Source organism: Peribacillus sp. NPDC096379 (genome assembly GCF_044762875.1).
In the GTDB taxonomy this organism is placed as follows: domain Bacteria; phylum Bacillota; class Bacilli; order Bacillales; family DSM-1321; genus Peribacillus.
The window spans coordinates 922,602-980,272 of the sequence record NZ_JBIWFD010000002.1; the positions used below are offsets into that span (position 1 = coordinate 922,602).

At 35.1% G+C, this 57,671-nt stretch carries 52 protein-coding genes, 3 pseudogenes and 1 other annotated feature (2 of these 56 cut by a window edge); of the genes and pseudogenes, 44 read left to right on the plus strand and 11 right to left on the minus strand.

Annotated features, from left to right (window positions below; genetic code table 11):
* The 18 genes from ACIQZI_RS13580 to ACIQZI_RS13670 all read left to right on the plus strand — a co-directional run.
* Positions 1 to 243 carry the 3' portion of a YesL family protein gene (locus tag ACIQZI_RS13580; protein WP_403073784.1) on the plus strand. Its footprint begins 423 nt before the window's first position, so the window shows 243 of its 666 coding nt (coding positions 424-666); the start codon falls outside the window, past its left edge; its stop codon occupies positions 241 to 243.
* Positions 244 to 280: 37 nt separating this feature from the next.
* Positions 281 to 1,234, plus strand: a complete 954-nt coding sequence (locus ACIQZI_RS13585) for a carbohydrate ABC transporter permease (RefSeq protein ID WP_403073787.1) — start codon at positions 281 to 283, stop codon at positions 1,232 to 1,234.
* Positions 1,235 to 1,299: 65 nt separating this feature from the next.
* Entirely contained in the window at positions 1,300 to 2,133 is an 834-nt protein-coding gene (locus ACIQZI_RS13590) for a carbohydrate ABC transporter permease (protein ID WP_062180249.1), read from the plus strand.
* Between the two features lie 56 nt (positions 2,134 to 2,189).
* Entirely contained in the window at positions 2,190 to 3,533 is a 1,344-nt protein-coding gene (locus ACIQZI_RS13595; RefSeq protein ID WP_403073789.1) for an ABC transporter substrate-binding protein, read from the plus strand.
* 575 nt (positions 3,534 to 4,108) lie between these two features.
* On the plus strand, positions 4,109 to 5,914 hold the full coding sequence (locus tag ACIQZI_RS13600) for a sensor histidine kinase (protein WP_403073791.1): 1,806 nt from the start codon (positions 4,109 to 4,111) through the stop codon (positions 5,912 to 5,914).
* 5 nt (positions 5,915 to 5,919) lie between these two features.
* Positions 5,920 to 7,527: a response regulator transcription factor gene (locus ACIQZI_RS13605; protein ID WP_403073793.1), complete on the plus strand. Its 1,608-nt coding sequence runs from the start codon at positions 5,920 to 5,922 to the stop codon at positions 7,525 to 7,527.
* Between the two features lie 976 nt (positions 7,528 to 8,503).
* Positions 8,504 to 9,064, plus strand: a complete 561-nt coding sequence (locus ACIQZI_RS13615; protein WP_403073797.1) for a biotin transporter BioY — start codon at positions 8,504 to 8,506, stop codon at positions 9,062 to 9,064.
* On the plus strand, positions 9,065 to 10,510 hold the full coding sequence (locus tag ACIQZI_RS13620) for an AMP-binding protein (RefSeq protein ID WP_403073799.1): 1,446 nt from the start codon (positions 9,065 to 9,067) through the stop codon (positions 10,508 to 10,510).
* Positions 10,510 to 11,604 (plus strand): acetyl-CoA C-acyltransferase, encoded by a 1,095-nt coding sequence (locus tag ACIQZI_RS13625; RefSeq protein WP_403074040.1) that lies wholly within the window; start codon positions 10,510 to 10,512, stop codon positions 11,602 to 11,604. Before ACIQZI_RS13620 ends, ACIQZI_RS13625 begins: the two co-directional genes overlap by 1 nt.
* Positions 11,605 to 11,908: 304 nt before the next feature.
* Positions 11,909 to 12,280, plus strand: a complete 372-nt coding sequence (locus ACIQZI_RS13630; RefSeq protein ID WP_403074042.1) for a MaoC family dehydratase — start codon at positions 11,909 to 11,911, stop codon at positions 12,278 to 12,280.
* A gap of 529 nt (positions 12,281 to 12,809) precedes the next feature.
* The gene (locus ACIQZI_RS13635) at positions 12,810 to 13,073 is read left to right on the plus strand and encodes a metal-sensitive transcriptional regulator (RefSeq protein ID WP_157279493.1); all 264 of its coding nucleotides are present in this window, start codon (positions 12,810 to 12,812) and stop codon (positions 13,071 to 13,073) included.
* A gap of 172 nt (positions 13,074 to 13,245) precedes the next feature.
* Entirely contained in the window at positions 13,246 to 13,593 is a 348-nt protein-coding gene (locus tag ACIQZI_RS13640; RefSeq protein ID WP_403073802.1) for a rhodanese-like domain-containing protein, read from the plus strand.
* An 11-nt stretch (positions 13,594 to 13,604) separates the two neighbouring features.
* Positions 13,605 to 13,901, plus strand: coding sequence for a rhodanese-like domain-containing protein (locus ACIQZI_RS13645; protein ID WP_403073804.1), 297 nt, complete (start codon positions 13,605 to 13,607; stop codon positions 13,899 to 13,901).
* Positions 13,902 to 14,031: 130 nt separating this feature from the next.
* Complete coding sequence (locus tag ACIQZI_RS13650) at positions 14,032 to 14,595, plus strand: sulfurtransferase TusA family protein (protein ID WP_403073806.1); 564 nt, start codon at positions 14,032 to 14,034, stop codon at positions 14,593 to 14,595.
* Between the two features lie 17 nt (positions 14,596 to 14,612).
* Positions 14,613 to 15,008, plus strand: a complete 396-nt coding sequence (locus ACIQZI_RS13655) for a DsrE/DsrF/DrsH-like family protein (protein WP_403073808.1) — start codon at positions 14,613 to 14,615, stop codon at positions 15,006 to 15,008.
* Between the two features lie 114 nt (positions 15,009 to 15,122).
* Positions 15,123 to 16,250, plus strand: a complete 1,128-nt coding sequence (locus ACIQZI_RS13660) for an MBL fold metallo-hydrolase (RefSeq protein WP_403073810.1) — start codon at positions 15,123 to 15,125, stop codon at positions 16,248 to 16,250.
* Positions 16,251 to 16,346: 96 nt separating this feature from the next.
* Positions 16,347 to 16,574, plus strand: a complete 228-nt coding sequence (locus tag ACIQZI_RS13665) for a sulfurtransferase TusA family protein (RefSeq protein ID WP_403073812.1) — start codon at positions 16,347 to 16,349, stop codon at positions 16,572 to 16,574.
* A gap of 62 nt (positions 16,575 to 16,636) precedes the next feature.
* Positions 16,637 to 17,413 (plus strand): sulfite exporter TauE/SafE family protein, encoded by a 777-nt coding sequence (locus tag ACIQZI_RS13670; protein WP_403073814.1) that lies wholly within the window; start codon positions 16,637 to 16,639, stop codon positions 17,411 to 17,413.
* 1,160 nt (positions 17,414 to 18,573) lie between these two features.
* Here ACIQZI_RS13670 and ACIQZI_RS13675 read toward each other — a convergent pair.
* A complete protein-coding gene (locus ACIQZI_RS13675; RefSeq protein ID WP_403073816.1) occupies positions 18,574 to 19,749 on the minus strand; it encodes an ROK family transcriptional regulator in 1,176 nt (391 codons plus the stop codon).
* 350 nt (positions 19,750 to 20,099) lie between these two features.
* Between ACIQZI_RS13675 and ACIQZI_RS13680 the strand changes: the two genes are divergently transcribed.
* From ACIQZI_RS13680 to tkt, 7 genes and pseudogenes are all read left to right on the plus strand, one after another.
* On the plus strand, positions 20,100 to 21,368 hold the full coding sequence (locus tag ACIQZI_RS13680) for a nickel pincer cofactor-dependent isomerase, group 22 (protein ID WP_403073819.1): 1,269 nt from the start codon (positions 20,100 to 20,102) through the stop codon (positions 21,366 to 21,368).
* Between the two features lie 19 nt (positions 21,369 to 21,387).
* Positions 21,388 to 22,158, plus strand: coding sequence for an SDR family oxidoreductase (locus ACIQZI_RS13685; RefSeq protein ID WP_062180189.1), 771 nt, complete (start codon positions 21,388 to 21,390; stop codon positions 22,156 to 22,158).
* 95 nt (positions 22,159 to 22,253) lie between these two features.
* The gene (gene larE, locus ACIQZI_RS13690; RefSeq protein ID WP_062180186.1) at positions 22,254 to 23,057 is read left to right on the plus strand and encodes an ATP-dependent sacrificial sulfur transferase LarE; all 804 of its coding nucleotides are present in this window, start codon (positions 22,254 to 22,256) and stop codon (positions 23,055 to 23,057) included.
* Between the two features lie 141 nt (positions 23,058 to 23,198).
* On the plus strand, positions 23,199 to 24,671 hold the full coding sequence (locus tag ACIQZI_RS13695; RefSeq protein WP_403073822.1) for a gluconokinase: 1,473 nt from the start codon (positions 23,199 to 23,201) through the stop codon (positions 24,669 to 24,671).
* A gap of 44 nt (positions 24,672 to 24,715) precedes the next feature.
* A complete protein-coding gene (gene larB / locus ACIQZI_RS13700; protein ID WP_403073824.1) occupies positions 24,716 to 25,489 on the plus strand; it encodes a nickel pincer cofactor biosynthesis protein LarB in 774 nt (257 codons plus the stop codon).
* A gap of 25 nt (positions 25,490 to 25,514) precedes the next feature.
* Positions 25,515 to 26,918: pseudogene (gene larC / locus ACIQZI_RS13705) on the plus strand (nickel pincer cofactor biosynthesis protein LarC).
* A gap of 148 nt (positions 26,919 to 27,066) precedes the next feature.
* A complete protein-coding gene (gene tkt / locus ACIQZI_RS13710; protein ID WP_403073826.1) occupies positions 27,067 to 29,088 on the plus strand; it encodes a transketolase in 2,022 nt (673 codons plus the stop codon).
* A 469-nt stretch (positions 29,089 to 29,557) separates the two neighbouring features.
* Here the strand turns inward: tkt and ACIQZI_RS13715 are convergent, their stop codons facing one another.
* Positions 29,558 to 30,088, minus strand: coding sequence for a cysteine hydrolase family protein (locus tag ACIQZI_RS13715; protein WP_403073828.1), 531 nt, complete (start codon positions 30,086 to 30,088; stop codon positions 29,558 to 29,560).
* A gap of 527 nt (positions 30,089 to 30,615) precedes the next feature.
* On the opposite strand from ACIQZI_RS13715, the gene ACIQZI_RS13720 reads away from it, so the two are divergent.
* The 7 genes and pseudogenes from ACIQZI_RS13720 to ACIQZI_RS13750 all read left to right on the plus strand — a co-directional run bounded on the left by ACIQZI_RS13720 (position 30,616) and on the right by ACIQZI_RS13750 (position 37,896).
* Positions 30,616 to 31,176 (plus strand): maltose acetyltransferase domain-containing protein, encoded by a 561-nt coding sequence (locus ACIQZI_RS13720; protein ID WP_062180167.1) that lies wholly within the window; start codon positions 30,616 to 30,618, stop codon positions 31,174 to 31,176.
* A gap of 75 nt (positions 31,177 to 31,251) precedes the next feature.
* Entirely contained in the window at positions 31,252 to 32,304 is a 1,053-nt protein-coding gene (locus ACIQZI_RS13725) for an ROK family transcriptional regulator (protein WP_403074044.1), read from the plus strand.
* A gap of 60 nt (positions 32,305 to 32,364) precedes the next feature.
* Positions 32,365 to 33,585, plus strand: a complete 1,221-nt coding sequence (locus ACIQZI_RS13730) for an MFS transporter (RefSeq protein ID WP_403073830.1) — start codon at positions 32,365 to 32,367, stop codon at positions 33,583 to 33,585.
* Between the two features lie 161 nt (positions 33,586 to 33,746).
* Positions 33,747 to 34,127, plus strand: coding sequence for a VOC family protein (locus ACIQZI_RS13735; protein WP_403073832.1), 381 nt, complete (start codon positions 33,747 to 33,749; stop codon positions 34,125 to 34,127).
* A 483-nt stretch (positions 34,128 to 34,610) separates the two neighbouring features.
* A complete protein-coding gene (locus tag ACIQZI_RS13740) occupies positions 34,611 to 35,000 on the plus strand; it encodes an iron chaperone (protein WP_062180155.1) in 390 nt (129 codons plus the stop codon).
* Positions 35,001 to 36,319: 1,319 nt separating this feature from the next.
* Entirely contained in the window at positions 36,320 to 37,033 is a 714-nt protein-coding gene (locus ACIQZI_RS13745; RefSeq protein ID WP_403073835.1) for a hypothetical protein, read from the plus strand.
* Between the two features lie 471 nt (positions 37,034 to 37,504).
* Positions 37,505 to 37,896, plus strand: a pseudogene (locus tag ACIQZI_RS13750) (DUF5412 family protein).
* 398 nt (positions 37,897 to 38,294) lie between these two features.
* Here the strand turns inward: ACIQZI_RS13750 and ACIQZI_RS13755 are convergent.
* Complete coding sequence (locus ACIQZI_RS13755) at positions 38,295 to 38,822, minus strand: GNAT family N-acetyltransferase (protein WP_403073837.1); 528 nt, start codon at positions 38,820 to 38,822, stop codon at positions 38,295 to 38,297.
* A 367-nt stretch (positions 38,823 to 39,189) separates the two neighbouring features.
* Positions 39,190 to 39,424: a binding site (T-box leader), on the plus strand.
* Between the two features lie 57 nt (positions 39,425 to 39,481).
* Between ACIQZI_RS13755 and ACIQZI_RS13760 the strand changes: the two genes are divergently transcribed.
* Positions 39,482 to 40,840, plus strand: coding sequence for an amino acid permease (locus ACIQZI_RS13760; RefSeq protein WP_403073839.1), 1,359 nt, complete (start codon positions 39,482 to 39,484; stop codon positions 40,838 to 40,840).
* Between the two features lie 808 nt (positions 40,841 to 41,648).
* Here ACIQZI_RS13760 and ACIQZI_RS13765 read toward each other — a convergent pair.
* The 3 genes from ACIQZI_RS13765 to ACIQZI_RS13775 form a co-directional block, all read right to left on the minus strand.
* Complete coding sequence (locus tag ACIQZI_RS13765; RefSeq protein WP_403073841.1) at positions 41,649 to 41,852, minus strand: transposase; 204 nt, start codon at positions 41,850 to 41,852, stop codon at positions 41,649 to 41,651.
* Positions 41,853 to 42,368: 516 nt separating this feature from the next.
* Entirely contained in the window at positions 42,369 to 43,337 is a 969-nt protein-coding gene (locus ACIQZI_RS13770) for an arsenic resistance protein (protein ID WP_403073843.1), read from the minus strand.
* Between the two features lie 528 nt (positions 43,338 to 43,865).
* Complete coding sequence (locus tag ACIQZI_RS13775; protein WP_403073845.1) at positions 43,866 to 44,498, minus strand: LysE family translocator; 633 nt, start codon at positions 44,496 to 44,498, stop codon at positions 43,866 to 43,868.
* Between the two features lie 1,662 nt (positions 44,499 to 46,160).
* On the opposite strand from ACIQZI_RS13775, the gene ACIQZI_RS13780 reads away from it, so the two are divergent.
* A complete protein-coding gene (locus tag ACIQZI_RS13780; RefSeq protein ID WP_062183217.1) occupies positions 46,161 to 46,736 on the plus strand; it encodes a TetR/AcrR family transcriptional regulator in 576 nt (191 codons plus the stop codon).
* Positions 46,737 to 46,831: 95 nt separating this feature from the next.
* On the plus strand, positions 46,832 to 48,160 hold the full coding sequence (locus ACIQZI_RS13785; RefSeq protein WP_062180133.1) for an MATE family efflux transporter: 1,329 nt from the start codon (positions 46,832 to 46,834) through the stop codon (positions 48,158 to 48,160).
* Between the two features lie 152 nt (positions 48,161 to 48,312).
* On the opposite strand, the gene ACIQZI_RS13790 is transcribed toward ACIQZI_RS13785, so the two are convergent.
* Together ACIQZI_RS13790 and ACIQZI_RS13795 are read right to left on the minus strand one after the other, a co-directional pair.
* Positions 48,313 to 48,477 carry a site-specific integrase gene (locus ACIQZI_RS13790; protein WP_403073848.1) on the minus strand — a complete coding sequence of 55 codons (165 nt, stop codon included), beginning with the start codon at positions 48,475 to 48,477 and terminating at the stop codon, positions 48,313 to 48,315.
* A gap of 129 nt (positions 48,478 to 48,606) precedes the next feature.
* Complete coding sequence (locus ACIQZI_RS13795; protein WP_403073850.1) at positions 48,607 to 48,843, minus strand: site-specific integrase; 237 nt, start codon at positions 48,841 to 48,843, stop codon at positions 48,607 to 48,609.
* Between the two features lie 346 nt (positions 48,844 to 49,189).
* Between ACIQZI_RS13795 and ACIQZI_RS13800 the strand changes: the two genes are divergently transcribed.
* From ACIQZI_RS13800 to ACIQZI_RS13825, 6 genes are all read left to right on the plus strand, one after another.
* On the plus strand, positions 49,190 to 50,398 hold the full coding sequence (locus ACIQZI_RS13800) for an MFS transporter (protein ID WP_403073852.1): 1,209 nt from the start codon (positions 49,190 to 49,192) through the stop codon (positions 50,396 to 50,398).
* Positions 50,399 to 50,698: 300 nt separating this feature from the next.
* A complete protein-coding gene (locus tag ACIQZI_RS13805) occupies positions 50,699 to 51,124 on the plus strand; it encodes a DUF3997 domain-containing protein (RefSeq protein WP_403073854.1) in 426 nt (141 codons plus the stop codon).
* 154 nt (positions 51,125 to 51,278) lie between these two features.
* Complete coding sequence (locus tag ACIQZI_RS13810) at positions 51,279 to 51,746, plus strand: DUF5412 family protein (RefSeq protein ID WP_403073856.1); 468 nt, start codon at positions 51,279 to 51,281, stop codon at positions 51,744 to 51,746.
* A gap of 285 nt (positions 51,747 to 52,031) precedes the next feature.
* Positions 52,032 to 52,538, plus strand: coding sequence for a hypothetical protein (locus ACIQZI_RS13815; protein WP_403073858.1), 507 nt, complete (start codon positions 52,032 to 52,034; stop codon positions 52,536 to 52,538).
* Between the two features lie 257 nt (positions 52,539 to 52,795).
* Positions 52,796 to 53,146, plus strand: coding sequence for a hypothetical protein (locus ACIQZI_RS13820; RefSeq protein WP_403073860.1), 351 nt, complete (start codon positions 52,796 to 52,798; stop codon positions 53,144 to 53,146).
* Positions 53,147 to 53,497: 351 nt separating this feature from the next.
* Entirely contained in the window at positions 53,498 to 53,860 is a 363-nt protein-coding gene (locus tag ACIQZI_RS13825) for a DUF7668 domain-containing protein (protein WP_403073862.1), read from the plus strand.
* A 385-nt stretch (positions 53,861 to 54,245) separates the two neighbouring features.
* Here the strand turns inward: ACIQZI_RS13825 and ACIQZI_RS13830 are convergent, their stop codons facing one another.
* Entirely contained in the window at positions 54,246 to 55,163 is a 918-nt protein-coding gene (locus tag ACIQZI_RS13830; protein ID WP_403073864.1) for an RCC1 domain-containing protein, read from the minus strand.
* A 440-nt stretch (positions 55,164 to 55,603) separates the two neighbouring features.
* Between ACIQZI_RS13830 and ACIQZI_RS13835 the strand changes: the two genes are divergently transcribed.
* Positions 55,604 to 56,032: a hypothetical protein gene (locus ACIQZI_RS13835; RefSeq protein WP_403073866.1), complete on the plus strand. Its 429-nt coding sequence runs from the start codon at positions 55,604 to 55,606 to the stop codon at positions 56,030 to 56,032.
* 28 nt (positions 56,033 to 56,060) lie between these two features.
* On the opposite strand, the pseudogene ACIQZI_RS13840 reads toward ACIQZI_RS13835, so the two are convergent.
* Both ACIQZI_RS13840 and ACIQZI_RS13845 read right to left on the minus strand, forming a co-directional pair.
* Positions 56,061 to 56,186 (minus strand): annotated as a pseudogene (locus ACIQZI_RS13840) (IS1595 family transposase); the annotation flags it as partial.
* A gap of 52 nt (positions 56,187 to 56,238) precedes the next feature.
* A complete protein-coding gene (locus ACIQZI_RS13845; RefSeq protein WP_082675207.1) occupies positions 56,239 to 56,355 on the minus strand; it encodes a YjcZ family sporulation protein in 117 nt (38 codons plus the stop codon).
* Positions 56,356 to 56,916: 561 nt separating this feature from the next.
* Here ACIQZI_RS13845 and ACIQZI_RS13850 point away from each other — a divergent pair.
* A complete protein-coding gene (locus tag ACIQZI_RS13850; protein ID WP_062180111.1) occupies positions 56,917 to 57,228 on the plus strand; it encodes an ArsR/SmtB family transcription factor in 312 nt (103 codons plus the stop codon).
* Positions 57,229 to 57,339: 111 nt separating this feature from the next.
* Positions 57,340 to 57,671 carry the 5' portion of a nuclear transport factor 2 family protein gene (locus tag ACIQZI_RS13855; protein WP_403073869.1) on the plus strand. It continues 607 nt past the right edge of the window, so only the first 332 of its 939 coding nucleotides appear in the window; the start codon lies at positions 57,340 to 57,342; its stop codon lies beyond the right edge, outside the window.

Here is a 57,671-nt window from a genome sequence, read left to right on the forward strand (position 1 = left end):
ACTACTATTAAATTAGCTTTTCTAATAGGAATCATCTACCCTCATTATACTTTTATCATGATGTTATCGGTTGCCTCTTTAATGTTGATAAGCTTCTTACTACCAATGGCAGGCTTTCTCTTTTTTGCAAGCGGTTTAGGGTGCGTGCTCATGTTTTTCTCCATGCATCTAATTAGGAAAATAGGAGATCGAACAAAAAAAATACAAAAGCAAGGAAAATCTCAATTGGCCATCCATAACTAAAGTTTTAGCAAATGATACTCTCGGGAGGGAAGGTAATATGAGTGTTGAAGCGAAAAGTGTGATTGGAAATGTTGTAGAAAATGCTAAATCTGTAAAAATCAAAAAGAAAAGTGGAATTGAAAAAAAAGAAAATCTAACAGGTCTATTGTTTGTATCTCCGATGTTAATAGGGGTTGGAATTTTAACGCTTCTGCCAATTATTGCAACTTTTATACTAAGCTTTGCAGATTGGAACTTTATTATGGGGATTGCGCAAATAAAGTGGGTAGGCTTCGATAATTTCAAAGCATTGTTTGAAAATGAAGGGTTTCTTAAATCAGTATCCAATAATTTACTTTTCTTATTAACGGTTCCTTTAACGATGATTTTCTCTTTGTTTATAGCAATTGTCATTGATAAGCATGTGTATATGAAGAGTTATTTCAAAGTAGCTTTTTTTATGCCGTATATTTCGAGTATTGTTGCCATAGCCGTTGTTTGGCAAGTGTTATTTAATCCAACAGATGGACCGATTAATCAATTTTTATTCTCAATTGGTATCGAAAACCCACCTACATGGATAGCAGATCCCAGTTTCGCACTAATTTCGGTGATGTTGATTCAAATTTGGGCAGCCATTGGGTTTAATATGATCCTCTTTTTAGCTGGTTTACAGTCGATTCCTAAAGAACTTTATGAAGCAGCTGATATGGATGGGGCGACGGCCTGGGATAAATTTAAGAACATCATGCTTCCTGCTTTATCTCCAACAACGTTTTTCCTTTTGATTACAGGAATTATTGGTACATTTAAAGTGTTTGACTTAATTGCTGTATTAACCAAGGGTGGTCCTATTAATTCAACAACCATGCTTGTATGGCATTTGTATGAAAGCGCATTCGTAGATTTGAAAATTGGTTATGCTTCCGCAATTGCTGTTGTCCTATTCGTATTTGTTCTTATCATCACTTTATTACAGTGGGTAGGGCAGAAAAAATGGGTGAACTACTAATCTACTGAAACGTGTTCTCTTTAAATTAAATAATTGGTTGAAATATCGCTGAGGGAGGAAGACACATGGAGAAAAAATTCACTCTACGAAAGTTAATCATTACTATTATCACCTTTGTAGTCAGTATCGCCTTTTTACTACCTTTCATTTGGATGCTATCCACGTCCTTTAAGATTGAAGCAGATGTTTTTAAATTTCCGGTTGAGTGGATTCCTACTAGATGGAATGGATTAGAAAACTTTAAAGAAGTTTGGTTAGGGCAATATCCTTTTGCACTATATTATTGGAACTCAATAAAGGTTACTGTGATTACAACCGCGATTTCTGTAATCGTGTCTGCTATGGCAGCTTATGGATTTTCAAAAGTGAATTTTCCGGCGGGGAAGTTCCTTTTCTTAATCGTTTTGACCACATTTATGGTACCTCAACAATCAATCTTAGTTCCACAATTTATTCTATATCGTTATTTAGGTTTATTCGATAGTCATTTCGGTTTGATTCTTTTAGGAAGTTTTAGTGTGCTAGGTACATTTATGTTAAGGCAGTTCTTTATGGGGATCCATTCAGACTATATTGACGCAGCGAAAATAGACGGTGCTGGCCACTTTAGAATTTTTTGGTCGATTGCCTTGCCAATTGTAAGGCCAGCTATTGCGACATACGCGATTTTGCGTTTTATTTGGACATGGAATGATTATCAAAATCCACTCATTTTCTTACGAACAGATGGATTATATACGATTCAGTTAGCTATGCAGAAATTCACTTCATTAAATGGTGAATTCTATTCCTTGATTATGGCAGCTGCTGTTTCAGCAATACTTCCACTCGTAATTGTCTTTATCATTGGGCAAAAACAAGTTATTGAAGGAATTGCAATGGGTGGAGTAAAAGGATAATTGGTTTCACAGAAAGAAAAAAATAGAAATGAAACGAATTCAGGGGGGAAGGAATAATGAAAAGATTCTTATTACTTTTTTTAAGCTTCACTTTAGTTATTGGGATACTAGCTGCATGTAGCCAAAAAGAATCCACAAGTCCAAGTGGGAAAGAAGGAGAACCTGAAACAATTAAATTTTATACGCATGGAACTGAAGATGGGTACGCATGGAAGAGAACAATCAGTGCTTTCGAAGAAAAATATCCTGATATCAAAGTGGATGTTGTTCAATTAAGTGAAAAACAGGATGGAGCAGAATCACTGAAGAAAATTGATTTAGCTGCCGCTTCTGGAGAAGAGATGGATGTTATAATGTTCACGAATACACCTAACTATGCACAGCGCGTCAATTTAGGCATGCTAGAACCGATTGACAGTTATATTGAACAAGACGGCTATAAAATGGAAGAAGAATATAAAGTTGATACGAGTGTTGGCGGGAAATATTACGGACTTCCTGGGAAATTTGTTGCGTGGTATGTCTTATTAAATAAAGATCGTTTAGCTGCTGCTGGACTTGAAGTGCCGAAGAATTGGACTTGGGACGAGTTTATGGAATATGCTAAAAAGTTGTCTTCTAAAGGCCACTATGCTACTTATTTTCATGGTCCATGGGATGGGGCTTGGATAAACTATATGAGCTTAAGACTACAGTCTCAAGAAAAAGATGCTGGTTTCTTGAAAACGGATGGGACTTCAAATATGGACAACCCATTGTATAAAGAATCATTAGCAATGCGCCTAAAAATGGAGAAGGAAGATAAAACGGCTGTGCCTTATTCTTCAATGATTTCTCAAAAAATGAATTATCGTGATCAATTCTTTACACAAGCAGTAGATATGATCATAACGGGTACTTATATGACAGCGGAACTTGGCGGTTCAGAGCGCTTTCCTGCTGAGTTCAATATTGCGGTAGCACCATTTCCACAAAATGAATTAGAGGAAAAAGGTTCTTATTCGGTGGGAGATGGAGACATTCTGGGGATATCCGCTAACTCAAAACATAAAGAAGCTGCATACAAATTTATTAGATGGTATACAACTGAAGGTCAAGTGGCACAAGGTATTAATATCCCATCTTGGACTAAAGTGACAAATGAGCAAATCGTGGATCTAATTACCGATACCCTTGCAGAAGCAAACAATCCAGAAAAAGTAGATAAAGAATCATTAATTCACTCAATTCAAACGGTTATTACGGCTAAAGCAGGAAAGCCAGTACCATATCAAAATGAAATAGATCAAGCACTTTCTTCAGAATTTGAAAAATTAATTCTGGATAAACAAAATCTTGATGAAACAGTGGCGAATTCCAAAAAAATTGTACAAGATATTTTAGACAAAAATAAAAAATAAATACTCAATAATATTGTAACGATAAAGAGCTAATGCGTTAGAATCATTCTGTAATAGTTGAGAAGTCTACCGCCTTAACTACCTATTTTAATAGGGAGTTAAGGCGGTTTTATTTTAGAACGGATTAATGGAAGATGTCCCTGCTTCAACACAAGGATATGAGGGAGATCAACTTCAGTATAACCCCGATAGATTCATCTCACTTTCGGTAGGGGACGCCCCATCATTTCTGTAATATTCGCATTTTCGAAAAGGTGTTTCTTAGAAGAAATAAAAATGATAAAATAGTAATAGGAAAAAATAAACTACGAAATAAAAACGACTAAAATTCGCAATATTCAATTGAAATACAGTCTTTTGATGAGTTTGGTATCTGGCGCCAACGTCTAGCTAGCTATGAAAAAGATGATTTTCTCAAGGGTAAGAAAGCATATTCATGGTTCGCCCCAATTTTCTTTTACGGCTGATCAAAATGTTTACGTTTTTCCATTTATCTCTTGGACTAATTCGTTTAGGTTAGAACAACTAGCTTTTTGTAACCAAGTACCGGGAACGGTTTTTACTGGAGGTTGGAAATGAAGACGCGAATTCTACAAATAGTATCATTTCTTTCATTTCGTGATAAAGTACTGTTACTATCAATAACTTGCTTAATATTACCTGTAATAGGCACATTATCTATTTACAATTATTTAACGAAAGATGCGGTGGAAGAACAAGCCATTATTAGCGCTAAAAACGAATTGAAACTAACAGACGAGTATTTAAAGAAAATCTTCGAGGATATGTTATACACACTTAACTTTATTCAGCTAGACACAGAACTGAACCACATTTTTAAAAACCCTGTAATGAATTCGGTGGATCTAGATCATGATAGCCAGTATCTAGTCTTCTTAAATGATAAAAAAGTGAACAAAACATTGGAAACCCTTACATTGAAAAACCAAAGTGTCTATATCACGATTATACTTAATAACGGGAAAATATATACGAATTACTCATCTAATGAATATAACCCGAAAAATGTAAGTGGAGAAACGTGGTTTGAAAATCTACGTACTCTAAAAGGGTATCGCCCTATTTGGATGGCTCCACAGACAACTATGTTTGCATCTGAAAAAATAAAAAGTCCGGACTCATTATCTGTTGCAAGAGTATTGCAAGATAGTATTTCTGGGGTCTATGGATATGCGATCGTTACGACAACTGTAGATAGAATAAGTAATATATTGGAGAGTGAAAACAAGGACAATAGCATCTTACTAATGAATGAAGCCAATCTATTAATTGGGACGAATAAAGATTTTGATAGAAAGCTTTCGGAACAAGTGAACAAAAAAGAAAACTTCCAAACAGAACATATCATTCGTATCAAAGGTAAAGATTATTTGATAAATACACGTGAACTTTCCATTACTGATTGGAAATTAATATCCCTTATTCCCTATGAAAAAGCCATATTTAGAATTAATTTAATTTTCCGTAAAATATTCATAACTCAAACAATCGCATTCATTTTATTTTTGTTTTTACTTACTCTTATATTAAGCAAGATATTAAATCGGTTAGTAGTATTAAGGAATATCGCTAAAAAGGTACAAAGTGGTGATTTGACTGTACGTTCATCTTTAAAAGGAAATGATGAGATAGCCACTCTTTCAACGTCTTTCAACCTTATGTTAGATAAAGTAAGGGAAATGATAGAAGAAAATACACTTATTCAATCAAGAAAAAGGCAAGCAGAGCTAGAGATGTTACAAGCGCAAATAAATCCTCACTTCTTATTCAATGTCTTAAATTCTATCCGGATGAAAGTAATGATGAAGCGTGACAATGAAAGTGCGGAAATGATCAGTTCTTTGTCAAAGCTATTACGAATAACGATTGATAAACACAAAGGGATGATCACTTTTCTGGAAGAGCTTGAGATTAATCATGATTATGTTCGATTAATGAATATGCGCCAAAGACATGAGGTTGGCTTGAAAATGAATGTTTCAAGTGATACGCTTCACATCAAATTACCACGCCTAGTATTACAGCCAATCATTGAAAATGCTATTATTCATGGGTTGAACGAGCAAGTAGGCCTCATTGAGATAAGAGCAAAATATCGCAATCATACATTGATGATTGTAATTGAAGATACCGGATGCGGAATGGAAGATGAACAACTTACGAAGCTTAAAGAAAACCTAAATAAACCAGGTTTAGGTTCGACCCAAGAAAGTGAATCCAATGGTTTTTCAAGTATTGGTCTATCGAATGTTTATGAAAGAATGAAATTAACATTTGGTGAAAACTTTAGCATGCAAGTACAAAGTGAACTGAATAAGGGTACCAAAGTATCTATGGTAATTCCTATTCAGGAGGAGTGAATAGTATGTATAAAGTGATGTTAGTAGATGACGATTATCCAGTTTTAGAGTTTCTTTCAGAAATGATTGATTGGAGGGACCTTGGTTTAGCTTTACAAAGTATTCATGTTAATGGCATGAGTGCGTTAAAGGAAGCTGAGACAAGTATGCCAGATATTCTAATAACAGATATTGGAATGCCTAAATTGGATGGTATTGAACTCACAAAAAGATTAAAGGAAAAAAACTCTTCTTTATTAGTAGCTATTCTTTCATGTCATAATGAATTTGAGTTTGTGCAATCAGCTTTAAAATTAAAGGTTCAGGAATATATTTTAAAGGATAGGTTGGATCTTGAGCAAATTATTAAATTATTAAGTCAATTTAAGAATACATTGGATATTGAACTGAATCATCAGAGAAATCAATTACAAATGGCTCATACAATAGAAAGAAATAGAGCTATCATGTTAGAAAAGTTCATGAATAAAACCATCTACCAGCCATTACATTGTGAAAAAGATTGGTCTAATGAAGCTGAATTACTTGGCATTCAAGCAAACCAACAGTACATTATCATATTGTGTGTAGTAGAGGGTTACCAATCATTACTTAATCAGTTTCGTTCAACGGTTTTAGTGAACTTTCTCATTTATAATGTCATAACCGAAATCATGGGAAATGAAGCATTGAAGGGTGTGTACGGTCACTTCGAGCAAGAGGAGTCTTTTTTATTTGTTCCAATTAACCATGTATGTGAAGAAGAGAATCAAAAGATTAAAAAAGTCATTCAAAAAATACAATTCATATTTCAAAAAATGTTTGGCATATCCATATCATTTGTTCTAGGTAAGGCTTCTGCTACTCCTCTAGACATGAAGAAACAGATGATTGAACTAAGTGAGTCAACTGTTCAAAAATTTTATCTGAAACAAAAAAGCATAGAGAATTTTCAAGTATTAACGATTTCAAAAGAAAATATTTTTAGTTGGTATAATGAAGCATCTAGTGAATTTAAAGATCTTATATTACTAAATAGCATGGAAATGGAACAGAAATTGGCAATCATAAAAAAATGGATTCGTTTTATTATAGATCATCAATTTTCTCCAGCTTCCGTTAAAGATTGGATGTTGAAGATATTACTTGATATCAAGGTGAAAATTCAAGCTTTAACAAATTTCAAATTGTATGGATCAAATGAAAATCTTTATGAAATGATTTCGAAAATTAATGGAATTTATGAATTGGAAAATTGGCTAATCGAATATTTTTATAAAACTAATGAAATGGCTAGTTATGAATCAAATTCGAATATAGAAATTGCAAATGCTTGCAGGTATATTTCAGCAAATATTCACCGTAGAATAACGCTAGATGAGGTAGCGAGTTATCTACATCTAAATTCTAGTTACTTCAGCCGTTTGTTTAAAAAAGAAGTAGGGGAAAATTTCGTTAAGTATGTTGTAAATATAAAAATGAAACGTGCAAAAGAATTGTTAGACCAAACAAATTATTCAATAATCGAAATCAGCGAACAGTTAGGTTATGAAAATCAGAGTTATTTTAATAAAACATTTAAAGCATTTACAGGTATTGCCCCTATAGAGTATAGAAAGGGAAATACAAAGTAAGATAAGCGAACAAATTATTACGGCTTGAATCAGAGATATTTTCTATATAATTTTTGTCCTAACAACGATTCAGTTTAATAATGTAATAAAGAGGAAGTCTGATAAGATACTCTCAGCCCCTTACTAGACAACCCTTTTCAATTCAAATTATGTAACTACTGAAATAGTCATTCCAATTAACAAATTCCATTCTTGCTACAGAGTATAATCCACATGCTAAAACCTATGAAAATCGTAAATAATGATAGGAAAATGAAGAGGTAACTATTAACTTTTCTGCCTGAATGTTTGCCCATTTGCCGAGCGACTTTTACATAACTCTTTTTTTCTTAGCGATTGTTTCTTCGCCAAATTCCAAGACCTTTACTGAAGTAGGAAATGCTTGTAAAGTCAGTAAAGAAACATCCGAATATAAGGCTCCAAAACCCCCACATTATTCAGGGAACACTTGATCCAGAACTGTCTGAAATTGCAGTTTAGTTTGTACAAACATGCTTGTAATATTTTCATGTTGTCTTGTAAGGGTTCGTGGGTTTAAGAGTTGTATTCCTCGCTGTTTTTAAGGTACTATGTCCTCTTTATAATACAGCTTGCAGAGATGATGAGCGTCAATGACATCTGATTTTAGCTTGTGTAAATTAGAACTCTTAGCTCGATACGATATGTGTGGATTCATGATCATCAGTAAGTAGCCACTATCCTCGAAATACCGTACGATTGGTATATGATATCTAGTAGATTCCAAGACAATGGGAGTCCGTCCCCCTGACACGTCGTCTACTTCTCTAATAAATAACGTCATTCTTTTCGGGTATTTTATTGAAAGAATAACGTTTTTTTATTTTGGGGGAAATTCATGTCGTTAATTTGATGGTGATGAGGACAAGGAATTTTTTCTCATGCAATAATATTCTTTACAAATAAAAGTAATGCGTTTTATAATAATGTTAACTTAAAATGAAAGTAGGTTAACATTGTGAAGTTAAAAGATTTAATGTATGTTTCAATGTTTGTAGCAATTATGGGCGTACTTGGAGTTCTTCCTCCAATTTTGTTCGCCTTTACTCCTGTGCCTATTACTTTACAAACATTAGGAATCATGTTATCAGGTAGTGTGCTAGGAGCACGTTTAGGTCCTAAATACGCAGCTCTTAGTCAAATTTTATTTTTATTATTGGTTATGACAGGTTTACCGCTATTATCTGGTGGACGAGGTGGAATCGGTGTTTTTTTTAGTCCATCAGGAGGCTATCTTATCGGCTGGGTAGCAGGTGCCTATGTCATTGGACTATTATCTTATCGTATGAAAAATGTGTCTTTGGTAAAGATTCTTCTTATTAATATTATTGGTGGTATAGGTGTTGTCTATTTATTTGGAATTCCTATTCAAGCTTTGATGATGAATATTGGGATCGATAAAACGATGATCCTTAGCTTAGTGTATCTTCCTGGTGATTCAATAAAAGTGGTCGTTGCATCCCTGATTGCTATTAAGCTACGAAACTATATTCCACTCGCTAAGAGGGTTCAAGTTTAAGTGAAAATTACCAGTACCTATAGTACGTATGCTGAGTTGGATAGCAAGCGACCCGCTATCATAACAGACGAAGAATCCGTTTTATATGGTGAATGGCTTGATTTAGTGAAGCGAACCGCTACCTCTTTTTTTAGGGCAGCGCAAGAAACGAAAAGAGTGGCATTATTCTTACCAAATGGACGCTTGTTTTTACAGCTATTCGCTGGAGCGTGTGAAGCAGGCTGGGCAAGTATAGTTGGAGATATGAGATGGAAGAAGCAAGAGATTGAGGAACGAATTCAACAAACGTCTCCAGATTTGATTATTGCTGATGAAAGGCTAAAAGGTTTTTTTCAAAAGCAACGTGCGCCTATCATTTATTCAGATGAGGTAGAGAACTGGATCGGTGCTAGATGCGACAGTCCGCACAGTGACGCTAATGCTCCCTTTTATATTGGCTTTACCTCTGGTTCTACAGGAAAACCAAAAGCCTTCGTTCGCTCTCATGCTTCGTGGATAGAAAGCTTTCGGTGTAATAGAGTCGACCTCGGGATGACGGAAAAAGACCATGTCTTAATACCAGGTTCGTTTGTGAATTCCACTTTTTTATACGGTGCCTTGAGTACCTTATTTTTAGGTGGAACGATATATGTGTTGAAAAAATTTTCTCCTGCACGATTGACGAATGTCTTAGAGCATTATCCGATTTCTCATGTGTTTGTGGTACCTACGATGATCAACGCCTTATTAAAGGAAGAATATCAGGAAACCAAAGACATAACTTTTATTTCAACTGGTGCAAAGTGGCTTCCCCGAATGAAGGAGAAGATGCACCTACAGTTTCCAAACGCAGATTTTTATGAATTTTATGGATCATCCGAGCTTAGCTATATTTCGGTTTTAAAAAATAATGAACAGATTGAATATGCCGATTCAGTTGGAAGAGCCTTTCACAATGTTGAAGTGAGCATTCGTGATGAAAAAGGAAAGGAAGTATCAACTGGAGAAGAAGGCGTATTGTTTGTCAAAAGTAACATGCTTTTTGATGGATATATCGATCAAAAGGAGGAAACAAAAAAGGTCTTACAGGGAGATTGGGCGACGGTTTATGATGTCGCCAAAATGAATGAAGAAGGGTATATACATATTCTCGGTCGGAAAAACGATATGATTCTTTACGGTGGAATCAATGTGTACCCCCATGAAATCGAACAGGCATTAATAAAATGTGACGGTGTAGAAGAAGTAGTGGTTTTAGGAATCAACGATGAATATTGGGGCGAGAAAATAGCTGCTTGCATTAAAGGAAATGTATCTTTAGCCTCTTTGAAAAATTATTGTTTTCATACTCTATCTTCTTATAAAATTCCACGAGTGTGGCGAAAAATCGAACAGTTTCCATACACAACGGGAGGCAAGATTTCACGCCAGGAAGTTAGAAAGTGGTTGGAAAAGGATGCGTTATGATGAAAAGAGCAGTCATTGTTAAAGCAAAGAGAACGGTAATTGGAAAAAAAGGCGGCATTTTAAAAGAATATCGCCCTGAACAATTAGCTGCTGCTGTCATTCGAGACCTTGTTCAAGATTTGCCCGAACAAGTAGATGATATTATTTTAGGAAATGTAGTCGGTCCTGGAGGAAATATGGCGAGGCTGTCAAGCTTAGAGAGCAATCTACCTTTTTCTGTTCCTGGGGTGACAATTGATCGGCAATGTGGATCCGGATTAGAAGCGATCCGCCTTGCTTGCCATCTCATTCAAGGAGGAGCAGGGGATATCTATATTGCTGGTGGTGTCGAAAGTACGAGTCAATCACCATACGAAAAGAGAGCCCGTTTCACACCTAAGCGATATAGAGATCCTGAAATGGGGATGGCTGCAGAATATGTAGCTGAAAAATATGGAATCACACGACAGATGCAAGATGCATATGCGCTTCTTAGCTATCAACGGGCTATTTATTCCTTACAACACGATTATTTTTCAGAGGAACTTGTAAAGATCGATAATCTTTCCTTACAAGACGAAGGATTAAATGCCGAGCAGAATTATGACAGAATGCTGCGTCGCTTATCTCCTTGTTTTAAGGAAAATGGAACGATAACGCTTGGAAATTGCTGTGGAATTAATGATGGAGCAGCAGCGGTTCTTGTAATGTCAGAGGAAAAAGCAAAGAAATTAGGCTATAAACCGATAATCCGCTTTGTCGATAGTGTGGTGACTGGCGTGAATCCCAACTATCCAGGAACAGGTCCTATCCCCGCTGTTTCAGAAATTTTATCTAAACATTCGCTGTCGATTCAAGATATTGATTTGATTGAATTGAATGAAGCATTTGCTTCCAAAGCTGTCGCATGTGCTCAAGAGCTTTCTATTCCTTTTGAAAAATTAAATATAGAAGGTGGCGCAATTGCCTTAGGTCATCCTTATGGGGCATCGGGAGCCATTTTGGTCACCCGATTATTTTATGAAGTACAGCGTAACAAAGCAAATTATATCATTTCGACGATCGGAATCGGTGGCGGAATGGGTATCGCTGTTTTATGGGAGAGTATGGTATGAAAACCGAGATTACTTTAGTTACAATCACAGACGAAATGGTACAAAACTATGAAGCGATTTTTGGAAAACAAACTAGTTTGCCCCCAACCTTTCCCATGATTTTTTATCGTTATATGAAGATGCCAAGGAGCTTTAAGACAGCGCCAATTCATCGGAAACAGACCTGTTCGTGTCACAGGGAACTTTCCATCGGGGAAAGCTACCAGTGTGTGGTTACACTTGATCAAGAAAGTCAAAAAGGAAAATATACGTTTTACACCCAATCTCTCATAGGCTATAACTTGGAAGGAAGCGAGTGTTTTCAATGTGTGTCGGAATTAGTGGTTCGATTACCCTAACGAAAGAAAAAATCAAACAATATGCATTGCTTTCGGGAGATTTCAATCAGATTCATTTGAATCAAGAGGCAGCCGAACGCTTCGGATTTAAAGCACCGATCGCTCACGGAATGTTGACAATGGGGCTCGCATTAGAAATTGTCTCTTCTTTTATTGAGAAAGGGATGAGGATTTCTACATATGAGATGCAATTTCTTAAACCGATATTTCAGAATGACACGATTCATTTAGTTGGAGAGAAAATGCAGCCGGAAAATGACTCTCCTACATTTGTGATCGAAGGTAGAAATGGAAATCAAGTAGTAGTTAAGGGAGAATTCGTATTAACAAGAGAGTGATTGTGTCATAGCCCTCAAATGTGAATAACGATCTTTATTCAGATACTTACTGAATAAGGATCGTCATTTTTTTGTTTTTCTAAATCATGTACTTAACTTGTTGCACATATTGTTAAAAAAAGAGCGGTTTGAACAAATGGAATATTTAATAATGATGTCGATAGTGTATAAATTATTGTGTCATTTTTAAGGAGTATATAAGTTTAAACTATTATGTCACTTTAGTCTAAATTTTTGTGTCACTCTTCAAATATGGAATTTAGTTAATTAAGTGCAATGAATAGTATCGGAGAATACAAATGGAAAACGTCAATTATAGGGGATTTTTTAATTGTGTTATTATAGCCATTTATAGTCGAACTAAGCCTTGTTATCTAAGTTGAGCATAAGAGGGGATTGGTAGCTTTGGTAGTATCTTTTGCAGATATTAAAATAATAAAACCTATTATTTTTCTCGTTGACAATATACCTATACGGGTATATGATGTGAGTGTCAGCAAGAAAAAAACAAAGTAAAGGGGGGGCACACTTGAATTCATATGATGATAAATTGAAAAATCGTATTAAGCGAATGGAAGGTCAACTTCGCGGAGTATTGAAAATGATGGAAGAAGGAAAAGACTGTAAAGCAGTCATCACTCAACTTTCAGCTGTCCGTTCAGGCGTCGATCGTTCAATTGGTGTGATCGTTAGTCAAAACTTGCTCGAATGTATCAAAAATGCAAATGGCGATGAAGAAACATTGAATGATTCCATTCAAGAAGCAGTGAATTTATTTGTAAAAAGTCGCTAGTAACCGACTTTTTATTTTATATAAAATAAAAAGTCGCTAGTAACCGACTTTTTATTTTATATAAAATAATACCCATACAGGTATAATTGGTAGTGGTTGGCACTTAAGCAATTACAAGTTTCAGACTCGTGTAAGTACCAAACACTAGCTTTAAAACGAGAGGAGACTATCATTGGAAACTTGGATTATTATCGCTAGTGCTATTGTCTTTATCATTTGGCGTATGAAACCAGCAAAAGGCATAAAAGCTATTTCGACAGAACAATTGAAAGGAATACTTAAGGATCATGATAAAGTGTTCGTGGATGTTCGTACACCTAGTGAATATAGAGCACGTAACATTCGCATTTTTAAAAATATTCCTTTAGGATCAGATTTCTCGAAACTGCCAAAAGACAAAGAACTTGTAGTCATTTGTCAAAGCGGTATGAGAAGTGCACAAGCTTGCAAGCAATTAAAAAAATTAGGTTATGAAAATGTCACGAATGTTCGTGGTGGGATGAGTGCATGGAGAGGATAAGGTGAATCAAGATGAAAGAAATTAGTGCAAAAGAAGTAGAATCTCGTTTAGATAGTGGAGAACAACTAAACCTGATTGATGTACGCGAAGTAGAAGAAGTACAAGAGGTAAGTATTCCTGGAATCGTTAATATACCTCTAAGATTATTAGAATTCCGAATGCATGAATTGGATAAAAACAAACCATATATAATGGTTTGCCGTTCTAGCGCAAGAAGTAGCCGCGCTACACAATTATTGGAAGAACATGGATATGATGTAACAAATATGGTTGGCGGCATGCTAGTATGGGAAGGCAAAGTTGATTAACTCTATTTCTATATATTTTTTTGAGAAAAATAATACCCTATACGGTATATGAAACCTGGCACTCCAACTATTCTGAATCGTACAGTTCCAGGCACCTAATTACCAAATTCGAAAGAGGAGGCTGTGAATTATGGCTATTAAAGCAGATGTACAATTAGACGTTAAAGGGTTAACTTGCCCGATGCCAATTGTTAAAACGAAAAAAGCAATGAATGATTTAACCGATGGTCAGATTTTAGAAGTTCAAGCGACAGACAAAGGTTCAAAAGCAGATTTAGCAGCTTGGGCTGAGAGTATTGGGCATCTATATATTGGCATCATTGAAGAAGACGATGTATTACTACACTACATCCGTAAAAGTGGAGATAGCGAAGTAGTCGAAAAGAAATTTGAACAAACGATTAAGAACGAAGAAGTTATTGACCGGGCATCAAACGGTGGCTTTATTCTAGATGTTCGAGAAGAAGCAGAATTTACTTTTGGGCATATTGAAGGTGCGAAATCAATTCCACTGGGCGAATTAGAAGAACGATTGGAGGAACTAGATAAAGAACAAGAAATTTATGTGATTTGTCGCACAGGAAAACGCAGTGACTTAGCTGCGCAAAAACTTTCTCAAAAAGGGTTTACAAAAGTGTATAACGTCTTACCAGGTATGGGTTCATGGAATAGCGAATTATCAAAAGAATTATAAATTGGAGGAAATGAATTATGTCTAACAAAGTAGCTATTATCGCAAGTAACGGGGGTCTTTTTGACGCTTATAAAGTATTCAATATTGCAACTGCAGCAGCAGCAACAGAAAAAGAGGTTGCCATCTTCTTCACATTTGAAGGTCTTAATTTAATTCACAAACAAGCAAATCAAGCACTACCAATGCCAGAAGGAAAGGAACACTTTACGGAAGGTTTTGCAAAAGCTAACGTTCCAAGCATTCCTCAATTAGTCGAAATGGCGCAAGATCTAGGCGTGAAATTTATCGGTTGCCAAATGACTATGGATGTAATGGGCTTAACAAAAGAAGATTTCATTGATGGAATTGAAGCAGGTGGCGCTGTTACTTTCCTTGAATTTGCAAAAGATGCATCACCAACATTAACGTTCTAATTCCAAAGTAGGTATAGTATGAAATTCTAAGTTAATTGTATTAGGCCAACCTAGTGGAAGGAAACAACCCTTACACTTTAAAATCAAAAGTAATACCTACGGGGGTAGTTGGATATGGCAATATCAAAGATGACAGCAGCACAAGTTGCTCGCAAAGCAATTGAGAATCATGAATTATTTATCCTTGATGTACGTAACAAAGATGCTTTTGAAGATTGGAAAATAGAAGGTCACAAATTTGAGTACTTGAACATTCCCTATTTCGAACTATTAGATGGTGTTGAGGGAATTTTACCGAAACTACCTAAAGATAAAGCTGTTTTGGTTGTCTGTGCAAAAGAAGGATCATCAATAATGGTTGCGGAAATGATTTCAGAAGTAGGCTGTAATGTATATTACCTTGAAGGAGGAATGAAATCTTGGAGCATGTACCTAGAACCAATTAAAGTAGGTGACTTAACAGGTGGCGGAGAACTTTATCAATTTGTTCGTCTTGGTAAAGGATGTCTTTCATACATGGTCATTTCAGAAGGTGAAGCAACTATCATTGATGCGGTTCGTTTTACAGAAGTATTTACAAACTTCGCAAAAGAGAAAAATGTACAAATTAAACACGTATTTGATACGCACTTACATGCTGATCACATCTCTGGTGGACGTCATATTGCAGAAGAAACAGGTGCAACCTACTATTTACCACCAGAAGATGCAGAAGAAGTAGTATTTAATTACACACCACTTGAAGATGGTTTAACAGTTTCAAATGGTGCTTCAAAAATTGAAATTGGTGCACTTTACTCACCAGGACACACTATCGGTTCAACATCTTTCATTGTAGATAGGAAGTACTTATTAACTGGTGATATTTTATTCATCGACTCAATTGGTCGTCCTGACTTAGCTGGTCTTGCAGAAGACTGGGTAGGCGATCTTCGTGAAACTTTATATCGGCGTTATCGTGAACTAGCTGAGGATTTAATTGTGTTACCGGCTCACTTTATGACTATTGATGAGTTAAATGAAGATGGTACAGTTGCTAAAGGTCTAGGTGATTTATTTGCAGAAAACCATGGTCTCAATATTGAAAGTGAAGAAGAATTCTGTCATACCGTGACAGATAACTTACCACCTCACCCCAATGCATATCAACAAATTCGTCAAGTGAACATGGGTAAAGTTACACTAAACAACGATGAACAAACAGAAATGGAAATCGGTCCAAACCGTTGTGCTGTACGTTAAAAGGAAATGTAATGAATTTGCGAGAAGAAACGACTTTTATCCTTATTTCGGTAATAAAATGATCAATAAAATTTATTATAAAAGGAGAAATTTAAATTGGATTCAACAAAAGTATTAGATGCAAAAGGTTTATCATGTCCAATGCCAATCGTACGTATGAAAAAAGCAATGGATACATTAAACTCGTGCGATATTTTAGAGGTGCATGCAACAGATAAAGGTGCTTTAGCTGATATACCTGCTTGGGCAAATGCAGCAGGTCATTCAATTGTTGACCAAAAAGAAGACGCTGACGTTTTAACATTCTACATAAAAAAAGCTTAGTAGACAGTGGAAGGTTAGTTGCAAAACGACTCACGTTTCTTTGTTAAAGAGAGGGAAAACCAATGGATATGATATATATATGCACTCTTTTTGTTATCGGATTTATTGGTTCATTTCTATCTGGTATGCTTGGTATTGGTGGAGCTATCATAAAATACCCAATGCTACTCTATATCCCGCCATTATTTGGATTTACAGCTTTTACGGCACATGAGGTTTCAGGAATAAGTGCCCTCGATGTGTTATTTGTATCAATAGCAGGGGTACTAGCTTTTCGGAATGGTGGCTATTTAAATAAATCATTAATTACCGTAATGGGTATATCTGTTTTATTTGGAACGCTGATTGGTAGCTTTGCTTCCCATCAATTATCAGAGGAAACTGTAAATATTGTTTATGGTATTTTAGCTTTATTAGCTGCCATCATGATGTTTATACCTAAGAAACAAATAGATAATTTACCACTTGATCAAGTAACTTTTAATAAACCACTTGCAGTAGTTATAACATTCCTAGTAGGTATTGGATCAGGTGTAGTTGGTGCAGGGGGTGGCTTTTTACTTATTCCAATCATGTTATTAATTTTACGGATACCTACACGTATGACTATAGCTTCAAGTCTTGCGATTACATTTATTTCATCTATTGCTGGTTCATTCGGTAAGATTGCAACAGGGCAAGTCGATTATTATTCAGCTCTCATTGTCATTATTGCCGGTTTAATTGCAGCACCACTTGGAGCAAAAATTAGTAAAACAATGAATACAAAAGCTTTACAAGGTATTTTAGTTGTACTAATCTTTGGAACGGCTATTAAGATTTGGATTGATATCTTATAGAATTACATTTTGTGAATATTGTTACTTTTGAAAAAAACAAAACAGGAGGCTCAATCTTTGGATTTCCACTATACAGTCACAACTAGTAAAACTATAGATGAATAAAATCTAAAACTAAAAGAAAATAAAATGGGTGTTCTTTGGGAGCTTAACTTGACTAATAATTTACACAAAAAGGGAGTGGAGAGTTTTAATATGCCTTACCAAATTAAGGGGGGGTGTAAACCGGTAGAATCTGCACGTGTAGTTGGTTACTTCCTACCTACCATGTAAAATCACAGTTTACTGGGATAGTTTGTTGAAGAACTCAGCACAATAGAATCAATCTTTTTTATAAAAAATGTCCGCATTAAATACAATAAGAGCATGTTTTGATCAATCTTTTTTTCAAAACATGCTCTTTCTATTTGCTCTTGTATTAAGGTTTTTGGCATTAGTTTTATCAAACCTATTTCAAACCAGCAGTTGCGGTTTATTTGTTTGCCTTCCTTTCTAGAGGTATGTATTCATAGGTGCAGTGTAAATAAATTAAACTACCGTAAAAATGAAAGAAAAATGGTGAAAACATGTGAAAAAGTGTATTGCTGTAATTTTCATAGGAAATATTATCGTTTTCTTGATGGTTGTTTCCGTTTTCGTCCAGGTTGTGAAAAAAGTATGGTTATCTGATAATAAAGGGAATTAGTGGACAAAGAGGAAGTCTATTATGAAAAATTTCGGTGAATTACTCATTGTAGCTATTGTAAAATATGGTGTGTATAATGCTCATCATTGAGATCGATTTCTGGCCAAGTTCCGTAACTAAAATGGGAATTGTTCTTTTTTAGTAAAATCTATACGATCCTCACGATTCAAACAACCTCATGAAACGATCTACTCTAAGTATATATAAGCAATAGAACTAAGACTCTTCTATAAAATAACCGCTATAAAAAAACAATTGAATTAACATATCCCAACCAAATAATTCACGTAACGTCCACTACAAAAAAGAGGGTGGTCCAAAACGAAAGGGGAAGATCCCACAACTATTATATATCGTTTATAAGTGCGGAATAACACGATATATAATAGTTGTGAGGTCAGAGTATTTTGGACACCCTCATTTGTAAGTTCATTTGGTGTTTCATATTCTACGGCTTATCAACATAACGCTCTTGTTAAGAATTTTCCTCGTCATTCATATTTAAACTTATATCTGAAACGTCAAAAAAGTTCTTAATAACTAAAGCACAGGCACCCATGATGCATGCCTTTTTTCCGAATTCTGATATTAGCAGTTCACGGTAATGTCCAACAGTTGACTTTAGTTTGGACTTAATTTCAGTGATAGCATTTGGATATAAACGCAGTAATTCACAATTAATAACTAATATTTCTGGGTTATACAGATTTATAATATTATTTAGGCCAATTGAGATATACTTGATAAATTGATCCATTTGATGGCAAGTGACTGGTTCATGTTCTGTAATCCAATTTTGTATATCTTCATATTTAACATTAGTTTTGAGTTGGCTTTCAGATAAATGTTTAAAAAAGCTATATTCTGATGCATATTGTTCCCAGCAACCTGAATTTCCGCAACTGCATGGTCTTCCATCAGGCACTACAATCATATGACCAATCTCCCCAGCGTATCCATGATACCCTTTGAGAGATTCACCATTGATCATGATCCCGAGGCCGATTCCCGAATACAAACTTACACTTAACAGATTCTCGCTTTGATGATGCTTATATACTCTTTCGGCAAAAGAACACAAATTTGCATTATTTTCAATATATACGTCAATTCCTATTTCATTCTTTATGTCGTTTTTTAAATTTTTGTTATGCCATTGATGCTGAGGTACAAAATAAATCATCTCATCTTTATTAACAATCCCGTGAATCCCAATGACTACACCGACAAGTCCGTATTGGGTTTTCGTGCATCGATGTTTGTAATCGTTGATATTCTTTATTAAAAGACTAAGAATTACATCGTAATCAGATGTTTGCAATTCAACTGTATCGGTATGAACTGGAAAACCCAATAAATCTGAAAGGGTAAACGTAATCGTATTTTTATCAAGATCAATACCTAAAGCAAATCCTGCCTGCTGATTAATAGAAAGCATAATCGGCCGTCTACCTAGATTTTTGTGTTCTTGAAGTGTTTCGATAATTAGTCCTTCAGCTAATAAATCAGATACTTGCACTGAAATGGTTGCTTTGTTTAATCCTGTAATCTTGGCTAAGTCAGCCCTAGATATCATTACGTGCTCAATTATTTTGCTAATGATAATACATCTATTTATATTTTTGATATATGCGGCATCTCCAGTAAGCATATATTCCCTCCTCGTTTTTTAAGGATTAATAAGTAACTCTTAAGAGAAAGAGTATTGTTTTTACTTGAATCCCTATTGTTAAAAAAATAATTAATTATTCATAAATCTTTACTCAATAAATATTGACGAAAGAATACCTTAATGATATTATACAGTTAATTAATTTGTTTGGTAAACAAATTAATATAAAATTTTAATTTATTTTAGTTATATAATAGTGATATAATCGATATACTTCTAATTTTGAAAGGGATTACAACTAATCTCAGTCAAGTACCATTTTTATATGATCTATATTCATATTTTACAGAAATTTGAAGGAATATAAAGAAAAAGGAGTGTAGCTAATTATGGGTATTCTACAAGAATTATTAAAAGATATTCCAGTACCAAAAATGGCAAAAGTAAAAGTAAAGTTTGACGACAAGCAGATAGATGATCTTGAACAAGAATTGATGAAAAAATTACAACAAGAATCGATTGAAAAATTGATTCAGCCAGGAATGGAGATTGCGATTGCAGTAGGCAGTAGAGGATTAGATCGCCTCGTGGAAACGACTGCAACAACAGTGAAATTTTTAAAAGAATTAGGAGCGAAACCTTTCATTGTACCAAGCATGGGAAGTCATGGTGGTGCAACTGCAGAAGGGCAACGTGCAGTATTAGAACATCTTGGAGTGACAGAGGAAAGCGCAGGTTGCGAGATTCGATCTACGATGGAAGTAGTGAAACTCGGTGAATTACCGAACGGCTTGCCTGTTTATATCGACAAATATGCTTCACAAGCAGATGGAATTATCGTCATCAACCGTGTGAAACCACATACTGCATTCCGAGGACCGGTTGAAAGCGGAATTATGAAAATGTTAAGTATTGGCTTAGGTAAGCAAAAAGGAGCCGAAGCGTGCCATCAAATGGGCTTTAAATATATGGCAGAAAATGTACCAGCAATGGCTAAGGTCATCATGGAGAAAAAACCAGTGCTTTTCGGCGTTGCTACAGTTGAAAATGCCTTTGATCGAGTGGCTATAATTGAGGTACATACACCTGAAGAAATTATTGAAAAAGAACCAGCACTTCAAATGAAAGCGAAAGAACTATTGCCGAAGCTTTTCTTTGATCAATTGGAAGTCCTTGTTATAGATGAAATTGGTAAAAACATCAGTGGTGATGGTATGGATCCTAATATTACTGGGCGATACCCAACTCCATATGCATCCGGAGGACCAGAAGTTAACAAAATGGTCGTACTTGATGTTACGCCTCAATCAGAGGGAAATGCCAATGGAGTCGGAACAGCAGATTTTACAACTCAACGCTTAGTAGACAAGATGGATAAAGAAGGAACATATGCGAATGGATTAACTTCAACTGTTGTGTCTCCGACAAAAATAGCAACAACATTACCTAATGATCGAGAAACTATTCAAGCAGCCGTTAAAACAAGTAATGTTTTAGATTTTACAACAGTAAAAATGGTACGCATTAAAAATACATTAAAACTTAGTGAAATTGAAGTATCGGAAACTTTACTAGAGTATATCGCTCAACATCCAAATATGGAGCAAATTTCAGATCTATATGAACTAGGATTTGATGAAAAAGGAAACTTATTTTAAAAATTGGGGGAGTATTAATATGACACAATTATTCGATTTAACAGGAAAAACAGCAGTTGCAATTGGCGGAAATGGTGTATTGGGATCTTCAATGGCAAAGGGATTAGCTGCTCAAGGAGCAAAAGTTGCGATTGTCGGTCGTAATTTGGAAAAAGCAAACGAAGTCGTTCAAGAAATAGAAAACGATGGAGGAACTGCAAAAGCTTTTCAAGCAGATGTAAGTTCACGTGATTCTTTAGTTCAAGTAGCTAATGAAATTGAAAAATGGTCTGGCGGGTGGGACATTCTCCTAAATGCACCTGGTACAAATAGTGCGACACCGTTTTTTGAACTTGGAATGGACGAATGGGATCAAATTATGGACATTAACCTAAAAGGGATTGTACTATCGTGCCAAATTTTTGCGAAGAAAATGATTGAGCAAGAAAGAAAAGGCAGTATCATTAATATTTCATCTGTTTCATCTACTACTCCATTATCAAAAGTATTTACATATTCAGTGTCAAAAGCAGGGATCAATAGTGTAACTCAATATTTAGCACGTGAATTCGCTCCAAATGGCATCCGTGTAAACGCGATTATTCCTGGTTTCTTCCCGGCAGAACAAAACCGGAAAATTTTAAGCCCGGAAAGAGTCGAGTCAATCATGAACCATACACCAATGAACCGTTTTGGTACACCAGAAGAACTACAAGGGGCTACGGTTTGGCTTGCATCTGAAAAGGCTTCAAGCTTTGTTACAGGGACTCTTATTAGAGTTGACGGCGGTTTTGGAAGCATGACCATTTAATTTTGTACTCATAAAGTAATAACTAAATAAATATGGTAAACTATGGTTTGCTCAAATCTAGATAAATAAACTTAATGATGGAGGGAGATGAGACCGTGCTAACAGAGAAATACAATCAATTAACGTCGATTCTCCGAGAAATGGAATCAGTTGTGGTAGCTTTTTCAGGTGGAGTAGATAGTACGTTTTTATTAAAGGCTGCTGTCGATACATTAGGCAAAGATCACGTACTTGCCGTAACTGCTGACTCTGAAACGTATCCATCTAGTGAACTGAAAGAAGCAATCGTTCTGGCTGAAAAAATTGGCGTCAAACATCAAGTGATCGAGACATCAGAATTGGCGATTCCTGGTTATTCAGAGAATAACAAGAATCGATGCTACTTCTGTAAAAGCAGTTTATTTGATCACTTACTTCCTGTGTTAGAAGAAAAGGGTTTTCACAATGTGATTTATGGAGTCATTGCTGATGACATGAATGAACATCGACCTGGTATGCGAGCAGCTAAAGAAAAGGGAATACGTGGTCCATTGCTAGAAGCTAATTTGTTTAAAGAAGAAATTAGGGAACTTTCACGTAAGTATGATTTACCAACATGGGATAAACCTTCTTTTGCATGTCTTTCATCAAGGATCGCCTATGGCGAATATATTACAAAAGAAAAGTTAACAAAGGTTGAAAAGGCAGAAGCATTCTTAAAAAGCCTTCATATACGCCAAGTTCGGGTCCGAACGCACGAAGAAATTGCTAGGATTGAGGTAGAACCTAATGATATGAAGATCGTTTTAGAAAATCATAATGCTATTGTCAAAGAACTTCAAGATTACGGTTATAAATATATCACGTTAGATTTAATTGGCTATCAGAGTGGTAGTATGAACAAAGTTCTTACAACGTAAATTTATTAATTAGCTTGCTATGATTATGTATCGGATACAAAAGAAAAGGCTTTGGAGGGATCCAAAGCCTTTTCTTTTAAGAGTAAGAACCAATATAGTTTTTTCACATTGACTAATGTTTATATAAAAGGAAGATGAATCATGTCAAGAGAATTTGTTATTGGCCTTGATATTGGAACTACAAGTGTTAAAGCATGTGTTTTTAACTTAAATGGGCATGTAGTTGCAGAAGCAGAAAAAATGAACACATTTTATTACCCACAACAAGGCTGGGTAGAGCAGGATCCAGTTGAAATAGAACGATCAGCTGTATTTGCTATTAGAGAAGCTATTGAAAAAGCGAATATCAAGAAAAACGAGCTGATTACGCTCGGGTTTTCTGCTGCCATGCATTCACTTATTTGTGCAGATATCAACGGTAAGCCACTTTCACCAGCGCTTATTTGGGCGGACGGAAGAGGTATTGCTCTAAGCGAAAAATTGATGGAAACTCAAGGAAACGAAATTTACAAAAAAACAGGAACGCCGATTCATCCTATGACCCCATTTATAAAATTATTATGGATGAAAGAAACGGAATATAAACCTTATCAAGAAGCAGAATATTTTATGTCGATTAAAGAGTATCTAATTCATAGCTGGTTTAATCAAAAGGTTATTGATTATTCGATGGCATCGGCAACAGGGTTATTTAATCCAACTACACGTAAGTGGGATCACGAATTATTGGAGCTAACGGGTATTAATAAGGAACAGCTATCTGAAATTGTCTCCCCAACGGAACGATTAACGGGAATCAAAAGCCATATAGCTGCAGAAATGGGAATAATGCCTGAAATGCCTTTTGTTGTAGGGGCCGCTGACGGCCAACTAGCCAACTTGGGAATTGGAGCAATACTTCCAGGAGAAGTAGCTGTTTCTGTTGGTACAAGTGGAGCAATCAGACAAATAACAAAAGGATTTAAAATTAGTGAAAATCGTGAAACATTTTGTTATTCTTTTACAGAAGACTATTCCATTGTCGGAGGTCCGACGAATAATGGTGGAATTGCTTTACAGTGGTTAAAGGACTTACTAAATTACGAAGGCAGTTTTGAGGAATTTCTCGCTGAAGCAAAACAGGTAGCTCCAGGCGCAGAGGGAATTGTTTTCCTACCTTATATAAATGGGGAAAGAGCGCCATTATGGAATCAGAATGCAAAAGGAAATTTTTATGGAATGACCCTTACACATAAAAGAGAACATTTTATTCGAGCAGTTCTTGAAGGGATTACTTTAAATCTTTATCAAATTGGGAAAGCTTTAGAGAGAATAGCTGGGGAACCCGAAAAAATTTACGTAAATGGCGGCTTGGCAAGATCTCCTTTATGGCTTCAAATGATGGCTGATGTTTTTGGAAAAGAAGTTTTCGTACCAGAGAGCCATCACAGTGCCGCATGGGGAGCAGCCTGGACAGCATTGGTTGCCATTGAAAAAGTTGATTCTTTTGCAGATATTAAAAAGAATATCCCTATGGGTGAAGTGATTAAACCGAATAAACAAGCGAATGAGTTTTATAAAAATATGTATGAGAAATATGAAATGATGGCAAAAGACTTGTCGAAGTATTTTTAATTTTTCCTACCACGTCAAGATGAAAGAATAATGGGAGTGAAATCATGCTAGAGAATATTTTGGAACAAGTCCAAAAAGGAACGTTAAGTGTAGAAGAAGCAAAAGAACAATTAGCTACATATGAGAATTTAGGGTTTGCTAAAGTTGATCATCATAGGAAGAAGCGACAAGGTTTCGCGGAAATTATCTTCGGAGAAGGCAAAACGGCGGAACAGATTGTTTCTATTTCTGAGGCTCTAAGATCTAAAAACAACCAAGTCTTGATTACTCGAATTTCAAAAGAAAAGGCTGAAATGGTGCTAAAAGTATTGCCTGATTTTATTTATAATGAAACGGCCCAAATTCTTTATTGGAAAGATCAAAAAGAGATCGAAAGAAACTCTCAAGGGTACATAGCCGTTATTTGCGCAGGAACATCTGACTTACGTGTAGCTGAAGAAGCGGCTGTTACAGCAGAAGTACTAGGAAGCAAGGTACATCGAATTTATGATGTAGGTGTGGCTGGGATTCATCGGTTATTGAATCATTTAGAGGAAATTCAACAGGCTACAGTCTCAGTAGTAGTTGCTGGAATGGAAGGGGCACTCCCGAGTGTAGTAGGTGGACTTGTTTCCCATCCCGTTATTGCTGTCCCAACGAGCGTGGGATATGGTGCGAATTTTAATGGGTTATCAGCCTTACTCACTATGTTAAATTCATGCGCTTCAGGGATAAGTGTTGTCAATATTGATAACGGGTTTGGTGGAGGATACAACGCTGTATTAATACATCAACTTGCACAAAGAGAGGTAGGGAACAATGAAGACACTGTATTTTGATTGTATATCAGGTATTAGTGGAGATATGGTAATCGGAGCTCTTATCGATGCTGGCGCTGATCCTAATATACTGGAAGAAGAATTAAAGAAGCTTCAGATTGAAGAAGAATATCAATTGAAGTGGAAAAAAGTAATAAAAAATGGAATTACTAGTACGAAGTTTGATGTTTTATTAACAGAAACGCATGATTATAACCACCAACACGAACAGGATCATAGCCATGAACATGACCACGATCATGCGCATAGCCATGAACATGACCACGATCATGCGCATAGCCATGAACATGACCACAATCATGATCATAGCCATGAACATGACCACAATCATGATCATAGCCATGAACATGACCACGATCATGCGCATAGCCATGAACATGACCACGATCACGCACATTCCCATCATGATCATCGTAGTTATCAAGATATTGTGAAGTTAATTGAAGCAGCTGGATTTTCTGACCAAGTAAAAGAAACAGCTTTGAAAATTTTTAAGAAAATTGGCGTGGCAGAAGGTCGGATTCATGGGCTTCCATTAGATCGTGTCCATTTTCATGAAGTTGGGGCCGTGGATTCGATTATTGACATTGTTGGTGCAGCCATTTTACTTCATCAACTAGACATATCCATCATCAAGTCATCGTCCATTCCTGTTGGTACGGGGAGAATTCATATCGATCATGGTATTTATCCAGTTCCGGCACCTGCTACACTCGAAATATTAAAAGAAGCATCTATTGAACAATCGAATATTAGAGCGGAACTTACGACTCCAACAGGAGCAGCTATTGTATCGGTACTTGCAGAGGAATTTTGTACGATACCGTCTATGAAGGTTAAATCAATAGGGTATGGAGCTGGGACAAAGAGCTTCCCAAATCATCCGAATGTGCTCCGTGTCATTATTGGGGAATAGGCTAAAACCAACATTTAAGCGAGAGGAGTAAGAATGATGGGTGCCAAACATCCTCCAAATCATGAACATCTTGATGATCAAATGATCAAAATGGAAGTGAATCTTGATGATATTCCAGGTGAATGGCTTGGATATGTGATGGATTTACTTTTCGAATCTGGTGCGAATGATGTATTCTATACCCCTATTTATATGAAAAAAAATCGGCCAGGTATATTACTTCAATTGCTCTGTTCAAGTAAAAAAATCAACAAAATGAAAGAAATCCTTTTTAAAGAAACAACAACACTTGGTGTGCGCTATTATCCCTTAACGGTTCATCGGTTGGAAAGAGAGTTTAGAGAAGTAACAACTGAATGGGGAACAGTAACGATTAAAGAGGGAATATATGATGGACAAGTTGTACAAAGTGCACCAGAGTATGATGAATGTAAAAATATTGCCCAACTTCATGATATTCCTTTGAAAAAAGTGTATGAACAAGTATGGAAGTCATTTGAGAGTGAAAAGTAAACCAATCTATCTAGTTTCGTCGTTTTAAAAAGGATTTAGCGCATTTGTAACACTTCAGAGATGTAGATGTATCCGCAATATCAATGAAGTGTAATGCATATGAGCGAATCCCCATACTAAATAATTTACTAGATTAGGAGTGTAATAGATGAAGACATTATTAAACGAAACACAAATTGATCAATTAGCTATTAATACAATTCGAACATTATCTATTGATGGTGTTGAAAAAGCAAACTCTGGTCACCCAGGTATGCCAATGGGGTCAGCTCCAATGGCATATACACTATGGGCAAAAGAGATGAATCATAATCCAGTAAACCCGAAATGGTTTAATAGGGACCGATTTGTATTATCTGCAGGGCATGGTTCTATGCTTTTATATAGCCTTTTACATGTATTTGGTTACGATGTGACAATGGAAGATTTAAAAAGTTTCCGTCAATGGGGAAGTAGAACGCCAGGGCACCCTGAATTTGGTCATACACCTGGAGTTGAGGCAACGACAGGTCCTTTAGGACAGGGGGTTGCAATGGCTGTAGGTATGGCAATGGCAGAAAGACATCTTGCAGAAACATACAATCAAGAGGGGCATAACATCGTTGATCATTATACGTATAGTATTTGTGGTGATGGAGATTTAATGGAAGGTGTTTCAGCTGAAGCTGCATCACTTGCAGGTCATTTAAACCTAGGCCGCCTTATTGTTATGTATGATTCTAATGATATTTCTCTAGATGGAGATTTGAATTTATCATTTTCAGAGAGTGTAGAAGACCGATTTAAAGCCTACGGTTGGCAAGTGATTCGCGTTGAAAACGGCAATGATGTTGATGCCATTCAAACAGCATTACAAGAAGCTAAAGCTGATTTGAATAGACCAACTTTAATAGAAGTTAAAACGGTAATTGGATATGGTTCTCCAAATAAGTCAGGTAAATCTTCTTCTCATGGTTCACCACTTGGTAAGGAAGAAATTAAGTTAACGAAAGCTTCTTATAATTGGAATGTAGAAGAACCATTCTTTATTCCAGAAGAAGCAAAAGAGCATTTTGAGCAATTTACAGCAGTTGGCCAAGAAAAGGAAAATGCTTGGAATGAATTATTTGAAAGTTATAAGAACAACCATCCAGAGTTAGCTAAGCAATTTGAGGCTGCTTTAGCAGGAGAGCTTCCTGAAAATTGGCAAGAAGCATTACCAACCTTCACAGAAGGGGATGTAATCGCGACAAGAGATTCATCAGGGAAAGCACTGAATGTTGCTGCTAATGTGATTCCACAATTACTTGGTGGTTCTGCAGATTTAGCAGGATCCAATAAGACTTTCCTTTCATCTGAAAAAAATTACAAGATAGATGGATATGCAGGTCGCAATATTTGGTTTGGCGTACGGGAATTTGCGATGGGAGCGGCTCTTAATGGGATGACCCTTCACGGCGGCGTTAAAGTATTTGGTTCTACGTTTTTCGTATTCTCAGACTACCTACGCCCAGCTATTCGCTTAGCTGCACTTATGAATCTTCCTGTTACGTATGTATTTACACATGATAGTATTGCCGTAGGGGAAGATGGACCAACACATGAACCAATCGAACAACTTGCAGCTTTACGTGCAATGCCAGGACTTTCAATTATTCGTCCAGCTGACGCAAAAGAAACAGTTGCGGCTTGGCAATTAGCTCTTGAAAGTACAGATACACCTACAGCACTTGTTTTAACACGTCAAGGCTTACCAACATTAAACGTTGATGAACAAACGGTTTACGAAGGTGTGAAAAGAGGGGCTTATGTAGTTTCAAAGGCAAAAGGCGAAGTCAGCGGTTTATTGCTTGCTACTGGATCAGAAGTTTCCTTGGCAATTGCTGCTCAAAAAGAACTTGAAAGTGAAGGGGTTTTTGTATCGGTTGTCAGCATGCCAAGTTGGGACCGTTTTGAAAAACAGCCGATTGAATATAAAGAAAGTATTCTTCCAAAAAATACAAAAGCTCGTATTGGGATTGAAATGGGTTCATCTATTGGTTGGAGAGAATACGTTGGAGATCATGGAGCAGTAATTGCGATCAATCAATTTGGAGCATCTGCACCAGCAAATAAATTGCTCGAGGAATACGGATTTACCGTTGAAAACGTAGTGAAAAGATTTAAAGAAGTTACCTCTGCAATGAATTGAACGTTTATTCATAATGAGCCGATTTTCAGAACTGGATAAGTAAAAAGAAAGAGTTGATGCTTTAATAGAGCATTCAACTCTTTCTTTTTGAAAAAAACGATGTAATCAGCTTTGATGTAAGTATTAAGATTTCCGATATTGGCGGTCATAATAGGCATTTGGGACTTCGCTAAATTTGTATTTCAATATCATCCTCGCTAGAATATTAAAATATTCTAGGAATCTTAGTTTTATGTTCCCACTTAATGATTAGCAACTAATAGATTTCAATTCTTTTTACATGACTCCTCCTACAGTATATCTTCCCTTAAGTAAACTCCATTTATCGTTGACAGGATTCCTCGAGGGAAAGAAGCACCCAATTCCAAACAAGGAAACAAACAATCATTGTATGTAAAAGTATGCAGAAACGAATGATAGACTTTATTTTAACAATTGATAAAAATTGATCTGACAAAGTGAAATTTCTTTAAAATTCTATTTCATGTAGCTCTTTTACATTGGCAAACCATTGATGAAGGATTTCATTATGGTGATTAATAATTTGGGGTGCCATAAGGATTTCTGAATCGTAAGTAGTGTGTCCATCTTTTACAAGAACTACGTCATAACCAAGGCTGAATGCGCGGCGGCATGTCGCATCCACACACACTTCCGTTTGAATTCCGGTAATGATGATTCGCTTTACTCCCCTAATAGCTAATTCTTGTTGAAGGTCTGTTTCTTGGAATGAATCTGGATGATTCTTTTCAATAATGATATCCTCTTCAGTCGGGGCAATATAAGGATGAATATTCCATCCCAAGGTTCCACGTTCAAGAGGTTTTCCAGGTTTATCGTTAAATTTCATGTAAACAATGGGAACATATTTTTTACGAGCGTTTGAAATGAGCAAACGAATATTCTTTAATAATTCATGTCCTTTATACAAAGGTTTGATTTCTCTAAATGAGCCGACTTGCACATCAACGATTAACAAAGCCGTTTGATTTTCTTGCATAGTGAATTCCCCCCAATTCTTATATTTCCATTAGATTTTAGTTTGTGTTTTTGATAATGATTTATCCAATGAATAAGGAAAGTGTAAAGCATAATAAATAAAAATTTTCGAATGGTAACCATATAAATTCCTCAATCACAAGACATATTTTATTTTGATAATATTTTTAACAAGGAATTGTATTAAAGATTGAGATTAATCGTATAGATTATAAAAACGATCCTATTTGCTAAAATGAAATAGCTGAAATTTAAAACTGGGCTGGAATGTTCTTATAGTTGAAAAATAGATGTTTATACAGATGAAATAAAAAATATGTCTAATGAACAATTGTTAGAAATACCAACTGATTTTGGGTAAGCGTTTTAAGTTTCAATTCTTTTCTTTTTCTTAGTACCTAAATATGGTATTCTATAGACACTTATTAAATAAGTTTAATAAGTCCGTTTGTATAGGTGCTAGCTTTATGAAAAAACGATTTGTAATTTCTTTTTCAATTTAAAAAAATTTACTAGGAGATGATTATCATGAAAACAGAAAAAGAAAAAATGTTGAACGGTGAATTGTATAATGCTGCAGACACTGAATTACAAAGAGAACGCATAAATGCCAGAAGACTAACCAGATTATACAATCAAACGATAGAAACAGAAGAAAGCAAACGTACTGAACTTTTAAAAGCTCTGCTAGGCTCGACTGGAGATCATGTATACATTGAACCAAGTTTCAAATGTGACTATGGGTACAATATACATGTTGGCGAAAACTTTTATGCGAATTTTGATTGTGTGATTTTAGATGTTTGTGAAGTTCGGATAGGTGATAATTGTTTTATTGCTCCGGGTGTACATATTTATACCGCTGCTCATCCATTAAATCCACATGAACGCATTGCAGGACCTGAATTCGGCAAAACTGTTACGATCGGGAATAATGTTTGGATTGGTGGTAGAGCCATAATCAATCCAGGTATTCATGTTGGAAATAATGTGGTTATTGCATCAGGTGCAGTTGTCACAAAAGATGTACCTGATAATGTTGTGGTAGGTGGAAATCCTGCAAAAATTATTAAACAAATTGACAATTAATTTGATATAAAGTAACAAATATTTGTAGTATTCTGTACAAGCCTTTGAAACTAATTTAATAAGCTGGTGAATATTATGGATGAACGATTTGCTACACCAAAATCAATGAAAAAGGTCATTCTTCGTGTAATACGAACAACACTGTTACAGCTTGGTAGTGCTACAAAAGTTGAACTTAGCAAGCAGTTAGGAATCAGCTTTCCCACTGTCAGCAAGGTAATTGCTCAAATGGAACAGGATGGAGAGGTTTATGAAGTCGGATTGGATGATTCCAGTGGTGGAAGAAGAGCAAAGCGATATGTATTTAATCCGGAGCATATGCTAGGTCTAGCTGTCTTTTTGGAGCAAAATGAGACTGTTTATGCCGTTTTTAATTGTGTGGGAGAAATGAAGGAACAGAGAACACGACCAAGTGTATTCCAAGATGACTTACACTCGTTGATAGAGTTAGTACAGGAAATCCTATTAGAATTTCCAAAAATCAGTTCGATGGCGATAGGTGTACCTGGAGCTGTCGATAATGGACGAATATTTCACATCCCTAATTATAAGAGTTTCCATGACTTTGAATTGAAAACATACTTCGAGGATCTGTTTTCCATACCTGTTGTTGTAGAGAATGATATGAATGCTGCAGTTCTAGGGTTTCAAAAAATGAGTGGGAGAGAGGATAAACAATCGCTTGTATATTTGTACTCTGGGAAGAATGGCCCTGGAGCTGGGATTCTAATTAATGGTGACGTTGTACGTGGGAGTACGTTCTTTACTGGAGAGGTTTCGTTCTTGCCATTGTATGATAACCAAAACTTCCATCAAGCTATGTACCAGGGGCGCAAGAAGAGTAAGGATACCCCTATTATTGGTGAAGAGCATGAGATTCAGGCTATTAGTCGCTTAATTGCTTCCTTAGTAGCCATTATCAATCCTCATACAGTCATTTTTTCTAAAGAGGAAATGAATCAGATAGCAATAAATCGAATTGCGATAGAAAGTGCTAAGTATGTTCCAAAAGAACATCTTCCAGAGCTTATTGTGAGTGACTGGAAACGAGACTATCTTCATGGATTGCAGCGACTTGCGCTTGACCGTATGATAACTGGTATCCGGTTAGTTAATGTATTAGAGTAAGCAAAAAACACAAAACCTAAACTATACAATGAATATATGAAAAATACAGGGGGACTTATAATGGCTACTTTATTTTTAGTCATCATATATATGGCGTTCATTAGCTTAGGTTTGCCTGATTCAATGTTAGGCGTAGCATGGCCTGTGATGCAATCAGATTATGGGCAACCACTTGAAACTGCTGGCTTGCTTTTCATGGTAATTGCAGGCGGTACAATCGTTTCAAGTTTAGCTGCCGGATCTGTTATTAAGCGGCTGGGAACTGGAAATGTCACATTAATTAGTGTTTTAATGACAGCCGTTGCACTTTTAGGATTTTCTTTTTCACCATCGCTCATATGGCTTATTATATGTGCCATACCACTTGGATTAGGCGCAGGAGCAGTCGACGCAGGATTAAACAACTATGTTGCTACACACTATAAAGCACATCATATGAGCTGGTTACATTGTTTCTGGGGAGTTGGTGCTTCTCTTGGTCCTATTATAATGTCCCAGTTTATTACTGGTCAAAATTCTTGGAGACAAGGATATGTTGCCATTGCCATTATTCAGTTTACTTTAGTCCTAGTCCTCTTTTTTACTCTTCCGTTATGGAAACGAGTGGCAATAAACAGTCAGGCGAATTTAAGCGAAGATCCAGATGACAAAGAAATTGTTTTGCCTGATGAAACAGCGTTGAAGCATGTGAAACCATTACATATTAAGGGTGTAAAGCTAGCGCTCGTATCTTTTTTATTTTATTGTGGCGTGGAATCAACGATGGGGTTGTGGGGAAGTAGTTATCTTGTAAATGTTAAGGGACTATCTGTAGTAGTAGCAGCTCAATGGGTTTCCTTATACTACGCAGGGATTACAGTAGGCAGATTGATTACAGGATTTATTACCATGAAGGTGAGTAACCGTATTCTCATTCGTGCAGGACAAATCACAGCATTGATGGGAGCTGCTTTTCTTTTATTACCCTTGCCCACTTCTTTTTCTCTTATAGGATTTATTTTGGTTGGCTTAGGATTGGCGCCGATTTTTCCATGTATGTTACATGAAACGCCGGCTCGTTTTGGGAAAGAACATTCTCAGTCCATTATGGGCTATCAAATGGCAGTTGCCTATACTGGGAGTACGTTTTTGCCACCGATTCTAGGGATGGTTGTATCGTATTCTACAATGGAGATTCTTCCTTTTTTTATTGTGGTTTATATAATCACCATGCTTCTTGGTTCGGAAAAAATAAATACTTTAATGAAATCGCGTTCGTTTGAAAAGAACATTAATGTTTAATTTTATGGTTCTCAGTCCAATGGAGAGTATAATAAAGGTGATTATGTTGTTTTATTGTATAATTATTATGTAGTTATTCGACTTAGGTGCCAAAGTATAATGCAATGCTTAAAAGAAGAATGATCAATATTAACTGAACTAGTAGGAATGGAGAGAAGCAAATGATTAATAAAATTGGTCAAATTATGTTATATGTGAATAACCAAGATGAGGCATTGAAATTTTGGACAGATAAAGTAGGGTTTAGTGTAGTGTCTGAAGAAGATAACGGCCAAGGACTGAGATGGTTTGAAATTGCTCCAACAAAAGAAGCAGAAACGAGTTTCGTTCTCCATAATAAGGAATTAATTGCTAAAATGCAGCCTGAATTAAATCTACATACACCTTCGATAATGTTTTACTCGGAAAATCTTGAAAAATTATATAAAGACTTTTCAGATAAAAATATTAAAGTCGGAGAAATTGTCACTATGCCTTTTGGTAAAGTGTTTAACTTTGCTGATAATGAAGATAATTACTTTGCGATTATGGAAAAAAAGTGAACATAAAAAACTAACATCAATATGACTAGAAAAACTAATTTTAGTCGTGTTAGTGTGTAATGACAATAATTTTTTATAATACCGTCCTTAATTGGACGGTTCTTTGTAATTTTACAAAAGCAAAATAACTTTTTTGCTATTTATCATTTGGCGCTTATTTAATAATCCACTTCTACCTGAAGTTAAAGTCCAGTTAAGCGTCTTCAGTACTTATTGAAGGAACTAGTTATATGCTCAACGTCGACTTTTTTATGGAACTAATAGGATATAATAGTAAAGAAAGACAACGTGATAGGTAAATAAGTTTCTTAAAAGGGTATCTACTATCGCTGAATACTTTAAGTTTAATAATAAATTTGACATTCTGCTTGCAGGAAAATTTAGCAATGTGGCAAAGAGGTATCGAGTCTGGTCGTTGTCGAATAGATACAAAAATCAAGCTTGATCTATTTCTAAGATTTTGTATTTTTGAAAGGAGAAATTATGGAAGGATATAAAATTACATTTAAATCAATTGATGAATACATTGAACAATTTCCTCTTGAGGTCCAGGAAATACTAAATACGTTAAGAAAAGTTATAAAAGAGTCGGCACCAGATGCAGAAGAAAAGATAAGTTATCAAATGCCTACTTTTGTTTTACATAGAAATCTGGTGCATTTCGCTGCCTATAAAAATCATATAGGGTTTTATCCAACTTCTAGCGGGATCGCTGCTTTTAAACATGAACTTTCGGAATATAAAGGAGCAAAAGGGTCCGTGCAGTTTCCGATTGAAAGGCCTCTGCCTTATGAATTAATAAAAGAAATCGTTAAATTTAGAGTTGCTGAGAATATAAAGATAGAAGAAGCTAAATTGAAAAAGAAGAAATGATCTCAAAAATTCCGGAGGGCATTATATTGTAGTACGTAAAAGTAGAAGCCAATTGAATGCATACTGATCTTAATGGAGAATTATCTATAAAGAAATATAAATATGCATTGAAATACGCTTTTAGACATTGATTGAACTTTAGTTAAGCACGCAAGACAAGTCGTAATAAAAGTTGAAGTAGGGATTGGAATAAAGACAGTTTTACCAGTAGTAGTTTCCATGCCGAATATATAACATTGGATATGGAGAATGGTTGGGGTGGGGACAGCATTAAATGAACAATAAAATTGGTATTTACTTATTAGGGCTGTCTTGTGGCAGCTCTTTTAGGCATTAAGTATTATTAAATTTAAAGTAAAAACGAAACAATCATCCGATAGTATATCAATGATTGTGTAATTTTTAAGGTAGAGTAGTTTGAATTTTTATGTAACTTTAGATGTTCTTGTTTTTTTACACAATGCACTTGACACTCTCGAAAAATTACACAGAAATTTAGACATTTCTGTACTACAACTATGGTTATCAGAGAATGAAAATTTTAAGGATTTTGAATAAAGTTTGATCATAAATCCTGTTGTTACAGGTTTTTTTCATATTCAACAAAAAGGACATTATGTGGAACAATATCTATTAAGAAAATTGGATGTCTATGTTAAAGTTTAGAGGCGATTGTGAAGGTTTGTACTTAAAGTACCGGGGCAGGTTTGTGAAAGATGGAATTAGAAAGATTGAATACGAATAAAACATAGTAATTCATTTAACAAGATCGTTTATTCCAGAATCAAATATATGAAACATATCAAATTAAAAATTCGTCTATAAAATAAAAAGGGGGAGTGACTATGAAACTAAAACATTTTCCTATCCTGTTTTTTCTTTGCGTTAATCCTTTTTGCTTGTAATAATGGCGCTAACTCGAAAGAAGATTAGGAGAAATATATAGTGTTGCATTGAATTCTATAATGGAGTATGACGAAGCATTGAGTAGCAAAAAGGAATTTATAGCAATTGATATGAGTAATTTTAATGAGGCGGACGAACAAGCAAAAAAGAAATTTTAAACTTCTTTGAAGAAAAATATAAAGAGGAGACAATAAGAGTAAGAATACTCATAAAAGATTGTTTGTGAAGTGTTAAACTCAGAAAAATAGTCAGAATAGTTAAATAATAAAACGAAAGCAATTGCTAATTCTGAATTAATCCATCAAAAGAAAAACTTAATGAAACTTTTACATATAACCACTCAATTATGTAAATAGTTAAATTAATATAAAATTAGGAAATATTCTAACATCCAAACCAAGGAGGTAGATCCTATGCGAGTTCCTAGACAGGTGCTACAAATGCGCCTTAGTGCTACAACTCTTGTGATCTCTGGAATCTTGTTTGTACTTTATCCAACGATACGACCCTTTTCAGATGAAACATCCTTGCAAGGTGCCTCAGCTTTCGCCTCCACCGATTGGCTTTTGGCACATATACTAGCCATTGTCGCTTTTACACTCCTACCATTAGGTTTACTTGGGCTTCACAACTCTTTACAAGGAACAGCCGTAAACTCACTTGCGTTTTGGGCGGTTGTACTGTGTTTGATAGGAATAGGTTTAACATTGCCGTTTTACGGAGGGGAAACATTCGGTCTACACGCTATAGGGAAAGAGGCTATAAGGCAACAGGCAGCCACCCTTGTTAGTTTAGCAACTGTCGTCCGTTCTGGTGCAGGTCTCGCTATGTTCCTAGTAGGACTCCTCCTACTTGCCATTGCAGCGATTATACTTGCTATCGCAATTTGGCGGTCTGGCAGGTACCCGAAATGGAGTGGTATTCCTTTCGCCTTCGGGATGGGATTATATATTCCGCAATTTCTCGGTGGGCAACCGCTACGAATAGCCCATGGAATTCTGGTCGCCATAGGTTGTCTGTGGATAGCGGTAGGTTTGTGGAGGCAAAGTAACGAGAATATTGATCAGAAGATAGAATCTGTAATTTTCGGCTCCGAAAGTTACAAACAGTCGACAAATTCGGACTAGGGAAAGGATAACATACTTTATTACTAAAGATTGTGAAGGAATGTACTTAAACTATAGGGTGCGTTCGTATTAAAAGGTTAACCAGTAAAAAATACTGGTTGACCTTTTTTAATAGAATCTATTATATCAGTAGCCAGGGTAGGACGTAAGGGTACGTGGGACATGATCCCGTGAGCTAAACTGTCCGCCTCCCTACTTGTAGAAACATGTTTGAGGTTGGTTGGGACGTCGATCTCGTATAACAAGCGAAGCTATGACACTATACATAGAGGACTAGGGGGTACTGGTTAGTACGTAGAGGAGGAAAAAACGATGAAGCCAGTAGTTGGTCTGGATGTGGCAAAGGGAGAGAGCCAAGTTCAGGCATTTTTAAATAAATCAAAACCGTATGAACGGAGTGGTTTTTTATGGTAAGGTGAAGCGAAGATAAAAGGAGAGATTATTACTTTGGAGCCGGAACCTAAAGAAGAAGTGAATGTTAAAGATGAAAAAAAGAAATTTTATAAAAAATTGTTAAAGGGATTTATAATAAGCGGTTTGTTATTTATTGTATTGGTCGGGTATGGGGTTTATTCGTTGTTCTGTGATATGAATAGATTGCCGACAGGAGAATACCTTACAGAAGAGACATCACCTGATGGAAAATACACCATAAAAGCATATGTCAACAACGGAGGTGCTACATCATCATATTCTGTTCGTGGTGAGTTGGTCTTTAATAAAAAAATAATAAAACCAAAAATATTTATTGGAATTATCGAGAAAATACTGCAACTATTACTTGGACAGACAATGATACAGTAGTCATTAATGGGCATCTATTAGATGTACCAAATGAAAAATTTGATTTTAGAAATCAATAGTTACTTACTCAACTAACGGGTTCTATAGCATGATAAGGGGTTGCTAAGGCAGGTTAGTTCAATAGAGTATGTAATAATAATCTTTATTATTTTACTGTTTTTACGAACGAATGGGAAGAAAGGAATATATTCATAGATCTAGTACGTTTGGAGGAACCAAAGTAGAGGATGTTGCGTATGGCTGGCAAGATATCTCAGTATTATGTGTTGAATATGAGAACACAGATTTAATCGAGTGTACCTTGTTGAACTAACAGGTGCAAGGTTGAATTAAAAAACGAATCAATAAATGTAAAATGTTAGGATGAATCATTTGAAAAAAGATTTTAAAAAGTAATTTGCCTGTAATCAGAATATTAAAGGATACAGGCTTTTTTGATGATGCTATGCTCATTTCACTAAAAGTCAGTCTGCATAATCGTATTTTTCAAGTACTTATTAAATTTCGTACATTCAAATTCCGAAATATTCCTTGGATAGCTTAAGATGACAAGTTCATGAGGTGAATTCTGTTTTCGATACGCGGGATGGTTATGTTGGTAATTATTTTCATGAAAGCCAAGTCGTAAATAAAAGTTCTTGCGTCTAATAGAAATAGGATCTACTGGAGGGTCAATTTCTAAAATTACAAGGCTGTGCATATCACAAAACTTTTTTAAACAACGAGAACCTACGCTATTTCCTCGCTTATCAGGATCAATTGCAAAATGTTCAATATAACAATAATATGCGGTTTCCCAATAAAAGATAATGCCAACAAATACGCCTTTTTCTAAGACTACTTCGCAATGATATTCAGGATTATTTAATGCTGCTAATTGATTTTCAAATAATCTTTGTTCGTGTTCTGGAAAGCTGACTTCATATAAATCAAATGCTTTATTAAATAATAAATCATCTGATCCAGTCAATCGGAAAAATTCCATAATTAGTAGCCTCCCTTATTTCTTCAGTATAATGCTCTTTTATTATTGTCCATATATTACTATAATTTTAACTGTGCTTCAAAGTGAAAAGTCCTTATCTATTGAGTTTTTATTAAAAGTCAAGGGATAAAGTAATGCACTTAATATATCAGTATCCATTATACAATGTGTAACATATTGAAATTCCCTTTAAGTTGTAAATCAGTAATTTACTAACTCTATCCCATAATAATCTGAGTTTGCGAATAAATAAACTCTTCGTATGAAGCTTCTATTTTGAAAGTTATTGTAAAATAAAAGATTGACAAAATTAAAACAGGTCGGTATAGTTTTGGATAATAATTAAAACTTTTTAAATATAATTTTATGAAACGCAAAGATTAGGAGTAGTAAAAGCTCATTATTTGGTGAAGAGAGCTGCGGGTTGGTGCAACGCAGTCCAATAAGACTTTGAACTTGCCTAGGAGTGGTAAGGTAAATAGAATTGACTGACTATTCTATTTGCTAAAACGATTAACCTTCGTTACAAGGTTTTTAAGTAGGGTTCATGAAGAACCAATTAGAGTGGTACCGCGGTTTGCTTAAGGCATATCGTCTCTTATTTCATTTGATGATGAAGGAAGAGACGATATGCCTTTTTTGATTTTAGGAGGTAAAAAATGAAAGATAACAACCAGGAATTACAGAGAACAATGACCTCGCGTCATATTACGATGATGGCATTAGGTGGTGCCATTGGTGCAGGATTATTTAAAGGAAGCAGCGCAGCCATTGACATGGCTGGTCCATCAGTACTTATTGCGTACTTAATCGGAGGTATTATTCTGTTATTTGTTATGCAAGGTCTAGCAGAAATGGCAGTTCGCAATAGCGATGCAAGAACCTTTAGAGATTTAGTGCAATCGATTCTTGGAAAATACCCCGCTTATTTTTTAGATTGGATCTATTGGAAAATGTGGGTTTTAAATATTGCAGCTGAATCGGTGGTTGCGGCTATTTTTATTCAATATTGGTTGCCAGACTATCCGATTTGGATACTTGCTTTATCTGTCTCCTTGTTAGTTACAGCCGTTAACTTGTTATCAGTGAAGGTTTTTGCAGAAACGGAATACTGGCTTGCGTTAATTAAGATTACCGTAATTGTGGTGTTCATCATAGCAGGGTTAGCATTGTTACTTGTAACATTTGGTAATCATACAGCTGTTGGTTTTTCAAACTTAACAGATCACGGTGGTTTCTTTCCAAACGGACCAACAGGCTTAATTGCTGCAATGCTTGTTGTTATCTATTCTTATGGGGGCACTGAAATTATTGGTATTACGTTAGCTGAAACAAAAAATCCTGAAAAAGTGGTACCAAAAGCTGTGCGCAGTACATTAGTACGAATTACTTTCTTTTACTTGCTACCATTCTTTATTATCGTTAGCTTAATTCCTTGGAATGAAGTAAACGGAGTAGCAGAAAGTCCATTTGTGATGGTATTTAATATGATTGGGATCCCTGGTGCAGATCATTTTATGAATGCTGTTGTTTTACTCGCGATTATTTCATCCATGAACTCGGGCTTATATGGCTCATCACGCGTTCTGTATACACAGGCTGTGGACGGGCGTGTTCCTAAAATTTTTGCACATTTATCAAAAAATAAAGTTCCAGTGTATGCTATATTAATGTGTACGTTAGCTTTATATATGGGAGTAATCATTTCTTTATTTGCAGGAGAAAAAACCTTTGAATTCCTAATGGGTTCACTAGGATACACCGTATTATTTATTTGGTTAATCATTGCGGTTGCACATCTGAAATCACGTAAAAAACAGCCAGAAAGAAAAAGTGCCTATATTGTAAAATGGTTCCCCTATACAACTTGGGCAGCTATTATTGCTTTAAGCACGATCCTTATTGGTATTATTTTCACAACATCTATTATCGTAACAGGTATTACGTTAGCCATTTATATTTTTATTACGTTAACTTATATATATAAAGGTCGTTTTCATGAAGATGAAGTTAAATAGAAAATCATCTAAACGCTTTTTTATTCGTGGAAAAAAATTGTGAAATTTTGTACTTAAACTATTGGGTGCTTTACTTCAATAAGGAGTAGAGCATTTTTCTTATTGAGTTAACGGGGCAGGTTAATTCAAGATAAAAAATATTAAAATAGAGTGTTGGAAGGTGATGATTAAGAGTGCATGGATACCCAGAAGAAATCGATTTAATTTCGTTATTTGAGTGTGAACCTACATTGTCCGATACAACTTCGAAAAATTTTTTTATAATGAAGCCACATATCAATTTTCTAATAGAGAGGAAGATTTCGTTGTTACACTCTCACCATCTTACTGTGAAGTAAAAATACAAGTTGCCCAACGGACTTCTAATAAATTGATATCACTCCTTGATTTAAATAGGGTTGATAATTTTGAAATTAAAGCAGATAAAAAAGATTGATCAAGTGTACTTTTAAGGATTCAAAATGATGATTTTACACAAACAATTGAAATTGATTTTAAACCGAAATTTAAACTGATTTTTAAAGAACATTTCGCAAAGTACAGCAGAGTCATCTTCAAGTAACGGGTAGCGTTTCTACAATAAGTGGCAACGCTTTTTTACTAACGAGTCAGTTTAGTTAGAGAACACTAAAATGAGGTGTCTCCTAATGAGAAAATACATTATCTTACTGTTAATAATTTTTTTTATTTTTGTACCTGACAATACAGAAGCTAAAAATGAAGGTTATGAAATCGTTTCAAAGTTAAGCAAAGAAAATATAACCTTGTATGCTAAGAAAATTGGGAGCCTATACCTCTGCTAAATCCACTATAGTGATGTCTTTATAATCTTTTTTACTTCCTCCAAATAATCAATGTACTGCTTTCGGGCATAACAGAATGTTTTTAGTGTATTGCTGCTTTTTCCTGTTACTTCTAAATACTTCATCATAGGCACTACAGGCATTCGACCTTTATCAAGAGGCATATATCTTTTCTTAGTACCATCTAGTAATACTTCCTGTACTCTCATAATATCCTCCACCTTAAATCATAGGATTATAAAATTAACTTATTAAACTAGCATTTTTTAGTATAGTTTATAATTCTAATATGCATTAAAAAAGAGGATATTAGCTTATAAATTGAACTAATTATCCTCTAATAATCATAGTACAGTTAATAGTAAAAAGATTGATCAAAAGTCCTGTATTGATTTTTTTGTTCCGCAATTGGACCAGTTTGCTTAAAATCAGAAAGGTCTTATAAATGTTGCATTTTGTTTAATAAGAAAAAGGAGAAAACTCTCAAATGAGGAGACCACTAAAATATATACTAAGCTAAATTCTTCTCTTAGTAACTTCTTGACTTCACTGTTTCCTGTTAGTTCTAATCTTATCGAGTCTGCTTCACCACTTACATTTAGTGAGAATTTTATGAATGGACAACATAGATTTTCGTAAGAAATCCATTCAGCAATTTTTTATAACATCGAGGGGTGATTGGGATAACTAAAAGTATAGGAATTGGTCGACTTTTACACTTTTTTCTATTTTTTTTGACGTAATAGCAGATTAGGTACTAATCGAATGTAAATTAGTTCACCTGCAAGTTCAACGATCGTCTGTGTTACGATTACGGCGGCTACCAACGTGCTTAAATCATCGGACAAAGCTAAGGCAAGAGGAAGAACCACAAGCGAATTTCGTGTTGATCCACTGAAGATAAGGGCACGACCTGATCCTGTATCGAGGTTAAACCACTTAGCAATGAATCGAGAAATAATTGGCATGATGATCATAAAAGCAATATATATCGGAATTACTTTGATGATTAGGTGATTGTAGGTAGATAATTTGCCAATTTGAGATGCTACGACAACAAAAAGAGTAAGTGCCATGAACGGAACAGGTAGCCATGCTGATAGATCTAATATTTTATTGCCGACAGGTGCTTTTCTTGCAAATAGCTGTATGGCAATAGCGATTCCCAGTGGAATAACGATGAGACCGAAAAATGCTTCCAAGAATGGACCTGGTTCCACTATTCCTTCTGCTTCATCTCCCATAAACAGCCATAAATACAGAGGCAAAAGAAGCATTTGTGTAATGAAAAGAATTGGTGTAGACATAAGGATAACCTTCTCATTTCCACGGCCTAGAGCTGTAAAAACAATGACATAATCAATACAAGGGGTAAGTAAAACTAAATAGACCCCCAGCAATAACGGTGGATATTCGGGTAATAACTTTGATAGAATCCATACTACAATGGGTACTGCTATATAGTTAACTGTTAATAGAGCCAAGATAAAACGTCGATTAGCAAACGACTTTTTTAAAGATGTAAAAGGAATCTGTGAAAACATACTATACATTAAAATAGCGATGACAGCAGAGATCATTACATCTAATTGTCCTGCAAAATCTGGAACTATTAATCCAAATCCGGCTGCTATCACTAGTACAATGACATATAGCCAAACTTGATTATTTTCTAATTTTTCTCTAGTAATCATTAGTGGTTCTTCCCCTTTTATTTTATATAACAATTCTTTCTAACTATAAACATTGTAAAATTAGAAATCAACGATTCTAACAAGGACTGGAAAATGTATTATCATGGGTTTTGTGTAAAAATGTTCATGTTCACCCTTTAGGAATGCAGTGGATAAAAATTATAAACTAAATCAACTACAGAATAAATTAAACATAGTTATTCAACTAAAGTGAGAGATTGTTGAACAACATAGGTAGAAAATGAATAAACTTTTTTATAAAAACCAAACTAAAATCTAATAAAGAAAAAGCCATTTTGATCAATCTTAATTCAAAACACGCTCTTTCCTTTTGTTCGTTTATTAAGGTTAATAGCATCATTTTTATCAAACTTTATTACAAAGCTACACTAGTAATTATTTGATTTTCTTAATAAGCTAACGAAGCAGATTAGTTTAACAAGGTTGATAAAGATAATTTATTCCGGCAAAAAATAAGACCCTTCGATTTAGGGAAATCAAGGGTCTTACCTTATAGATAAAAATAATCTAATTATGAGTCTTTTCAAGAGCTAGTTTTATACCAAAACCTATGAGTATAGTACCTGTGATTCCTTCAATAATATTTTGTGTTTTAGGTTTTTTCATAAAAGTACTAATCTGATTAATTAAATAGACATAAAGTAAAAACCATATGGCAGTCAATACAGTATAAGTGATACCCATTATAAGAAACGGTAAAAAGTTATTGCTTCCAGAGTCCACGAATTGAGGCAAAAAGGTTAAGAAAAAGACAGAAACTTTGGGATTTAGGATATTTGTAAGGAACCCTTGTTTAAAACAAGATGTGTTTACAAACTGGCTTTTTGTGTTCATCTCAACCCTTGCTGCTTCTTCCTTTTTCTTCATAGACCATAATGTCTTAATACCCAAATAAATTAAGTAAACAGCACCAACGTATTTGAAGACTGAAAATAATAATGCTGATTTCACAATGATGGCTGAAAGTCCTAATACAGCAGCAGAAGTATGGATAAGAAGGGCACAACAAGTACCTAAAGCTGTTTTAAGACCCCCGATACTCCCAAAGGTGACAGTATTTTTTGTAGCAATTGCAGTATCGGGACCGGGTAAAATAATTAAAAAAATACACATGAGGACAAACAGATAAAAGTGTTCCATTTTTATATCACCTTTCTGATTATGTAATTCTTACATTGTATTATATATAAAACGTGTTATTAATTGAACATAAACATTATTTGTTTGATGTCCTTGTTGAACTAACGGGGCATAATAATTCAAGAAGTTAATTGGATTATTATGATGAAAATAAAGGTGAGATAATGAAATATGAGTAGTTGGCTGTATGGTTTGTACGCTTTAAATTAGAGGTAGTCTCTTTTTTTACAGGAGAATTAATAACCTTTGTTATACTAGGCTTTATATTGTTAAGCCTTAACAATATAAATTCAACATTAAAGAAAATATAAAAAGCAAACGATGTAAAGGTGATTAATGGGGCGCACTTTACATACAATATTAGGTAATTTGTATTTAATTTAGAGAGCTATTTAAAAGGAGGGTTTTTTTGCGTAAATATTAATTTATATTTTTATTATTACCCTTAACTTTATTTATAGGTTGTAACAATCAAAATGTTGTAAAACATGATTATAACTTTCACGGTGAAAGTGAACATTGGTCTGCTGAATATGTAGTGGATGGCGAAGGAATTTTTTCTGAAAAAGAAAAAAACACATTATGTTAGTGAAGTTTCAACAAATTTCACCCTCACTTTTAATGGTAGTTCAGACGAAATCTCATCAATGAAAAATTTGAAGTAAATTAATTGAAGCCATTGAAAAAACAATGCTTTATAAAAGTTTCGAAGATTTTCATAAAAATACAGATAGTAAAAGGACTTTTTATTAGCCGATGATGATAGAAGAAAATATTGAAATTAATAATATGTGATTAAAAAGTCGATTCCTTAATGGAGAATGGGCTTTTTTTTGTGTCATCACTTAGAAGAATTGGCATCTATTTTAAGATGCACTATTTTCAGTACTTCAACGGGTGTCATAACATAGTGTTGTAAATAAAGGCAGAAAAGAGGTTTTTACATAAAAAAATAGGGACATGCAGGGGAGTCAATCTGAGGATCTTTCAATTGAAGCTTCTTTTTTCATTGTCGTTAGATAAGGTTAACTATGTGAATGGACTTAAGACTAAAATCATACATATAAATTCTCTAATAGGGATAGTTTAAGTTTATTCTGATATCTGGTATTGTTTGAAAGATTTTGAAGTTTATTTACAATAAAGGAATGATTAGTAAGAGAAAAAAGGAGAGTTTTTATAGAAATCCGTAATCTTATCTTTAATTTTGTATGATTGATTTGCGTAGTCGGTTTATATCTTTTATTAGATTTTGAAAAGGCTTTTAGCAAACTTTCAATCGTAGAGTTACACGAGTTGGCGGAAAAAGAAGATGCCGAAGAACAAGGGATTCATCATAAGAATCCTTTCTTTTGGTATTTGTTTAGTCGCAATAACCTTAGTAGAAATAGCTTCTTTTTTCATCTTTTGAGTGAAAAAGAAAATCCCACGAAAAAACTGATAGATCAACCCTTCCATGGTATTTTTTATATGTTGGTGAATAATCTAGGCTTATTTCTTTTGAATATTTTCGCTCATAAAATTATTTCCTCTTTATTTATCCTTACTTGTTTATCGACTGTTGATAATGCGAGTTGGCATAACTCCAACAACTGTAGTATCATCAAACTAGAAAAACTAAAAAAGTATTTGAAGTTTTCTTTTCTTAAGGGGGAGTATAAGTTGAAGACACGAATCATACAAGCATTCATTGAAGAAACTAGAAATAATGGCATTAAGTTCAGAATGGATGATCTGGCGAAAAGACTTGGGATAAGTAAGCGTACGTTATATGAAATTTTTTCATCAAAGGTAGATATTCTTGATTCCATTATCGATTTGACGCTTAGTGAGTTTGACGAACAGACTCGCCTAATTATCGACAATCCTGAATTCACACTCGCGGAAAAAATAAAAAAAACTATTGTTGTCTTACCTAAATACAATGAGTTTTACGATTTGCGTATTTTGGAGCAATTGAAACGGTTCTACCCTGAACAATGGGAACGCGTAAATCGCGAATTGAATCAGTGGAATGATCTTAAAGCACTTCTTGAAGAAGGAATCCAATCGGGGATCATTAAGGACATGAACATCGATTTATTGATGAAACTAATTATTGGGGCTTCGAATATAACGCTTGATAGACAATTCTTTTTAGGGCATAGTATCTCAGTAACAGAATCATTTGAAACCATTGTGGATGTATTATTGAGTGGAATTCTGACTGAAAAAAATGATGAATATACTGGCACATAATATGCCAGTTTCTTTTCTCTCTAAGAAAACTATAAAAACAAAAATATTTTTTAGGGTTTTTTTAACCAATTAATAGACAAGGATTTGAAATAGCGATGGAAAAAGAACAAATAATAAACCGTTTAGATACAGAATCAGTAGGGAAATCTTTCCTAAGGTATTTAATCCCCTCAATCGTCGGAATGTTGCTGATGGCTGTCAATATCGTTATTGACGGAATTATGGTCGGCAACAAGCTAGGTCCAGTCGCTCTGGCAGGTGTGGGTATTGCTGGACCAGTCTATACCATTTTTGTCGCCATGTCATTGTGGGTTGGTATCGGTGCGGCAACTCGTTATTCCGCTATGATGGGCGCAAAACGACCAGATCAAGCACGTATCATTTTTTCACATGCCATAAGTTCTATATTTATCTTGACGATGATCATCGGGCTTACTGCCTTTGTATTTAGAACAGAACTCGCGTATTTACTTGGCGCGAATGTTGATACGTTTGAATATACATCGGATTATCTGAACGTCATGTTATTGTTTGGGTTTGTCTTCACTGTAGAAAATGCTTTTAGTATTTTAGTGAGAAATGATGGCGGTCCAAATGTAGCAATGATTGCGCTTATTACCACGTCAGTTGTCAATATCATTTTGAACTATGTGTTTTTATTCGTGCTTGATTTTGGCGTGGAAGGTGCAGCTGCTGCAACAGTCTTAGGGGCATTTAGTGGACTTATCATACTTTGTACGCATTTTTTCAGAAAAAAAAGCAACTTACGTTTCGTGCGTTTCAAATTTGATAAGAAGCTTGCTCTGCTTATATTAGTCATTGGTTTCCCAAGTTTTCTTGCAGAAGTCGGGATTTCAGTTTTTACGATTTCGCATAACCTCGCGTTTAAAAATCTCGTCGGAACTGTCGGTGTATCAGCATTTACCATTTTGAATTATGTTCATAGTGTAATGTTACTATTATTTTTAGGAATGGGATCCGCCATCCAACCACTGATTAGTTATTATAGTGGAGCCAAAGATGAAAAGAAGATGAAACAAACAATAAGGCTTGCGATCGGGACAGCTTTGGTAGCTGGTATCTTATTTGTGTTAATCGGCCAATTTGCAGCAACACAGATTGTCAGTTTGTTCGGTGATTTCTCTGAAGAAGTGGTGACACTGGCTGTATCGGGCATTAAACTATTCTTCATCGCATATCTCTTTATGGGAACAAATTTTGTCATGATGACATATTATCAATCTATTGGACACATCCGAATGGCAACATGGATTACTGCAGCACGTGAAATTATCGTTTTGCTAATCTTGCTTATGATCATGCCTCGACTATTTGGATTAACAGGCGTCTGGCTCGCAATCCCAACATCCGAATTCATCGTACTTCTGACAATTTATTATTATCATAGAAAATGGTATCTCTAAGATATGGATTTGGTGCAGCGTTCCTGTAATAACTATCATCAATTGTTAATGCTCGAAAGGGTGCTTTAGTAAAAAAAGACTTATCTATGGAATGAAGAGATAAGTCTAGACTTTTATGTTGAGAAACTTACGCATGTTCCTGACGTTACCCCTTATAAAGAGGAATCCTTTAGTGTTTCGTCGATTTCGTCTTGCGTAATCCCGATATATCGTTTAGTGATCGACGGGGCGGAATGGTTAAAGCTAATTTGCAGGAATGCCAGGTCTTTCGTTCTCCGATAATACGCATATCCGAATGCTATGCGTGCCGATGTCATCTCTAGCACTTCGCTGGCCTTCACAAGCGCTCTGTAGGCTTGTGTAGGAGAATGGGGAAAAAAATTGCCCTTCCGGTTTAGAAACAGGTACTCTCCATCGCATATATGAGCCGTATAATTCTCGATTTCTTACCCTAGCTTCACTGGCAACATAAATCGCTTCGTTTTTTTCTCTAGAATCGCCACATGCGTTTTCTCTCGGACATCGCCAACAGTCAACGGTACAATATTACTGACCCGAAGTCCGGTATTGATCCCAAAGACAAATAAAAAATAGTCCTGTTCGGAACCATATCGCCGTAGCGTCCATTTCATAACCTCGATTTCTTTGGACGCTCGTAACGGCTGCACGTTCTTTTCTTTCATAATTATCCTCCGATATCGTACATTCAACGTATGATATGGATAGTTTATCAAGAGGGACCAGTTATATCAACGAAATGAATGTGCGAAAATATATAAAATCATACATTCAAAAAAACTTTTTCAACTAACGAAGCAGGATAATTCAACAAGAAATTTTTTATGTATTGTTATTTCTATTTTTTATTGTGCTAAAATTCATATAAGTATTTTATGGACAAAAAACTTTTGATAAGTCTACATCCCCCAGATTTATCTGATATTTGAAAGGAGTAAATGTTTAGATGAATAGTCCAATTTAATATCTCCCTAAAATTCAAATTTCAACTGAAATATTGGGGGATATGTAATGAGATTGAATAAAAACTTTTCTTTATTATTGTCGGGTCAATCTCTCGCTAATATAGGCGATGTATTATATATGGTAAGTGTCATAAGTACCATTTTTGTTTTAACAGACTCTGCAACGGCTGCATCCTTTGTTCCATTTACAATTACTTCATCAATGTTTGTTTCTAGCTTATTAACGCCTCTTTTGATCGGAAAAGTAAATTTAAAGTGGTTAATGGCTGGGTCCCAAATTGGAAAAACTATCTTACTTGTTATTCTAGGGTTTATGTTTATTGGTATAACAGGATCTAACTACTATTTAATTTTTTTATTTATAGGATTGATTGCCTTCCTTGACGGCTGTGCAAATCCAATAATGCGGACATTGATTCCGCATTATGTAAAACCTGAACATTTAGTACAAGCAAATGGAATCGCCGAAACAGTTACTCAAATAATTCAAACAGTAATGTGGTTTATAGGTAGTTTGTTTTTAGTCATTTTAAGTTCACAACAACTTATTTGGTTTGTTGGAGGTATATTTGTTTTATCAAGTATTTTATTATGTCTTTTAGAAAACGTAAGTCACCAAACAACTGAGTCAAAAAGAAAGTTAGAACAGATAAAAGAAGGGTGGAAAACTTTATCTAACACTCCAGTTTTGAAAAGGATTGCTTGCATAGACTTTTTCGAAGCCATTGCAGGAACGGTATGGATCGCTGCTATTTTATATGTATTTGTTAGTGATGCTTTAAATGTTGATGAAAAATGGTGGGGTTATATTAATGGTGCTTTCTTTTTAGGCTTGATTTTAGGGAGCATTTATTGTATTAAATACTCTTCTTTTATTGAGAAGAAATTGGGTACTTTTATTTTTGTAGGGTCATTTGCAACTTTTTTAATCACAATATTGTTTAGCCTAAACAGTATTCCGATATTTTCCTTATTTTTATCGCTTTGTGTGGGACTTTTTGGACAAATAAAAAACATTCCACAACAAACCGTTATACAAACCAGTGTATCAAAAGAACAATTGGCAACCGTTTATACCTCATTAAGTGCCATTGGAACAGGAATCTTTGGTATTGGTTCTCTGATTATGGGTATATTAGCAGATTTGTGGGGAATTAGAATCGTATTCATTATTTCAGGACTATTGCTTGCGGTAGTAAGTGCAATTGTTCATAAAAATAAGCAATTGTTTGTTAGAAATGTTAAGCAACAATAAAATTATAAAAGAAGGATTTTGTTAAACTACAAAGTCCTTCTTTTTTCAAATGACTCCGTAATAGTTTGTGGAATAAGAAAGTATAAATGGATCCTTCTATTGAAAGATCTTTTTTTATTGCCTATAAGGTCAATTATCGTGGCTAAATCACAGTCAATGTACGAAAATATACTAAAACGTACATTCAAATGGAAGTAGAAAAAAACCTTATTATGAAGATCCGGATAGTTGTAGAAGAATTGATAGGATAATGGTAATATACTTACACGTCGTACCATTATCTGTAAATTAGGGGATTTTATGAAGAAAATTGTTTTCCTTTCTATTTTTCTAGTATTTACGTTAACCGCCTGTATTGGTCCTGGATTAGGCGAATCTGAAACTGAAATTACAAAAGATTATGTATTGATTAACACTGGTAGAAATAAATCTCTTTTAGTGAAACGAAATGGAGAGTTTTTTGATTTTGTTGTTCCAGCTACGGTTATTGCAACAGCTACTAAAGATCAATATATTTTCGCTAAACAACAAAAATATATTGATGATAGTAATAGTGAAAAAGATGGTCAAATTGATACCTCTGAAGACTTCTATTGGATTGTTACTGTATCCTCAGAAGATGTGAAAGGGCCTTTAAGTTTAGATGAGTTTAACGATACCTTACAAGAATTAGGTGTAAATTCAAAAATGAAATGGGTAAAGAACGAGGCTCTAAATTTAAAATAAAACTACTAAACGGCAGTGGATGCATTTAGTGCCAGAAGACCACTGTCCAATTTGGCGACCTTTTGAATGTACGATACATACAAAATCACACATTCGAAAAAAAACTTATTCAACTAACTTTGCAGGTTAGTTGAACACGGAAAGGGGGAGTTATTTGAAGAAAAGATATAAAATATTCTTGTTTTTAATCATTGGAATCGTATTGATATTTGTATATAGCAGATATATTTATACATTTGAATTTAGCGACGGAGAAGTTTATAAAGGACCTGTGAAATCCCCAACAGGAGAATATACCGCAAATGCTTATTATAAACCATATGGTGGTGCAGCAGGCGGTGTTAATGTATGGATGGAAATCACCTACAATGAAGAGGATGATAAAACTAAAACAATCTATTATGCTCCAGGAAAAAGTCATTTTTCGATGAAATGGAAAGATGAGGATACTCTTGATATCATAAATCAAGCACCTGAATTTCCTAGTGAGGATAGAAGTGTTGAATTACAAGTAGGAAAAGAAATTTATGATGAAAGTGGTGCGGCTTGTAATAGTATAATAATGAAAGATGAGTATGAAACTTGTTATGAAAGAGATGAGGATGCTTTCATTTTGAAATAAAGGGTGCTTTAGTGAAAGAAGAATTTGCATAAAACACCCCTTTTTTATACAGCTACCAGGATTCTTCAGAAGCCGACAATGTTGATTCATCAACCATGTATAAAATCATGTATAAACGATAAAAATGGACCATTCGGAACCCCTTGAGTACCAAGGGGTTTTGTGTTTCGGAACTTCTAATAATTGACTTTATGTTAACTAGATTTGTATAGAGTATGCATATAATCTTTTCAAGAAGAAGTGGGTTTAATATATAAAGAATATGTAATAAGGGAGGCGATGAAAATGATAGGGAAAGGTAAAGGAAAAATTAACAAAATAGTTTACAATAACACTGTTTACTACAATGGAAAATATACATATTTCCCAACTATTACAAAGTTAAAAAGAATATTAGATGAGATTATTAGTTCTGATTCAACTACCGAATACATTAGGATTACACCATTCTATAGAAATGAAGAAGTAGAGATGCAAATTGAATTCGAGGAATTTATGTTTTATATAGAATGTAGAGATTGGTTTGATGAGAAGACTCAAGATTTGCACATCTTAGATTGTCTCGAACCCATTGATACCCAAAGAACACTTAATAATTTTAGATTAGGGGCAATTTTATATCCTTTATGTAAGAATAATGATGTGTATTCTTATCAAAAAGCACTTAAAAAATATAAAGAATCTCTAAGGGAAATCATGCCTCAAATGATGGAAATTGCAAAATCAGAAATGGAATTAAAAGAAGAACATTTGTCATTTGGATATTTCTGCTTTGAAATTCATAGTGGGTAATCCGTTGTTCAACTAACGGATGCGTTAATTTAACAAGCAGCATAAAAGGATCTTTAATCGAAGATCCTTTTTCAATACCGATAAGGGACTTTATGTTAACTAGATTTGTATAGAGTATTCATGTGTTCCTTAGAAACCTTATTCAGCAAACGGTCCAGATTGTTGAATAACATGATAAATTGTATCGTGAAGATATGTACTTAAACTAAAAGGTAGGTTTGTTAAACAAGAAATTCATTGATAGGGGGCTGAAATGAGTGAAAAAGGATAAAACATATCTCACTGACTTATTTATTGAAAATGCAATTATTCAAGGTGAAGCAACCATAGATGGTAATTATAAAAGAGGTAATAAAGCAAGCGACAAACTTTATAAAATAGAAAATGTAATGAAAGAGGATAAAGAGTTTGCAAAGGATATACTTGATATTCTTATGATAAATCCAGAACCTAATGTGAAAATTTGGGCTTGTGGAATTGCAATGGATATAGACTATAAGGCATACGAAGCTGAAAATATATTAACAGAAATATCTAATACAACTGAATTAGGCATTTTGAGGTTTAATGCTGAAATGACTTTAAAAGTGCAAAAAGGTGAGGCATAACTACTTCAACTAAAGGGTGCCATAACACAATATCTAAAGAGCAATTTTTGAAGCTCTTTTAAATTTTTCAATATTCAGCAACCGGGCGCTTTAATTGAACAAGTAGCTAAAAGGATCTTCACTGAAGATCCTTTTTCAATGCCTATAAGGGTGATTATGTTAACTCACTTGAAGGTCATACGTATTTCACATGGAATAATACATATATGATTTTAAGTGAAATGAGGGTGAACAACCTATGAGTGCAGATCAAAAAGCATCCATACGAAGCATTTTAGTTGAGGAAGGAAAACAAAAATTTATTGTTGAATTAATATTGGTGATGAACGATTTACAAATGGGGTGAAATACGTGTTAACAGAAAATGTGAAAGAACAATTAGTATTACAATTAAAGGGATTAATTAATGATTTGGTAGAAGGAGAAATCTCGAAAATTGTATCTTCAGGTCGTTCTCTAATGTCGATTGAAGAAATAATGGAGGAATTAAACTATTACCCTGGTACAATGACACTTCCTCCTGATAGTACCTATGAAAACTGGGAAGATGAAATTGACATTTATGAAGTCGCATTTGAACCACCACCAAGTTACCAAGGGGAAATTGTTTTGTATTATGACAATGAACAAAGCGATTTATGGCTAAAATTTGATGTGATTCAAGAACAAAATGAAACTACTTTTGTAAAAATAAGGGGTTTAGATGTGATGTAACAGAGACCACCAAATTGGTGGTCTTTTGAATGTACGAAAATAACTAAAATCATACATTCGAAAAAACTCCTTACTCAACTAAAGATAATGCAGAACCATCCACTAAAAACGCTTAAAAGGCGATTTATAGCCTTCGTAGTGTTGGTTTGAAATAAAGTTTGATCAAAAATACCTCGTAAACTCTTATTTTACAATAAATAAAAAGAAACCGTTTTGAAAAAAGATTATTCAAAATGGAGTCTTTGCCAGCGGATTTAAGTCTGGTTTTATAAAAAAGATTGATCATTTGTAAATATAGTCCTCCACAATCGGGAGCGATTGTGGAATACTAAAACCAGCTCATCCAAACTAGAAATTTAAATTTTTTAATCCATTCATACTGTTTTTAAAATATGTCCATGGAATTCATCATGCTGGGCAGTTGGATGCCGTGCCAGCGGCTTACATCGCATTGGCCATATTCATTATCACCCACAGCAACCACCGTGCCATCAGATCTAAGCCCGATGGTATGAGCGCAACCCGCCGCAACCGCCACAATATCGCGCCACCCACTTACATTGCATTGTCCATGCTTATTCAAACCCACAACCGCCACTGTGCCGTCAGATCTAAGCCCGATGGTATGATTACTACCCGCCGCTATCGCCACAATACCATTCCATCCGCTTACATCGCATTGGTCATGCTTATTCAAACCCACAGCCGCCACTGTGCCGTCAGATCTAAGCCCGACCGTATGAAGGTAACCCGCGGATACCGCCACTATGTCGCTCCATCCGCTTACATTGCATTGACCATACCGATTATTACCCACAATCGTCACCGTGCCATCCGATTGAAGACCGACGGTATGCCAGTCACCCGCCGCAACTGCCTCCATATCACGCCAGCCGCTTACATTGCATTGGCCTTCATTATTTCGGCCCACAGCTACTACCGTGCCATCCGATTGAAGACCAATGGTACGACGCCAACCTGCCTCAACCGCTACAATATCGCGCCAGTCGTTTACATTGCATTGGTCATGCTTATTCCAACCCACAGCCGCAACCGTTCCGTTAGATTTAAGACCGATTGTATGAGCATTACCCGTGTTCGTCGCCATATGAACATTACCCGCCGCAACCGCCACAACATCGCGCCAGTCACTTACATCACATTGACCATATTTATTATCACCCACAGCCGTCACTGTTCCGTTAGATTTAAGAGCAACTGTATGACGACGACCCGCCGCTATGCTATCTTTAGGCCACCGTTTCACCTTTAACGTCGCCTCTTTCGGTGAAATGTAATCCATGTTTTACCTCCTAAAAACAAGACCTATTTTATTATAAAACGGCAATTTACGAATTGTACTATCCATACAAACGCCCCTTATGTAATTTAATGGTATCACTGTAAATTCAAGATGTACCTCTGAATCCTCTATACACCACAAAATGGCCCTTTAATGGAATAACTTTATTATCACTTAACATGTTCTTAAACTACAAGAAAAACCGAAATCCCTTCTTTATAAAGATAGGAAACTCCGGTTGACCTTTTTTATATTATCAACACAAAGATTGATCAAAATGGAGTTGAAATTTCTATAACATGGTGCGAAAAATACCCTTAGACAAAGATTATTTAAGGCAAAGGTTCTTTTTGCAAAGATTGTTGTTTTTTAAAATATATAGGATAATTTCGAAACTTTTCCAAACACCATCCGTCTTATAATAAAAAGGGGGAAAGACCTTGAAAAAAATTTTATTTGTCTTTTTTGGAATAATTTCAATTTTCATCGTTGGTTGTTCGAACGCATTAGAAAATGAAGAACAGAGTATTAAAGTCCAAAAACTTATTGGTGATGAATATAATTACGAGGACTTCAAAGAAATTATTAATAGTGAACAAGTTATAAAAGCGAAAGAAGTATTAAATGATATTGATTGGGAAAATGCAAAAGTGGAAATGGAACGACCTTCTGATTACAGATTTGGTTTTCAATATAAAAATCCAGATATTGAAGCGAAAGCAGTGTTGTATGAACTTTGGATAAGTCCAAATAAAGACAAAGTAGAACTTGTAATCGATGCTGAAAGTAAATATGCTCAATTAGATAAGAATAAGTCAGCAATACTATTTGAAATTATTACAGGAGAAAATCTATCTGACCTAAAGTAAGTAAATGAACTCAGATTAGAGGTCTTTTTTATGCTCTCCTAATCATTTCAACAGTTGTAATGACTGATTTTCGACAAGCTGAAATAAGCATCTGTTCGACTCGATTTTCAAACGCTAAGTTCTTGCCGAGTTCAAGCCATCGGAACCAGTAAAGGTTTAAATAAAAAAAGACGACCATCAATGGCCGTCCTTATTGTTATTTACTATCAAAAAAATCCACCGCAGAAGCTGGCTCCAATAATGATTAAGAGTATGAACAATACGATTAATAAGGCAAATCCTCCACCAAATCCGCAGCCGCCATCAACACCACAACCTGACATATACAAACATCTCCTTTTGTTATAAAGGAGGAACTAACTATTTGCGTGGGCTAATTAATAGTATGTTTGAAACTAATAAAGTGACACAAATATGTATGAATCAAAAACCCACAGAGTACTTTGATAAGGATTTTCACTTTTATGTCGAAACTTGCGTTCTATTAATAGTAGTAAATGTAAGCGTTTTCTATTATAATGATAATGGGTTGGATGGCATGTGTGGCCGTCATAGTATCTGGCGTAGGTGGGGCCGATACCAGGGAGAGGGCTTAGATGAAATGTCCTTTTTTATTAGTTTAAAACTAGCATTTTTTATGAAGTTGAGAGGTTTCTTCAGAAGACGAAAATGCTGATGTACCAACGATATATAAAATCATGCATAAATAATAAAAATAAAAGACATTAACCCCCTTGGTACTCGAGGGGTTTTTGGTACGGTTACTTCCTGAAATTGCGATTATGTAAACTCTTCTTGAAATAAAGTTTGTTTGAATTGTCACGAATTTTCATATCATGAAGCATATGAATTTACATATCTAATAAAGTGGATATAATAAGCGTATGGATAAAATATTAATATTTAAAGCTTTGTCGAATGAGACACGGAATCAGATTTTAGAGTGGTTGAAAAATCCGGAGCAACATTTTGGTGTTCAGCACCATCTTCCAACCGACACGGATTTTACTAACAGTATATGTGTAGGAGATATACAAGAAAAAGCTGGGTTAGCACAATCAGTGATTTCCAGTTATCTAAATACGATGAGGAATGCGGGATTGTTAGAGTCAAGACGTATTGGGCAGTGGACTTATTACAGAAGAAATGAAGAAACCATCCGCGAGTTTACGATGTATTTGCAAAATAACTTATAGAGAAAAGGAGGTTCTTCTTTTTTTGTACATATAATCTACTTATATAGATATACGAATATTCATGTTAGGGGGAGTTTTCTCCTAGTTCCAAAGGAAAGGATGCAAGACAATATGAAAAAACAAACTAAAAGAGCCGCAATAGAAGGTGTTTTCGGGCAGTTTTTATCAGGTATGGAGGCTGGAGATATCTCACCGATAGCGAAATTGCTGTCGGATAATGTGAAAATCAGTTTTAGTAATATTGGCGATTTAGAGGGTAAGCAGGAAGCGATTAAAGGGTTGTCAAACCCAATATTTCCCAAGAGTGTTGTAAAGCATTTCATATCAAACAATTATACTGCCACAGAAGGAAATATAGGGAAACAGTCAGCGTACCTAACTGGCTTTGTTGTAGATACATTAGAAGAGGATAACCAAGAAGCCTGGTTTGGTGGTTATTTTAC

Coding starts and splice junctions, on each gene's coding strand:
- ACIQZI_RS13605 (WP_403073793.1), top strand. CDS start 5,920: ATGTATAAAGTGATGTTAGTAGATGACGATTATCCAGTTTTAGAGTTT.
- ACIQZI_RS13625 (WP_403074040.1), top strand. CDS start 10,510: ATGAAAAGAGCAGTCATTGTTAAAGCAAAGAGAACGGTAATTGGAAAA.
- ACIQZI_RS13790 (WP_403073848.1), bottom strand. CDS start 48,477: ATGACATCGGCACGCATAGCATTCGGATATGCGTATTATCGGAGAACG.
- ACIQZI_RS13850 (WP_062180111.1), top strand. CDS start 56,917: ATGGATAAAATATTAATATTTAAAGCTTTGTCGAATGAGACACGGAAT.
- ACIQZI_RS13775 (WP_403073845.1), bottom strand. CDS start 44,498: ATGGAACACTTTTATCTGTTTGTCCTCATGTGTATTTTTTTAATTATT.
- ACIQZI_RS13755 (WP_403073837.1), bottom strand. CDS start 38,822: ATGGAATTTTTCCGATTGACTGGATCAGATGATTTATTATTTAATAAA.
- ACIQZI_RS13815 (WP_403073858.1), top strand. CDS start 52,032: ATGATAGGGAAAGGTAAAGGAAAAATTAACAAAATAGTTTACAATAAC.
- ACIQZI_RS13585 (WP_403073787.1), top strand. CDS start 281: ATGAGTGTTGAAGCGAAAAGTGTGATTGGAAATGTTGTAGAAAATGCT.
- ACIQZI_RS13655 (WP_403073808.1), top strand. CDS start 14,613: ATGTCTAACAAAGTAGCTATTATCGCAAGTAACGGGGGTCTTTTTGAC.
- ACIQZI_RS13595 (WP_403073789.1), top strand. CDS start 2,190: ATGAAAAGATTCTTATTACTTTTTTTAAGCTTCACTTTAGTTATTGGG.
- ACIQZI_RS13685 (WP_062180189.1), top strand. CDS start 21,388: ATGACACAATTATTCGATTTAACAGGAAAAACAGCAGTTGCAATTGGC.
- ACIQZI_RS13600 (WP_403073791.1), top strand. CDS start 4,109: ATGAAGACGCGAATTCTACAAATAGTATCATTTCTTTCATTTCGTGAT.
- ACIQZI_RS13590 (WP_062180249.1), top strand. CDS start 1,300: ATGGAGAAAAAATTCACTCTACGAAAGTTAATCATTACTATTATCACC.
- ACIQZI_RS13660 (WP_403073810.1), top strand. CDS start 15,123: ATGGCAATATCAAAGATGACAGCAGCACAAGTTGCTCGCAAAGCAATT.
- ACIQZI_RS13720 (WP_062180167.1), top strand. CDS start 30,616: ATGAAAACAGAAAAAGAAAAAATGTTGAACGGTGAATTGTATAATGCT.
- tkt (WP_403073826.1), top strand. CDS start 27,067: ATGAAGACATTATTAAACGAAACACAAATTGATCAATTAGCTATTAAT.
- ACIQZI_RS13630 (WP_403074042.1), top strand. CDS start 11,909: ATGTGTGTCGGAATTAGTGGTTCGATTACCCTAACGAAAGAAAAAATC.
- ACIQZI_RS13740 (WP_062180155.1), top strand. CDS start 34,611: ATGGAAGGATATAAAATTACATTTAAATCAATTGATGAATACATTGAA.
- ACIQZI_RS13765 (WP_403073841.1), bottom strand. CDS start 41,852: ATGAGAGTACAGGAAGTATTACTAGATGGTACTAAGAAAAGATATATG.
- ACIQZI_RS13730 (WP_403073830.1), top strand. CDS start 32,365: ATGGCTACTTTATTTTTAGTCATCATATATATGGCGTTCATTAGCTTA.
- ACIQZI_RS13715 (WP_403073828.1), bottom strand. CDS start 30,088: ATGCAAGAAAATCAAACGGCTTTGTTAATCGTTGATGTGCAAGTCGGC.
- ACIQZI_RS13770 (WP_403073843.1), bottom strand. CDS start 43,337: ATGATTACTAGAGAAAAATTAGAAAATAATCAAGTTTGGCTATATGTC.
- ACIQZI_RS13670 (WP_403073814.1), top strand. CDS start 16,637: ATGGATATGATATATATATGCACTCTTTTTGTTATCGGATTTATTGGT.
- ACIQZI_RS13735 (WP_403073832.1), top strand. CDS start 33,747: ATGATTAATAAAATTGGTCAAATTATGTTATATGTGAATAACCAAGAT.
- ACIQZI_RS13785 (WP_062180133.1), top strand. CDS start 46,832: ATGGAAAAAGAACAAATAATAAACCGTTTAGATACAGAATCAGTAGGG.
- ACIQZI_RS13805 (WP_403073854.1), top strand. CDS start 50,699: ATGAAGAAAATTGTTTTCCTTTCTATTTTTCTAGTATTTACGTTAACC.
- ACIQZI_RS13725 (WP_403074044.1), top strand. CDS start 31,252: ATGGATGAACGATTTGCTACACCAAAATCAATGAAAAAGGTCATTCTT.
- ACIQZI_RS13680 (WP_403073819.1), top strand. CDS start 20,100: ATGGGTATTCTACAAGAATTATTAAAAGATATTCCAGTACCAAAAATG.
- ACIQZI_RS13830 (WP_403073864.1), bottom strand. CDS start 55,163: ATGGATTACATTTCACCGAAAGAGGCGACGTTAAAGGTGAAACGGTGG.
- ACIQZI_RS13695 (WP_403073822.1), top strand. CDS start 23,199: ATGTCAAGAGAATTTGTTATTGGCCTTGATATTGGAACTACAAGTGTT.
- ACIQZI_RS13760 (WP_403073839.1), top strand. CDS start 39,482: ATGAAAGATAACAACCAGGAATTACAGAGAACAATGACCTCGCGTCAT.
- ACIQZI_RS13745 (WP_403073835.1), top strand. CDS start 36,320: ATGCGAGTTCCTAGACAGGTGCTACAAATGCGCCTTAGTGCTACAACT.
- ACIQZI_RS13800 (WP_403073852.1), top strand. CDS start 49,190: ATGAGATTGAATAAAAACTTTTCTTTATTATTGTCGGGTCAATCTCTC.
- ACIQZI_RS13675 (WP_403073816.1), bottom strand. CDS start 19,749: ATGCTTACTGGAGATGCCGCATATATCAAAAATATAAATAGATGTATT.
- larB (WP_403073824.1), top strand. CDS start 24,716: ATGCTAGAGAATATTTTGGAACAAGTCCAAAAAGGAACGTTAAGTGTA.
- ACIQZI_RS13650 (WP_403073806.1), top strand. CDS start 14,032: ATGGCTATTAAAGCAGATGTACAATTAGACGTTAAAGGGTTAACTTGC.
- ACIQZI_RS13795 (WP_403073850.1), bottom strand. CDS start 48,843: ATGAAAGAAAAGAACGTGCAGCCGTTACGAGCGTCCAAAGAAATCGAG.
- ACIQZI_RS13645 (WP_403073804.1), top strand. CDS start 13,605: ATGAAAGAAATTAGTGCAAAAGAAGTAGAATCTCGTTTAGATAGTGGA.
- ACIQZI_RS13845 (WP_082675207.1), bottom strand. CDS start 56,355: ATGTCAGGTTGTGGTGTTGATGGCGGCTGCGGATTTGGTGGAGGATTT.